Below are 56939 nucleotides of genomic sequence, written 5' to 3'. Positions count from 1 at the left end.
CAAGGACCTCCCCGCGCTGCCGGAGGGCACCACACACGTACGGCTCGACTTCGCCGTGGAGCCGTATTTCGAAAAGAAGCAAGCCGATGCGCAGCAGGACGCCCCCGCGAATCGGGACAGCGGTGCGACGACCGGAGTGTTCTTCCCGGAAGTGGCGATCACCTTCGCCGTGAAACCCGGCGAGCACTACCACGTACCGCTGCTGCTCAACCCGTTCGGCTACTCCGTATACCGAGGGAGCTAGCAGACACATGCCTACGATCCTGGGCCAGAACCAGTACGGCAAGGCCGAGAACCGAGTCGTCAAGATCACGCGGGACGGCGCCACCCACCACATCAAGGACCTCAACGTCTCCGTGTCGCTGAGCGGCGACATGGACGAGGTCCACTACTCCGGCTCGAACGCCAACGTGCTGCCGACCGACACCACCAAGAACACGGTGTACGCGTTCGCCAAGGAGCACGGCATCGAGTCCGCCGAACAGTTCGGCATCCATCTCGCCCGGCACTTCGTGACCTCGCAGGAGCCCATCAAGACCGCGCACATCCGCATCGAGGAGTACTCCTGGGAGCGGATCGACACCTCCGACGCCAACTCCCGGTTCATCGGCGCCGACGAGGTCAAGCACTCCTTCGTCCGCAAGGGCCAGGAGACCCGGGTCACCCAGATCACCTACGACGGTGAGAACTGGGAGGTCATCTCCGGACTCAAGGACCTCGTCGTGATGAACTCGACCAACTCCGAGTTCTGGGGCTACGTCAAGGACAAGTACACGACCCTCCCCGAGGCCTACGACCGCATCCTGGCCACCCAGGTCTCCGCCCGCTGGCGCTTCAACTGGTCCGACGACGAGCAGAAGATGCCGAGTTGGGAGAAGTCCTACGAGCAGGTGAAGAAGCACATGCTCCAGGCCTTCGCCGAGACGTACTCGCTGTCGCTCCAGCAGACCCTGTACCAAATGGGTTCGCGGATCATCAACAACCGCAGCGAGATAGACGAGGTGCGCTTCTCCCTCCCCAACAAGCACCATTTCCTTGTGGACCTGGAGCCGTTCGGGCTGAAGAACGAGAACGAGGTGTACTTCGCCGCCGATCGTCCCTATGGGCTGATCGAGGCGACGATCCTGCGCGACGGCTGCGAGCCGAAGATACCGGTGGATCTCACCAACCTCTGAGCAACTCCCTCTGGACCGGGGCCCTTTCGGCCGGTTCACCTGCGGCACCCGTGGCCCGCCCGTCCCGTGCGGGCCGCGGTACTCAAATCCCCGGGTCCTGCCGTGCCCATTCCACACAGCGAATAGGACGAACCATGGCAGCAGTTCAACGCATCGTCATCGAGAACTGTTCGATCGCGACGGTGGACGCCCACGACACCGAGTACGGACACGGGCACGTCGTCGTCGCCGGCAACCGCATCGAGTCCCTCGGCGCGGGCAGTGCCCCCGAGGGCCTGGAGAACGTCGTACGCCGTATCGACGCGTCGGGCCACCTGGTGACCCCCGGTCTGGTCAACACCCACCACCACTTCTACCAGTGGATCACCCGGGGTCTGGCCACCGACCACAACCTCTTCGACTGGCTCCTCGCGCTTTACCCGACCTGGGCGCGCATCGACGAGCCGATGGTCCGCGCCGCCGCGCAGGGTTCCCTCGCGATGATGGCCCGCGGCGGTGTGACCACCGCGATGGACCACCACTACGTCTTCCCCAAGGGCTCCGGCGACCTCGCCGGCGCGATCATCGGCGCCGCGCGCGAGATGGGCGTCCGCTTCACGCTGGCCCGCGGCTCCATGGACCGCAGCGAGAAGGACGGCGGCCTGCCCCCGGACTTCGCCGTCGAGACCCTGGAGGGTGCCCTCGCCGCGACCGAGGCGACGGTACGGGAGCACCACGACGCCTCCTTCGACGCGATGACCCAGGTGGCCGTCGCCCCCTGCTCGCCGTTCTCCGTGTCGACCGAACTCCTCAAGCAGGGCGCCGAGTTGGCGCGTCGGCTCGGGGTACGGCTGCACACGCACGGCTCGGAGACGGTCGAGGAGGAGCAGTTCTGCAAGGAGCTGTTCGGCATGGGCCCGACCGACTACTTCGAGTCCACCGGCTGGCTCGGCGAGGACGTGTGGATGGCGCACTGCGTCCACATGAACGACTCCGACATCGCCGCCTTCGCCCGCACGAAGACCGGTGTCGCCCACTGCCCTTCCTCCAATGCCCGCCTCGCGGCCGGTATCGCCCGCGTCCCCGACATGCTCGCCGCCGGCGTCCCGGTCGGCCTCGGCGTCGACGGCACCGCGTCGAACGAGTCCGGCGAACTCCACACCGAACTGCGCAACGCCCTCCTCATCAACCGCCTCGGCGCCCACCGCGAAGCGGCCCTCAACGCCCGCCAGGCGCTGCGCCTCGGAACGTACGGGGGCGCCCAAGTCCTGGGCCGCGCAAGCGAGATCGGATCCCTGGAGCCGGGCAAGCTGGCCGACCTGGTGCTGTGGAACCTGGACACACTGGCCCACGCCTCGATCGCCGACCCGGTGACCGCGCTGGTCTTCGGTGCGGCGGCCCCGGTAACCGCGTCGTTCGTGAACGGCCGTCAGATCGTCGAGGACAACCGCCTGTTGCACGTCGACGAGGGCACGATCGCCCGCTCCACGCGGGAAGAGGCCCAGCGACTGGCGCGGATCGCCGCGCAGGGCTGACCACGCTCAGCATGAATCGCCGTACGGCGTCGCTGAGTTGAAGATCTCCGGTTGAGGGGGACGGCCCTCGACCGGTGGCCGTGGCCGGGGCGTGCATGGACATGTGCGCCCCGGAACGGCCTTATTTCACCCCTTTGTTGGGTTCCGTCCCGGTCCCGCACGACCGCGCACCACCTCCTGAAACCCACGTCAGAGCCGACGTGTTACCCGCCCGGAGGAGCCGCCGTGACCACCCGAGCCGAGGCCCGAGCCGTAGCCGAGCCCGTCGTCCATCCCGTCGACGAGAAACTCCCCGCACTCAAGATGGCCACCACGGGCCTGCAACACGTGGCCGCCATGTACGCGGGAGTCGTCGCCCCGCCGCTGATCGTCGGCGCGGCCGTCGGCCTCTCCGGCACCGAACTCACCTTCCTCACCGGCGCCTGCCTCTTCACCGCGGGCCTCGCGACCTTCCTGCAGACCCTCGGCATCTGGAAGATCGGCGCCCGGCTGCCCTTCGTCAACGGCGTCACCTTCGCCGGAGTCGCCCCGATGACCGCGATCGTCGCCTCCACCAAGGACAAGTCCGACGCGCTGCCGGTCATCTTCGGCGCGGTGATCGTCGCCGGCCTCCTGGGCTTTCTCGCCGCCCCCTTCTTCAGCAAGGCGGTCCGCTTCTTCCCGCCGGTCGTCACGGGCACCGTGATAACGCTGATAGGCGTGTCCCTGCTGCCCGTCGCCTTCGGCTGGGCGCAGGGACCCGACCCCTCGGCGCACGACTACGGTTCGCGCACGTACCTCGGCCTGGCGGCGGCGACGCTCGTCATCGTCCTGGTCCTCCGCCGTTTCACCCGCGGCTTCGTCAGGCAAATAGCCGTCCTGCTCGGCCTGTTGATCGGCACGCTCCTCGCGATCCCCTTCGGGGCAACGGACTTCAGCCCCGTCGCGGACGCCGACGTGATCGGTTTCCCGAGCCCGTTCCACTTCGGCGCACCGCAGTTCCAACTCGCCGCGATCATCTCGATGTGCGTGGTGATGGTGGTCTCGATGACCGAATCCACCGCGGACATGCTGGCGTTGGGCGAGATCGTCGACCGCCCCGCGGACGAACGGACCATCGCCGCGGGCCTGCGCGCCGACACCCTCGGCTCGGCCCTCAGCCCGCTCTTCAACGGCTTCATGTGCAGCGCCTTCGCCCAGAACATCGGCCTGGTCGCCATGACCCGCATCCGCAGCCGGTACGTCGTCGCCACGGGCGGCGGCTTCCTGGTGCTGATGGGCCTGTGCCCGATGGCCGCCTCGCTGATCGCCGTCGTACCGCGCCCGGTTCTGGGCGGAGCGGGCGTCGTCCTGTTCGGCTCGGTCGCCGCGAGCGGCATCCAGACCCTGGTCAAGGCGGGCCTGGAGCGGGACGACAACATCCTCATCGTGGCGGTCTCGCTGGCCGTCGGCATCATCCCGATCACGGCGCCGGACTTCTACCACGCCTTCCCGCAGACCGTACGGATCGTCCTCGACTCGGGCATCTCCACGGGTTGCGTGGCCGCGGTGGTGCTCAACCTGGTCTTCCACCACCTCGGCCGGGCCCGCGAACAAGTCGGGGGTACGACCGGAGCCGTACCCCTCGCGCGTCAGCCGATCTCGTAACTGTCGCCGTACACCTGCCACTTGAGCGGTGTGTCCAGGTCGAGATTGCCCTTCTTCAGGAACACCCGCTGGGCCGTCTCGACCCGGGTCACGTCGCCGTGCGCCTCCTCCTGCTTCATCGCCCAGACACGGGCGTCGAGGAAGGCGTCGAGATACGTCGTCTCGTCGCCGCCGTCGGTGGGAGTGGCCGCGTGCGTGCGGGCCCGGGCGCGGATGCCGCCGAAGCAGAGCGGGTCCGTGCCCGGGCCGTGCATCACCATCGCGTCGTAGTAGACGAACTGCCCGAGCGTGCCCACCCCGTCCTTCTTGGCGCGTGCCACGGCCGGATCGAAGTACCCGCGGTCCCGCTCGTCGCGCTGCGCCTCGCGGAACGCGGCGGACGTGTGCGCGGCCTTCCGCCAGGCGGAGGGGAAGCCGGGGGCCAACCCCTCATGTGAGGCAGTGCCGTTGACGGCGCGCAGCGCGGGCAGACAGCCGGCGAGGGCATTGCCCGGAGCCCGCTTCGTGTACAGCTCGACGAGCGCCAGCATGTCGCCGGTGCCGGAGCAGAAGCCGATGATCCCGCCGGTGTAACCGCGCCCGTCGCCGATGTCCTCGATGTACGCGTACTGCGCCTCCCAGTCCAGGGAGGAGTTCTCCGCGCTCGACACCAGCCGCATCGCGATGTCCTTCTTCGCCGGGGCGTCGAGCCCCGCCCCACCCGACGTCGCGGCGTCCGCGGACGGCCACCGGCTCGCGATCGCCGCCGTTCCGAGGGCTGCGAGCAGGGTGCGGCGGGCGGCTTTTCTTCGGAAGATCGGCACGTGGTTCTCCAAGGCGGGCGCGGTACACGGCAACGGTGAAAGGCAGCTGAGACTCGCGCGTGAACTTGGGAGAGTCGTGGGGTGGTGTTAGCAGGTCACTGTGAATTCCCGGGCCACGCCATGAGGTTGGCGAACAGCTCGGCCTGCTCGATCGCGTCGTCGAGCGCGTGGTGCGTGTGCCGCCGCCGGGACAGCAGTTCGCGGGGCATGGTGCCCTTCGCCACGGCACGCAGGGGGAGTCGGGCCTTCGTCGCGTACAGCGTCTTCATGTCGAGACAGCCGGAGTGCCCGAACGGGCTCGCCCCGGTGAAGCGGATCAGGTACCAGTACAGGAACATCCAGTCGTACGACGCCGGGTAGCCGCACATCACCGGCTGCGCGCCCGGGGCGACTTCACGCACCCAGTCCGCGAACTCGGAGAGAGCGGTGGTGGGTTCGACCCCTTCGCGCCGGAGCCGATCGCGATCGAGCCCGCTCACGGCCAGCGCCTCCGGCACGAACTCCTCGCTGATCGGCCGCAGTTCACGGTAGAAGGTCAGCTTCTCCGGATCCGCCGCGGTGAACCCCTCGGCGTCCTGCGTCCCGGCGACGGCCGCGCCGAAGCTCAGCATGGAGTACGGCCCCGGGATCGGGCCGTCGGCTTCGATGTCGACGGAGATGTAGAGGCTGGGCTCGACGCATCGGGCTGCCATGGACCGGAGCATCGCAGGTGAGCGGCGGCGCCCGCATCCGAGATTCAGGCCCCCGCACGCCGCACGCAGGGCTCCGCACCCCGCATGTCGCCTCAGCGGCGCCGGACCACCTGGCAGGGCATCGCCTCCGGGAGCCGTCCCGTGAAGTACGACCGGGGCGGTACCCCCATCAGGGCACGGAAGTCGGACGTCATGTGGGACTGGTCGTAGTAGCCGGTGACGGCGGCGAGTTGGGCCCAGGAGAGTTCGGCCGCGTGGGCCAGTACGGCGCGGACGCGGTTGATACGGGCGTAGTGCTTGGGGGAGAGGCCGACCCCCTCGGCGAACAGGTTCCGCAACTGCCGCTCGCTGACGGCCAGTTCGCGGGCCACGTGGGGCACCGGCCCGGGCAGGTGCCCGGTGCGGATCGACATCGCGTCGACGCCGGCCCGGACGAGTTCGGTGCGCGAGGAGTCCGCGACGGCGGTGAGCCGCGAGGGGAGCACCTCCGCGAGCCGTTCCACCGTCCGCTCGGGATCGGCGTCCAACCACCGCAGTTCATCGTCCAGTTGGCGGGCCTTCCGGCCGGGCAGGTCACCCAGGGACACGGCCCGGCCGACGAGGTCGACCGCCGGAACCCCCAGTAGCGGCAGCGTGGTGCCCGGCTCCAGCCGCACTTCCACGCAGGACACCAGTGGCTTGCCCGCGTGATACGTGGCCCGGACGCGCGGCCCCACGACCAGGACGCTGCGCCGGCCGTTCCCCTCGACCCGCACGACCACTTTCGTGTCCGCGTCCGGGAGATGCACGAACGGCTCTTTCGGCACGGCGTCGAGCCGCAGCGCGCCGACCCGCGCGATCCAGGGGCGCAGTTCGTCGGGCAGGGGTACGGCCCACTGCGACAGGGCGTTCGTCACCCCTCCACGGTAAGCGCGCCACGGGCCTGAACACGGCCCCTGACCGTGCCGGAATCTCCTAGAACCAGGGCGGCCTCCCCGCCCACTGTGGTGGTCATGATCCTTGTGACGGGTGCCACGGGCACCATCGGCAGTGAAGTCGTACGACAGCTCGCGGCGCGCGGTGAGAAGGTGCGCGCCCTGACGCGGGACCCCGCAAAGGCCGACGTCCCGGAGGGAGTTGAGACAGCGCGGGGCCACCACGCCGACCGGTCCTCGGTGGAGGCGGCGATGACCGGCGCCGAAGTCGCGTTCCTGGTGGGGGTGTTCGGACCGGACGACTCCGTGCACGACCGGGGTCTCGTCGAGGCGGCACGGGCCGCGGGCGTACGCCGCATCGTGAAACTCTCCGGAATCGGCACCGGCGACCCCGCCGTCGGGCCGGTCGGCACCTGGCACGTAGTCGGTGAACAGGCCGCCCGGGACAGCGAGTTGGAGTGGACGATCCTGCGCCCCTCGGCCTTCGCCTCGAACACTCTCGGCTGGGCGGCATCCGTAAGGACGGACAGCCCGATACCGAACACGAGCGGCGACGGCGGCCAGGGGGTCGTCGATCCACGCGATGTGTCCGAGGTGGCGGTGGCTGCCCTCCTCGACCCGGGCCACTCGGGACGGACGTACACGCTGACCGGCCCCGAGGTGCTCAGCGTCCCGGACCAGGCAGCCGTGCTGGCCGAGACCCTCGGGCGCCCGGTCGAGGTACGGAACCTGTCCTCGGCCGAGGCACGCGAGTATCTGCTCGGACTGGGGTTCAGCGACACGTTCATCGACGCCTCGGAGATCAGCAGGGAGTTCGTGCGGGAGGGCGGCAACGAGGTCGTGACAGGTGACGTGCGGGAGGTGTTGGGGCGGTCGGCGCGGACGTATCGGGAGTGGGTCCTGGACCATCGTGCGGCGTTCGGGGAGGGGTGATCCGGGCGAGGTTGAAGGGCGGAGCGCGCGGCCGACTCGAGCGAGGGTGAGGGCGGGGGCGTGCGGCCGACCGGGTGGGGGTCCGGGCCGGGGCGTGCGGCCGACCCGGGTGGGGGGCTCGGGCGGGGGTGTGCGGCGTGCGGGCGTGCGGTCGATCCGAGTGGGGGTGGGGGCTCGGGCTGGGGCGTGCGGCGTGTTGGCGCGGGTGTGGGGCGGAGGCGTGCGGTCGATCCGGGTGGGGGGCTTGGGCCGGGGGTGTGCGGCGTGCGGGCGTGCGGGCGTGCGTGCGGGCGTGAGGCTCGGGCTGGGATGTGCGGCGTGTTGGCGTGAGTGGAGGCGCGGGCGCGGGGCGGAGGCGCCCGGCCGATCCGAGTGGGCGTGCGGCTCGGGCCGAGGCATGTGGCGTGCTGGCTTGAGCGGTGGCGCGGGGCGGAGGCGCGGCCCACGGGCCGTGGGGCTGCCGGCCTCGCTCCCGCTCCCGCTCGTGGGGCTGCCGGCCTCGCTCCCGCTCCCGCTCGTGGGGCTGCCGGCCTCGCTCCCGCTCCCGCTCGTGGGGCTGCCGGCCTCGCTCCCGCTCCCGCTCGTGGGGCTGCCGGCCTCGCTCCCGCTCCCGCTCGTGGGGATGCCGGCCTCGCTCCCGCTCCCGCTCGTGGGGCTGCCGGCCTCGCTCCCGCTCCCGCTCGTGGGGATGCCGGCCTCGCTCCCGCTCCCGCCCGCAGGGATGCCGGCCTCGCTCCCGCCCGCGTCCGCAGGGATGCCAGCCTCGCTCCCACCCGCGCCCGCATGGATGTCAGCCCCGCTCCCGCTCGTGGGGCTGTCAGCTCCGCTCCCGTTCCCGGCCCCTCCCCGTTCGCAGCACCGCCGCCGCCAGAACCAAGGCGACCGTTGCGATCAACGCCCCCGTCCGAAAGGCCAGTTGATACCCCGCCGCAGTCGCCGGTATCAACTCCACCCCGCGGGCGAGCAGCCCGTCGGTCCGCCCCGCCGCCAGGGTCGACAGCACCGCCAGCCCCAGCGAACCACCCACCACCTGTGTGGTGTTGAAGAGCCCGGAAGCCAGCCCCGCGTCCTCCTCCCGCACCCCCGACATGGCGAGCCCGGTCAGCGCGGGCATCGCGGCGGCGAATCCGGCGGCCAGCAGGAGCAGGGGCGGGAGTACGTCCCTGACGTAGGAGCCGTCGGCCGGGGCGCGGCCCAGCAGGGCCATTCCGGCGATGATGAGGACCAGCCCGGCGAGCAGGACCCGGTACGCGCCGAAGCGGCCGATGGTCCGCGCCGACAGGCCGAGCATCAGGACCCCGACCGCGACCGGCGCCGGCAGGAAGGCCGTACCGGTGAGCAACTCGCTGAAGCCCAGCACCCGTTGGACGTACAGGGCGCCGATGAACTGGAAGCCGAACATCGTGCCGATCATCAGGATCTGCACGGCGTTCGCCCCGGTCAGCATCCTGGAGCGGAACAGGCGGAGGCGGAGCAGCGGGCGCGCGGCCCGGGCCTGGTGGACGGTGAACGCGACGAGGAGGGCCAGGGCGAGGGTGGCCAGAAGGAGGGTGGTGGGGAGGGGGCGGTCGCCGGACCCGACGATCACGTACACGCTCAGCATCAGCGCGCCGGTGACCAGCGCGGCTCCCGGATAGTCGGCGCCCTTGCCGAGTCCGGCGCCCTGTTCCGGGGCGAGGACGCGGACGGCCGCGAGCCACGCGACGATGCCGATCGGGAGGTTGATGAGGAAGATCCAGTGCCAGTTCAGGGCCTGGGTCAGCGCCCCGCCGAGAAAGGTGCCGAGTGCGCCGCCACCGGCGCCGACCGCGCTGAACACCGCGATGGCGCGGGCCTGTTCACGCGGTTCGGGGAAGAGGGCGACCAGCATCCCGAGGACGACCGCCGAGGCCATCGCCCCGCCGACACCCTGCACGGCCCGGGCCGCGATCAGCATGCCCTGGCTGGTCGCGACCCCGCACAGCACGGAGGCCGCGGTGAACACGGCGAGCCCGGCCGTGAACATCCGCTTGCGGCCCACGAGGTCGCCCAACCGGCCGACGAGCAGGAGCAGTCCGCCGAACGGGATCAGATACGCGTTCACGACCCAGGCCAGCCCCGGTCCCGAGAAACCGAGGTCGTTCTGGATCGCGGGCATGGCGACCGTGACGATGTTGCCGTCCAGGATCGTCATCAACGTCCCCGCGCACAGCACGACGAGGGACGCCCAGCGGGAGTACGTTCGGGGCGACGGACGCGTCCGTGATGTCTTCGACTCGGACCCGGTGAGTGCCGTCATGGCGGTCTGACCTCCGTGAATATCCATCGGAACCATAGGTGCACGACTTGTAACGGAGTACATCGTCAGGAACCATGGAGGTCGTCGTAAGGAGGCACTTCAATGTCCCGAGGGAACACCGGTGTTACCGCCCAGGTCGTGAACGCGCACGCCTGTCCGGTCCGCGAAGTTCTTGACAGGGTCTCCGGCAAATGGAGCGTGCAGATCCTGGTCGCGGCGGCCCACGGACCCATCCGCTTCACCGAGTTGGAGCGCAGCATCGAAGGCATCAGCCGCCGCATGCTGACCCTCACCCTGCGCAACCTGGAGCGCGACGGACTCGTCACCCGCACCGTGCACCCGACGGTGCCACCGAAGGTCGAGTACGAACTCACCCCGGTGGCCCGGGAGTTGCACGAGACCCTGCTGCGGCTTACGGACTGGGCGGAGCGCAACCGCGTCTACATCGCGGAGTCCCGTGCGGCCTACGACACCGAGCGCGAGCCGGAGTAATACCGGCTCAGAGCCCGAACAGGCCCGGATTCGTGGTCAACTTTCGGAAGAACTCCTGCGGTTGGGTGACCAGCCTGCGCTCCTGGAGGTCCAGCAGTCCGCCGGTCGACACGATCTCCGCGGAGACCGTGCCGTCCGCCTTGGTGATCGTCTGCAGCACGCGGAACGTCTTGCCCTCGCCCCACTCGAAGCCGCAGCTCACCGTCACCTCCTCGTCCACGCGCAGCTCGCGCAGATAGCGGATGGTGGTCTCCAGGACGACCGGCCCGATCCCCTGGGCGAGCAACTCGGGCTGGCCCGCCCCCGCCGCGGTCAGTGCCGACCAGCGGGCGTGCTCCGCGTACTGCAGATACACGCTCTGATTGAGGTGCCCCAGGCTGTCGGTCTCGTATCCGCGGACGGTCACCGGGACGGAAAACGGCTCGCTCAACTGCGTTCCCTTCTCGCACTGACGGACGATCTGACCGACCGATCTTGGCATGCCCTTCAGGTCCGGTCGGGTCCGCTCACGTCCGTCGCGGCGAGGCAAGCAGATAACTCGCCCCTGTTCGCGGCTCCTTGTGCTCGCTCACCTGCCAGCCCGCCCGCTCCAGCGTCCCCGCACACGCGCGCAGCGCCTCCCCGGCCGGGTCCCGCACGGCGACGGCCTCGGGCTGCGGAGTCACACGCACCCGGTAGCCCTCCGCGTCCCGCCCGGCGGGCCGGTGCCCAGCGGCCTCCAGGGCGAGCGCGGCGGCCTGCACCAGATGACTCCGCTCCCAGCCGCACGGCCGCTCCACGGAACCGTCCGGATTCGTCATCCGGCGCAGCTCCAGCAATCCCTGCCAGGCGCTGTGCACCTCACGGGTGCGGGCCGGATCGGTGTTGGCCGTCGTCTCCTCGCCACCGATGCGCGCGGCGAACACCCCGGAGGCCGTGGTCGTGGTCGCGGGAGTTTCGGCAGCGGCGGGCTCGTCGACTTCCGGTACGGACTCCCGTATTCGATGCCCCGCCGGCGTCAGAAAGTGATCGTGCGGCGGTCGCGGATGCCGGAACGCCAGCCCCCGTTTCACCAGCGCGGCAAGCTGCGCCTCCGTACCCCGCAGCCGCCCGGTGACGGGATCGGCGGCGTCGATGACACGCCGTTGCGCGGCGGTCGGTGGTCGTGTCACGGCGTGCTCCTCCCCAACTGTCGGTCCACCCGGACGTCGTAGGCGCGTCCCATTCGAAGGCTACGACGGAGGTCTGACATTCCAGGCGGCGATGACCGGCCGCCCGTGCTCCGTGCTCAGCCGGCACAGCGTCCCGGTCGCGAGCTGGAACAACGCGCCCTTCGACGGCGGCAGCCCGAGCCACCGCGCGGTGAGCACCCGGAGGAAGTGGCCGTGTGCCACCAGGACGACCACGCCCTCGGTGTTGGCGAGGGCCGCGTCCACCTCGGCCAGGGCGCGGTCGGCGCGCCGGCCCACCTGCTCCGGGCTCTCACCGGGATGGTCCGGCGGTCCGGGGGCGACCCCGTCGGTGAACAGGAACCAGCCCGGCCGGGTGCGCTGGATCTCGACGGTGGTGATGCCTTCGTAGCCGCCGTAGTCCCACTCCCGCAGGTCGACGTCGATCCGTACGTCCGTGAGCCCGATCAGCTCGGCGGTCTCCCGCGCGCGTTGCATGGGGCTGACGAACGCGGCGCCGACCCGGTGCGAACGGATCAGCGGCACCAGCCCACGTGCCTCCTCCCGCCCCTTCGCGGTGAGCGGGACATCGGTCGAGCTGGTGTGCCGCCCCGACCGGGACCATTCGGTCTCTCCGTGCCGTACGAGGAAAAGATCGCCCATAGCTCACAGGCTATGGGCCCACTGCTCCAACGTCGCGAAATCGCTCTCCCGTAGACCCCTGCGCGGGTCCACCTTGAGGAGGAGCGCCGGCCCCCCGTGGTGTGCCTCGACATGCCGTACGTCCAGGTCGGTGACCAGGTCGTCGACCCAGACGAAGGGGCGCCCGGCCGCCCAGGCGACGATCTGGCGGGTCTTCCAGTAGAGGCCGTCCGGGTTCTCGGCGAACAGGTCGGTGAACTCGATCACCGGCAGGTCGCCGGGGAGTCCGACCGCCGGCGCGATCATCTCGTTCGCCTGGTGCATCCAGGTGGTGGCCCAGGCGGGCTCGTACGGCAGCGCCAGTATTCGCTCGCCGTGCCCCGGGTGCAGGCGTACCCGCAGCCCGCGCCGCAGCCGCCGGGAGCCCGGCGGCTGCCGGGCCGACCAGTTCGGCGGCCACAGCCGGTGGGTGACATAGCCGCGGTGGCGCAGGAACCGGGCGCCGTACGGGTTGAGGGGGCCGTCGACGTCGAGGAGCAGCAGAGGGCGGTCGGTCATGGGAAGGAGTTACCCAGGGCGGCACGCCCGTAGCTGTCCGCCCGGCCGCTACTGCCGATACCCGCCCAAGAACCGCCCGATCCTGCCGATCGCCGCCTCCAGGTCGTCGGCGTACGGCAGCGTGAGGATGCGGAAGTGGTCGGGGGTCGGCCAGTTGAAGCCGGTGCCCTGGACGACCTGGATCTTCTCGCGGAGCAGCAGGTCCAGGACGAACTTCTCGTCGTCGTGGATCTTGTGGACCTTGGGGTCGAGACGGGGGAACGCGTACAGGGCGCCCTTCGGCTTGACGCAGGAGACGCCGGGGATCTCGTTGAGTTTCTCCCACACCACGTTGCGCTGTTCGTGGAGTCGTCCGCCCGGAACAGTCAGGTCGCGGATGGACTGGCGGCCGCCGAGCGCGGCCTGGATGGCGTACTGCGCGGGCGCGTTGGGGCACAGCCGCATGGAGGCCAGCATCGTCAGGCCCTCCAGGTAGTTCTTGGCGTACTGCTTCGGGCCCGTGACCACCAGCCAGCCCGAGCGGAAGCCGGCCACGCGGTACGTCTTCGACAGGCCACAGAAGGTGAGGACGACCAGGTCGGGGGCGAGCGCCGCGGCCGAGTGGTGCACGGCGTCGTCGTAGAGGATCTGGTCGTAGATCTCGTCGGCGAAGACCATCAGGCCGTGCCGGCGGGCGAGGTCGAGGATGCCCTCGACGATCGCCTTGGGGTAGACGGCGCCGGTGGGGTTGTTCGGGTTGATGATGACGACGGCCTTGGTGCGGTCGGTGATCTTCGCCGCCATGTCCTCCAAGTCCGGGTACCAGTCCGCCTGTTCGTCGCAGAGATAGTGGACGGCCTTGCCGCCGGAGAGGGTCGTCACCGCAGTCCAGAGCGGGAAGTCCGGGGCGGGGATGAGGATTTCGTCACCGTCCTCCAGCAGCGCCTGTACGGCCATGGAGACCAGCTCGGAGACGCCGTTGCCCAAGAACACGTCGTCCACGTCGACTTCGAGACCCAGGGTCTGATAGCGCTGGGCGACCGCGCGGCGGGCCGAGAGGATGCCGCGCGAGTCCGTGTAGCCGTGCGCCTGGGGGAGCATCCGGATCATGTCCTGGATGATCTCCTCGGGCGCCTCGAAGCCGAAGAGCGCGGGGTTGCCGGTGTTCAGGCGCAGGACGCTGTGGCCCGCCTCCTCCAGTGCGTTGGCGTGCTCGATCACCGGACCGCGGATCTCGTAACAGACCTCGCTCAGCTTGCTCGACTGCCGGAACTCCATTGCGCCCTCGCCCCATCGGCTTCGTGTGTTGCTTGGTTTTACCAAGTGTGAGCTTGGAAAGTCCAACAACATGTCTAGACTGCGTCGCATGTCACCTCGCCGAAGCTACGACCAGTACTGTTCCGCGGCCCGGGCGCTCGACCTCGTCGGCGACCGCTGGACCCTGCTGATCGTCCGCGAACTCCTCGCCGGCCCGCGCCGCTACACGGACCTGCACGCCGATCTGCCGGGTGTCAGCACGGACGTACTCGCCTCACGGCTGAAGGACATGGAACGGGATGGGCTCACGACGCGGCGACGGCTGCCGCCTCCCGGTGCCGCTTTCGTCTACGAACTCACCGGTCGGGGGCGGGAGTTGCTGCCCGTGCTGCAAGCCCTCGGTGCGTGGGGTGCGCCCGAGTTGGGGGAGCGGCGGCCTACCGACGCGGTGCGCGCGCACTGGTTCGCGCTGCCGTTGCTGCGGGCGCTGGAGGGGGAGGGGCTCGTCGAAGTCCAGCTGGAGGAAGGGGAGTTCCACGTGTATGCGGGGACGGAGGAGGGCGGGCTCGTCTACGGCGAGGGGCCCGCTCCCCGGGAGCCCGACGCCCGGCTCGTGCTCGGCGTCGACACCTGTACGGCCGTCGCCCAGGGGGAGTTGAGCCTTCCCGACGCAGTGCGCGCCGGACGGGTCGAGGTGACCGGCGACGGCACGCTCGCGAAGGCGCTGCGGGAGGCCTGAGAGCAGACCTGAGAGCAGGCCTGACATGACAGAAGGCCCGCTGGGTGCGGGCCTTCTGACGAATGATCACGGAATTACATGCCGGGTGGCGGGACCCGCCTCGGCCGTCCCGAACCCCGGGTCAGCGCGTACCCGCCGATGCCCGCGAGCGCGGCCAGCACGCCACCCACGCCCGTCCACACCCAGCGGTCGGACCACCAGCCGGAGGACCAGCCGCCGTCGGGCTCGATGCTCGACAACGCCGCCGACGTCGACGACGAACTGTCCTCGTCAGACGCAGACTTGGCCGCGATCCCCGGCGTCAGCGGCTGCGCCAGCGAACCGTCCACAGCCGCCGAACCGCCGATGTCCTTGGAGTCCACGCGGACCTCGGTGCTCACCGGCTGGCCCAGGTCCGAGGACTGGAGATCCGCGACCGTGAGCCGGACGTAGTACGTGCCCGGCAGCGGGTCGTTGGCCCAAGTCTCCGACCAGGCACGGACGGTACGCAGCGTGCACGCCAGGTCCAGGGAGGTCGCGTCCTGCGCGGCGGTGCGCGTCGCGGCCCCGTACTGGCAGGCCTGGCGGCGCCGCAGTCCGTCGTAGACGTCGAGTTGCCAGGTCTGGCCCGCGTGCGTGTCGGGCAGCTTCACCGTCGCCTTGACGGTGGGGCGTTGGCCGGCGTCCGCGGCGAACGACCAGTACAGGTAGTCACCCGTGGAGCCGCTCGCCGTGCCCGTCTGACCCTGGTCGAGCTCCGTCGCCGTACGGAACGAGGTGCCCGCCTGGGTGGGCGCCGAACTGTCGTCGGAGGGGCTCGCGGACGGAGAGGAGTCCGCCACGGCAGGTCCCGCGGCCAGCCCCGCCAGCAGCAGGGCCGTGCTCAACACACGTGTGATCCGCATCAGTTGGTCCTCCAGACCGCGAGACGCCAGCGTGACAGCCAGCCCCAGAGCAGACCCGCGACGAAGCCGGTCAGCACGAGGGCGGCGAGGAGCCACCAGCCGCGGCCGAGGCCGAAGGAGGCCACATCGCTCGCCTTGTCGGGTCCGTCGACGACGTCCACGGTGAGTTCGAGGGGCAGACCGGGGGTGGTCTTCACCCCGGAGGCCGCCGAGAAGGAGTTGGTGACCTGCAGACACACGGTCTCGGCCGGGGCGTTGTCGTCGTCGCTCTCGGCCTTCGGGTAGCGCAGGCCGGTGGAGATGACGTCCGTACGGCCGTTGCCGGTGCCCTCGCCGCGTACGATCTCGCGGCCGTGCACGGTGACCGCCCGCAGCAACACCCCGTAGTCCGGGTTGACTTCACGGTCGGCGCCGACGCTCACCGAAGCGCGCAGTTCCTGGCCGGGGTTGACGTCCACGCGGTAGAAGCGCTGCTTGCCGAACTCCTCGCGGTCCGTGTACAGACCGGACTTGAGGGTCGGGGCGCTGGTGCACTGGGCGGTGCCCGCGGTGGCGACCGGGGTCACCACCGGGTCGGCGGCACGATCCACCAACTGGCCCACGCGGTCCGAGAGTTCCTCCTTGTGCTGCACGGAGGTGTACGTGCCGCCGGTCGCGTCCGCGATGCAGCTGAGCTGGTCGCGGGTCTTGGCGTCCGGCACCAGACCCAGCGTGTCGATGGTCAGGCCGATGCCCTTGGCCGCGATCTCGCGGGCCACCTCGCACGGGTCCAGCGGCTGGCAGGTGTCCTCGCCGTCGCTGATCAGGACGATACGGCGGGTGCCGTCACCGCCGTTGAGGTCGTCCGCCGCCTTCAGCAGCGCGGGACCGATGGGGGTCCAGCCGGTGGGCTGGAGCGTCGCGACCGCGGTCTTGGCCTCGGTGCGGTTCAGGGTGCCCACCGGGTAGAGCTGCGCGGTGTCCTTGCAGCCCGTCTTGCGGTCGTTGCCGTGGTAGTTGGCGCCCAACGTGCGGATGCCGAGCTGCACTTCCTCGGGTGTGGCGTCGAGCACCTCGTTGAACGCCTGCTTCGCCGCTGCCATCCGTGAGCCGCCGTCCATGTCCTTGGCGCTCATGGATCCGCTGACGTCCAGCACGAGTTCGACCTTGGGGGAGGCCGTGGAGTCCGTCTCGTCGGCGACCGCTCCGGCAGGGAAGGCGACCCCGGCCGTGAGGGTGGCGAGCAGGGCACAGATCCCCGCCGCCAGCCGTTGTCTTGTGATCATCGCCGGATCCTATTGATCAGATGGACCGGGCTCCAAAACGAGCGGGTTGGGCAGCCCGGTCCACTGGTCCCCGGGCGGCTCCGGCGACAGCCGCATCAGCGTCAACGCCTTGCTCGGCAAAGGCTGTTCGAGCAGCGTGCGCAGATCCGGCGTGCGCGGCAGATCGGGTACGACGGCCGTCAGGGCCGCCCGGAGCGCCGTAGTGGAACCGGCCGTACCCGCGAGTGCTCCCGCGACCAGGGAGCCGAACAGCTTGCGGCGCAGGGTGAGTTCGTCGTCGGTGACGATGCGTCCGCTCAGTTCGGGTACCGGAATCCCTTGTTCGGCAAGGCGCTTGGGGCTGACGCGGATGTCGGCGAGATCGCGGTAGACCAGGCGCAGGGGGGCACCCGTGCGGGACAGCACCACCAGCAGGTTCTGACCGTGCGCCTCAAGGGCCACACCGGACTCCAGCAGCCGCAGACAGACGACGAGGGCGAGACGCGTGAACTCGGCCAGCCAGGCGGGCGATCGGGGCAGGTCGGTGACCGCGAGGGCGGCCACCGGCAGAACCCGCTCACCCGCCTCCGTGTCCGCGTACGTCTGCGGCGACTCGCGCAACACGGCAGCGAGATCAGGGGAGTTGGCCGTGGCCGCGCCCAGCGTGCGGGTGACGTGCAACAGGCCGTCCGAGCGCGCCGCCAGTGTCTCCCCGAACGCCGACAACGTCGCCGACAGCCCGATCGAGTAGACCGAGATGTCCCGCACCGAGGAGGTCAGCCGGGCGCTCAGCGCGGTCTTGACGTGCGGTCCGTCCGACAGGGCGAGGGTCCGCAGGGACATCAGCGGATGCGCGTCGAGCGGAGCGTCCCCGGTCCGCTTCAGCACATGCGCCGCCTGCCACGGGTGTACCGGGATCAACAGCCGTCCCGCAGACCGCAGTTCGTCCGGCCACACTCCCGTCACCAGACACTCGTCCGACCTCACCGGAACCGACCCGAGCGCCACCACGGGCCGGTGCTCGGGCCCGTACGCGAGCTGCTCGGCCACCGAGAAGCCGGGCCGGGAGCGGCAGTTGGGGTGGAAGGGGTGTCCGTCGACGATCCGCTGCTCCCACTCCCAGTCGTGCACCGGCCAATCCTCCGAGGAGGCGGGCTGGTTGGCCCGGGACAGTGCCAACGAGGCGACGCTGTGCCCGAGTTCGGCCGCGAAGGCGGTCCCGTGCGGCACGGCGAGGTCGGTCATCAGGCGCGCCGGATCGTCGTAGGCGAGGTCGTCGAGGTGGACGACGGTGACGTAGGCGTCGGTCGCGTACGGGTCCGCGTGCGGGCCGCGCAGCCGCCGGCCGTCGGAGAGCCGTAGGACGAGGCCCGGCGTCCGGCCGGCGATCCACGGCAGCGGTTCGAAGGCCAGCGCGCGCCACAGCCGGGTGAGTACCGCCGCACGGGCGCCGGGCAGTTCGGCCGCGTACCGTTGTACGAGGTCGGGCCGTACGGCGGCGAGTTCCTCGGCGACCTCGGTCTCGGGAAGCGGGGGACGGTCCACGGTCGACTCCTCGGGTGCGGACGGGGCGTCATGATCGGTGACGACGAGAGACGGGGCGGGGAGAGGCGGAGCGGGGAGAGGCGGGGCGGCGGAACACTGTGCGACGAGAGACATACTGATCGCGATCGCAGGACACGGACTTAGGGAACGAATGGATCGCGTCGACTTCACACCCCCGGGCGACGACGTGGCGGAGCGCGCCGACGCGTACGCGGCCGCGCCCCTGCTCAACTGTCTGCTGCGGGAGGTGGCCCAGCCGCTCCCGGACCCGGGGGAGCGGCGCGTGTACCGGCTGCCGGGGAGCGGCCGGCTGCTGCGGGTGCGCGGCGAGCGGCGGCCCGCCGAGCCCGAGGTGTACGCGGACGGCGACTGGCGGCGCGTCGACCACGCCGAACTCGTGAAGCTCGTCGCCGAGGAACTGACCCGGCACACCGGAGTCTCCAACCACGAACTGCCCGCCGAGATGACCGACAGTCGTGACGCGGTCGCCGCGCTGCTCACCGCGCGCGACCGGGCGACGGCGCCCGACGACCCGTATCTCCGCTCCGAACAGTCCTTGATCACCGGCCATCCCTACCATCCCGCGCCCAAGGCGCGCGGCGGCGGCCCCGTCGCGGGCTGGCTGCCCTACGCCCCGGAGGCGTACGCCCGTTTCCCGCTGGTGCTGCTGGGGCTGCGCGAGGACGTGGTGGTGGAGGAGGGGGATGTCTCGGCGCTGGACGCCCTCGGCGTGGCCCCGCCCGGCTATCGGCTACTGCCTGCCCACCCTTGGCAGTTGGACCTCGTGGGCGCGGGCCTGGCGGTTGCCTTCGCGGACGGTCGGCTGATCCGGCTCGGTGCGACGGCGACCGAGGTGTGGCCGACGGCGGCGATCCGCACGGTGTACAGCCCCGGGTCCGCGGAATGCGGGGAGGATCTGTTCCTGAAGTTCAGCCTCGATGTGCGCATCACCAATGACGTGCGCCGGCTGTGGCGCCACGACCTGCTGAAACTCCAGCGCACGGATACGGCCGTCCGGGACGCCTTCGCCGCGATGGCCGGCCCGGCGGCCTGGCTGAGCGACCGCGGTTACCGCACCGCCGACTTCGCCTTCGAGGAACTCGCCGTCCTGGTCCGCGACGGCCTGCACGACCACCTCCTGCCCGGCACGACCCCGTTGCTCGCCGCGGGGTTGGTGGAGGGGTTCGATGGCAACCCGCTCGACGGTACGGCCGACCCGGCTGCCTGGTGGGAGGCGTATCTGCGGCAGGTCGTACCGCCCGCGATCACGGCTTTCGCGGACTACGGCGTCGTACTCGAAGCGCATCTGCAGAACACGCTGGTCGCCGTCGACGCGGACGGGATGCCCGTGCAGGCGTTGTACCGGGACGCGGAGGGCGTGAAGCTGCTGACGGATGTGGAACGGGGGGCGGGGTGGGAGCGGTTGGTGTACTGCCTGGTCGTCAACCATCTCGTCGAGATCGCCGGGGTACTCGCGGAGCGTCACCCGGGGCTGGACCCCTGGCCGGCGGTCCGCGCGGAACTGGCCCGGTACGACGTCCCCGAGGTCGCCGAACTCCTTGCCTCGCCCACCCTGCCCGGCAAGACGAACCTGCTGTTGCGCTGGACCGGGGCGGACGGCGCCGACGCGCGTTATCTGCCGTTGCGGAATCCGCTGGCGGGGTGACGGGCAGGGGGAGCGGGCGGGCCGGAGGTGAACCGTTCCGGGTGAAGGGCGGGGCGGAAGGTGTCGGAAGGGAACCGTTCCGAACCCGGTGACGTCATGAGCGGAGCACCTAGACTGGTGGCCGGTATCGGGGGAGCCTCGCGGCTGGATATGGCCGCTCGACGGGGACGGGGGTCGGGGCCGATGAGGTCCGACCGCCTTGCCGGAGAGGCGAGATGGGGGAGTCATGAAACCGCTCCAAGCGGGTGATCCCGCCTCTGTCGGGGAGGGCAGGTACCGGCTGGTCGGACGGCTCGGCCAGGGCGGGATGGGCGTCGTGTACTTCGGCCGGTCGCGGTCGGGCCGGGCGGTGGCCGTCAAGGTCGTACGGCCCGAACTGAGCACGGAACCGGGTTTCCGGCGCAGGTTCGCCGACGAAGTGGCCGCGGCGCGCCGCGTCGGCGGCTTCCACACCGCGCCGGTCGTGGACGCCGACCCGCAGGGCGACCCGGCCTGGCTGGTGACGGCGTACGTCCCCGGCCCGACCTTGCAGGCGGTCCTCGACAGGGTCGGCCCCCTCCCCGCGGACACGCTCACCGTGCTGGCCGCCGGCCTCGCCGAGGCACTGGCGGCGATCCACCAGGCCGGGGTCATCCACCGTGACCTGAAACCGGCCAACATCATCGTCGCCGAGGACGGCCCCCGGGTCATCGACTTCGGCATCGCGCGGGCCCTCGACGGTACGGCCCTCACACAGACCGGGTTCCAGATCGGCACGCTCGGGTTCCTCGCGCCGGAGCAGCTGACCGGGGGCACGCTCACGCCGGCGGTCGACATGTTCGCCCTGGGTGTCGTGCTCGGCCAGGCGGCGGGCCGGGCTCCGTTCGGGGACGGGGGGTCGGCGGCGTGGCCGTACCGCGTCGTCCACGAGCAGCCCGAACTCACGGACGTTCCGGGCCAGTTGCGCGACCTGGTCGCGGCCTGCCTGGCCAAGGACCCGCGCGACCGGCCCAGCCCGCTGGAGTTCCTCGACCGGCTGACGGTCCGGCATCCGTCGGACGTGTGGTTGCCGCCGGAGGCGACTGCGTTGGTGCGGAGTCAGGATCCGGCGGGGTATTTCGCGGGGGTGGATGGGCTGGGGGGTGGGCCTGCGGGTCGTGCGGAGGGTGGGCCATCGGATCGCCGGTCGGGCAAGCTCACCGACGGTCCGTCGGCTGCGCCAACAGGTCGCGCGTCGGGCGTGCCCGACGGTCGCCGGTCGGGTGCGGCCGCCGATCCGCGTACCGCGATGTCGGCCTCGCCGGGGGGCGGTGAGGGGGTGTCCGTCGCGCGGGAGGTCGGCGAGGGGCCGACTGGTTCGTCATCGAGAGGCGAGGCGACGCGCGGTTCATCGGCGGTTGGTGACGGGGCGCCTGGGTCGTGGTCGGTTGCCGAGACGCCGACTGGTGAGAGGTGGCCCGGTCCGTCGCCGGTCGCGGGAATGCCGACCAGCCCGGCTCCGGTCGGTGAGAGGCCGCCCGGGTCGTCCCCGGTTGGTGAGAGGCCGTCCGGGGCCTCGCATCCCTTGACCGTTCAGTCGTCGCCCGGCCCTGGACCCGGCTTCGGGCCCGCGCCGGTTTTCGCGCCCGCGCCCGTCCCGCCCGGTGGTGCCGGGGTGCGGCCGGGTCGCCGTAGAGCAGTCGTCGTAGCCGCGATGTTGGTCGCGGCGGTTACCGCGGGGCTGCTGGTGTGGCATCCGTGGACCGGGTCCGGTTCCGGTCAGAACGATGCCGGTGTCGGGGGATCCTCGCCGTCGCCCCTGCGATCGACCGCCGCAGCCTTCCCCGACGCCCCGCTGCTGGTCCGGATGGACACGGACCCCGGGTCGTCGACGTGTCACAGCGTGATCGGGCGGCGTGACTCCACCAAGGACGATCCGAAGCAGCTGATCGACGGGACGTGTGACGCGCTTCCGCAGTGGGCCCCCGATCACAGGTCGTTCGCGTTCACCCGCAACACCGGGCAGGAGTCGGCTGTTTGGACGGCGAACGCGGACGGTACCGACGTCCGCCGGGTTGCTGCGATCTCGGGTGGGCGGGTGTCCTGGTCGCCGGACGGCAAGCGGCTGGCCGTGCTGCGGCGGCAGGACGGGGTGCAGCAGCTGTTCGCCGTGACCGTCGCGGACGGTTCCGTGCAGCAACTGACCACCGGTACCGCGAAGGTGGAGGACCCGGCGTGGTCTCCGGACGGCAAGCACATCGCCATCTGCCTTCAGAAGACGTCGGGTTGGCAGATCCACGTCGTCGATCCGGCGCGGCCGGGCGCCGAACCCCGGCAGGTCACCCACCAGGCCCGGCGGGCGCTCGATCCCGTCTGGTCCCCGGACGGCCGGTACTTCGCCTACACCGCTGGGGCGCCGAACGTGGGGACCGGGGGAGACATCCACATCGTCAAGGCGGACGGCACGGGCGACCGGACGCTGGTGCAGACCGCCGCTCAGGAGATGGACCCCGTCTGGTCGCCCGACGGCAAGTGGGTGGCCTTCGTCCGGGGCCCCTTCGACCAGCCCGCGATCTGGGCCGTCCGCGCGGACGGCACGGGCGAACGCCGGCTCACCACCGGCAGCACACCGGAGGGCCACCCCTCCTGGCGCTGACCTGCCTCTATGCTCGTTTCATGCCGGACAAGCTGAGAGAGGTCACCGCGACCCGCTACATCGAACCCCTGCGGTCCGGCGGGTCCGTCCCCGGGGTCGTCGAGGCCGACGACCTCGGTACGTACGTCGTGAAGTTCACCGGCTCCGCGCAGGGCCGCAAGGCACTGGTCGCCGAGGTGATCGTCGGGGAGCTGGCCCGCGCCCTCGGGCTGCGCTTCCCCGAGCTGGTGCTCGTGCACTTCGACCCGGAGATCGCCGACGAGGAACCCCACCAGGAAGTGCGGGACCTGCACAGCGCGAGCGCCGGTCTGAACCTCGGCATGGATTTTCTGCCGGGCGCCCAGGACTTCACCCCGGAGATCGCCGCCCAGTGCACCGTCGACCCGCTGGAGGCCGGAAAGATCGTCTGGCTCGACGCGTTGACCGTCAACGTCGACCGCACGGTGCACAGTTCGAACCTGATGATCTGGCCCACGCTCGGCATCGCACCCCCGCGCCTGTGGCTCATCGACCACGGCGCCGCCCTCGTCTTCCACCACCGCTGGGACGGCGCCGACCCCGCCAAGTCCTACGACTTCCGCCATCACGCCCTCGGCCACTACGGCCCCGACACCCGTGCCGCCGACGCCGAGTTGGCCCCCAAGGTGACCGAGGAACTGCTGCGCCGGATCACGGCCGAGGTGCCGGACGCCTGGCTGGCCGGCGAACCGGGCTTCGTGACACCCGACGCCGTACGTGAGGCCTACGTCGCCTACCTCCACGCGCGCGTGGAGGCCTCCGCGGCCTGGCTCCCCACCGACTTCCCCAGCAGGGAGGAACGCGCCGCAGAGGAGGCCCTCCGCGCGGCGAAGACACAGCAGGGCCGCCCGAGTTGGCTCAAGCGGGTCCCCGACCTGCACGGCAAACCGGCGGCGGAACAGGATTGGTCGGTACACCTCGGATGACAGACTCCCCGATCGACAACCCCGTACAGCCCGAGCACCGCGTACAGATCGAGTACTGCACCCAGTGCCGCTGGCTGCCCCGCGCGGCCTGGCTGGCGCAGGAGCTGTTGACCACCTTCGAGACCGAGTTGACGGAACTCTCCCTGAAGCCCGGCACCGGCGGCGTCTTCATCGTGAGAGTCAACGACGAAGTCGTGTGGGACCGGCGCGAACAGGGCTTCCCGGAGCCCACGGCCGTGAAGAAGCTCGTACGCGACCGAGTGGCCCCGGAAAAGTCCCTGGGCCACTCGGACAAGTGAGCTTCGCCTGACGCCTGTTGGGGGTCAGCCCTTGAGCTGCTCGTACGCCGGCAGCGTCAGGAAGTCCGCGTAGTTGTCGTCGAGCGCGACCTCCAGGAGGAGGTCGTGGGCCTGCTGCCAGTGGCCCGCGGCGAAGGCGTCCGCGCCGATCTCCGCGCGGATGTTCTCCAGCTCCTCGGCGGCAACCTTGCGCGCCAGCTCGGGAGTTGCCTTCTCGCCGTTCTCGAACTCGACGCCCGCGTTGATCCACTGCCAGATCTGCGAGCGCGAGATCTCGGCGGTGGCCGCGTCCTCCATCAGGTTGAAGATGGCGACCGCACCGAGCCCGCGCAACCACGCCTCGATGTAACGGATGCCCACCTGAACGGCGTTGACGAGTCCGGGGTACGTCGGCTTCGCGTGCAGCGAGTCCACGGCGATCAGGTCGGCCGCCTTGACGTCGACGTCCTCGCGCAGCCGGTCCTTCTGGTTCGGCCTGTCGCCGAGCACCGCGTCGAAGGAGGCCATGGCGATCGGAACCAGGTCCGGGTGGGCCACCCACGACCCGTCGAAACCGTCCCCGGCCTCACGGTCCTTGTCCGCCTTGACCTTCTCGAAGGCGACCTTGTTGACCGCCTCGTCACGGCGGGACGGGATGAACGCCGCCATGCCGCCGATCGCGTGCGCTCCGCGCTTGTGGCAGGTGCGGACGAGGAGTTCGGTGTACGCCCGCATGAACGGGGCTGTCATCGTGACCGCGTTGCGGTCCGGGAGGACGAACTTGGGCCCGCCGTCACGGAAGTTCTTCACGATGGAGAACAGGTAGTCCCAGCGTCCCGCGTTCAACCCCGAGGCGTGGTCGCGGAGTTCGTAGAGGATCTCCTCCATCTCGTACGCGGCGGTGATCGTCTCGATCAGCACGGTCGCGCGGACGGTGCCCTGCGGGACGCCGACGTAGTCCTGCGCGAAGACGAACACGTCGTTCCACAGCCGGGCCTCGAGGTGCGACTCGGTCTTCGGGAGGTAGAAGTACGGGCCCTTGCCCAGGTCCAGCAGCCGCTGCGCGTTGTGGAAGAAGTACAGCCCGAAGTCCACGAAGGCGCCCGGGACTTGCTCACCGTCCACCAGGAGGTGCCGCTCGTTGAGGTGCCAGCCGCGCGGCCGCATGACCACGGTCGCCAGCTCGTCCTCGGCCTTCAGGGCGTACGACTTACCGGAGTTGGGGTCCGTGAAGTCGATCGCGCGAGTGTAGGCGTCGATCAGGTTGAGCTGGCCCGTGACGACGTTCTCCCACGTCGGCGCGGAGGCGTCCTCGAAGTCCGCGAGCCAGATCCTCGCGCCCGAGTTGAGGGCGTTGATCGTCATCTTGCGGTCGGTGGGGCCGGTGATCTCGACGCGCCGGTCGTTCAGGGCGGCGGGGGAGGGGGCCACCTTCCAGGAGTCGTCGGCGCGGATCGCGGCGGTCTCCGGGAGGAAGTCGAGGGTGGAGGTGCGGGCGATCTCCGCGCGGCGCTCGGCCCGGCGGGCGAGGAGTCCGGCTCGGCGGGGCGTGAACCGGCGGTGCAGCTCGGCCACGAAGGCGAGGGCCTCATCGGTGAGGACCTCGTCCTGCCGGGGCAGGGGCTCGGCGTCGACGATGACCGGCGAGGACGGCGCTGGTGCGGACATGAACTGTCACTTCCTTCAGCGTGGCACCGGGTGCCAGGTGACCCGGGTAGGGCTGGGAGCACCCGAGGGGCCGTCGGGCGCTTCTGAACAGTGGATACTAGTTTCCTCATCGTGGAAGTTCAATGGTTTGTTGACGTCGAGATTCTCCGGATCGAGCGAAAGTGGCGCTCAGTGCCACTCCGCTCACTCAAGGTGGACGAGATCCGCCTCAGTGTCGATGTCGTACGGCTCCGCCGCATCCCCGCACTCGACGAGCCTGACCGCGTCCGCGTGCGCCTTGAGGTACGCCCGCGCCCCCCGGTCCCCGGTCGCGCTCTCGGCGATCCCGGCCCAGTGCGCGGACCCGAACAGCACCGGATGGCCGCGTACCCCGTCGTAGGCGGCCGAGACGAGGGAGTCCGCATCCGTGAACCCGGCCAGCACGCGCGCGACCGCCTCTGCGCCGATCCCGGGCTGATCTACGAGCGAGACCAGTGCCGCCCGCGCCCCCGTACCCGCGAGCGAGTCGAGCCCGGCCCGCAGCGAGGACCCCATCCCCTGCTCCCACTCCGGGTTCTCCACGAGCACGCATCCGGCCAGTTCCGCCTGCTCCCGTACGGCGTCGGCGCCCGCCCCCAGGACCACGTGGACGCGGGTGAGACCGGCCGTGCGCAGGACCCCGACCGCGTGCTCCACGAGGGGCCGCCCCCGGTGCCGTAGCAGCGCCTTGGGCCGCCCGCCGAGCCTCCGGCCGCCGCCCGCGGCGAGCAGCAGCCCGGCGACCTGGTCTTCGTTTCGCGTCATGCCTCCTGCATACCTGACGCGGCGGCGACCGGACGGAATCCTCCTACTTAATTTCGGTCCATGGAGTGGCGCGCGCCGCACCGGGTGGCGTTTACTGGCCCGCGTCCCTCGGCGCCCGACCAGTGTTGCGGGGTGCGCGCGGCGGGATCACAAAGTTCTTGCGCACGAAGACGTGCGAGGGGGGAGAGCTGTGTTGCGGAGCTTGGGGCAGAGGTCATTGACCGGCAGCGACGAGGATCCGAGGGTGGCGGAACTGCGGACCGCGGTGTCCCGGTTGCGCCGCGAACTGGCCGCGCATCCGGCCGAGTTCCCCGACCGTGTCATCGCCGAGGACGAACTCGCGGCGCTGGCCGCGATGACCATCGACGGTATCCCCGAAATCCCGCGCCTGCGCCGCTCGTTGCTCCTCATCGCCGGCGCGATCGGCTCGGTGAGCGCTCTTGCGCGGGGCCTGACGGACGTACGCAACGCCGTGGACCTGTTCGGTCAACCTCGGGGCGGGCAGGGCTAGTTCACGGCCACCGGCGCGCCGGGAACGCTCCTCGGTAGCCCGAGTCCCCGGCCCGGTCCTCGAACTCCTCGCACAGCCAGGTCTCCTGGACGGACTCGGTGTGTTCCTGCCAGGTCGTGAAGATGCCCCGCGGGCCGTGCTTGCCGTCGACCTGACGGTAGAGGTCCTTGGCGTCACGGAAGCACGCGAGCGCGGCCATCAGTCCGTGGCCGGCGGGGTGGTAGTCGGACCAGGCGCACGAGACGCACGCCTTGAGTCGCGAGCCCGGCGGCAGGCGGCGCTGGACTTCGTTCAGCGCGTCCTCGAAGTCGTCATGGCCTTCTGCGCTGCGGTACTCGCGCCCGTCCAGGCGCAGGGTCGTGGTCAGCGTCTCCGCGTCCAGCCCCCTGCCGGGTCCGGCCGGGTCCCCGAGCCGCAACGCGCAGTCCAGCACCGCCGTACGCACGCCCTGCCCCTCGACCGCGACGGACAACGGCACCTCCCACTCCAGCAGGCAGGAGCACAACGCCCCGTCGAAGAAGGCGAACGGCGCCTCCGGGGGGCCGCCGCCGAGCGCGCCGAGGTCGTCCATGCTGTCGCCCTCGAAGCGGACGCCCCGGATCGTCGTACGGATCGACTCCCGACCGTCCGACTCGAAGACGACGGCCTCGTCGCCGTGCCGGTCGGTGTACCGGCCCGGCCAGAACCGCCCGGCGCTCACGCGGGGTTCTGGCTGGCCAGTGCCTCCGACAGTTCGCCGGCCACCTGCTGGAGCACCGGCACGATCTTGTCGGTCGCCGACTCGGTGACCCGGCCCGCCGGGCCCGAGATCGAAATCGCGGCGGCGGTGGGGGAGTTGGGCACGGAGACGGCGAGGCAGCGCACCCCGATCTCCTGCTCGTTGTCGTCGATCGCGTAGCCGAGGCGGCGCACGTCCGCCAGCGCAGCGAGGAAACCGTCCGGCGTGGTGATCGTCTTCTCGGTCGCGGCGGGCATGCCGGTCCGGGCGAGCAGCGCGCGCACCTCGTTGTCCGGGGTGTTGGCGAGCAGGGCCTTGCCGACGCCGGTGGAGTGCGGCAGGACGCGCCGGCCGACCTCGGTGAACATGCGCATCGAGTGCTTGGACGGGACCTGCGCGACGTACACGATCTCGTCGCCGTCGAGCAGTGCCATGTTCGCCGTCTCGCCGGTCTCCTCGACCAGCCGCGCGAGATAGGGACGCGCCCAGGTGCCGAGCAGCCGGGACGCGGACTCGCCGAGGCGGATCAGGCGCGGGCCGAGCGCGTACCGACGGTTCGCCTGCTGACGGACGTAACCGCAGACCACGAGCGTGCGCATCAGGCGGTGGATGGTGGGGAGCGGCAGGCCGCTGCTCGCGGAGAGCTCGCTCAGGCCGACCTCGCCGCCCGCGTCGGCCATCCGCTCCAGCAGGTCGAAGGCGCGCTCGAGGGACTGGACACCACCCGTGGCGGACTTGGTGGAGTCGGTGCTGCTCACGCTGGACGGCGGCACGGCGCGTTCCTTTCGGCACGGGCGGGAAGGGCTGAAGCCTACCCGGGGGTCGGTTGACTCCCCGCCTGTGCGTAGCTACGTTCTGCTTGCCGGAAGTTTAATTCCGCTTTGTGGAAACGTCCAGAGTGTGCGCGTGAGGCGCATCGTGGAGATGTGTGCCCTTGACGGTACGGGAGCGGGAGTGAAGACTCCTTCAACAGAACGTTGAATTCCGTTACGTGGACGTAAATCCCGTTTCCCGGAAGTAACGGAAGCGACGACGGCGGAAGCGATGACGGCGGCAGAGAGGGGTCCGGGTGTCCGACGCTGAACTGGTGGTGCGCTCCACACGTGTCATCACTCCCGAGGGGACACGCGCGGCGGCGGTCGCGGTCGCCGGGGGGAAGATCACGGCTGTCCTCCCGTACGACGCCCAAGTCCCGTCCGGAGCACGGTTCGAGGACTTCGGCGACGACGTCCTGCTGCCCGGCCTGGTCGACACCCATGTGCATGTGAACGACCCCGGCCGTACCCACTGGGAGGGCTTCTGGACCGCCACGCGCGCGGCGGCGGCCGGCGGCATCACCACCCTGATCGACATGCCGCTCAACTCCCTCCCGCCGACGACGACGGTCGACAACCTCCGTACGAAGCAGCAAGTCGCCGCGGAGAAGGCCCACATGGACGTCGGCTTCTGGGGCGGCGCCCTGCCCGACAACGTCAAGGACCTGCGCCCGCTGCACGACGCCGGCGTCTTCGGCTTCAAGGCGTTCCTGTCCCCGTCCGGCGTGGACGAGTTCCCGCACCTCGACCAGGACCAACTCGCCCTGTCCCTGGCCGAGATCGCCGGATTCGACGGCCTTCTCATCGTCCATGCGGAGGACCCGCACCACCTCGAAGTCGCCCCGCAGCAGGGCGGCCCCAAGTACGCCGACTTCCTCGCGAGCCGCCCGCGCGACGCCGAGGACACGGCCATCGCGGGGCTGATCGCGCAGGCGAAGCGCCTCAACGCGCGCGTGCATGTCCTGCACTTGTCCTCGTCGGACGCGCTGCCGCTGATCGCGGCCGCCAAGGCCGAGGGCGTCCGTATAACGGTGGAGACGTGCCCCCACTACCTCACCCTGACGGCGGAGGAAGTCCCGGACGGGGCAAGCGAGTTCAAGTGCTGCCCGCCCATCCGGGAGTCCGCCAACCAGGACCTCCTGTGGCAGGCACTGGCCGACGGCACGATCGACTGCGTGGTGACGGACCACTCACCGTCCACGGCCGACCTGAAGACCGACGACTTCGCCACCGCGTGGGGCGGTATCTCCGGCCTCCAGCTGAGCCTCTCGGCGGTGTGGACGGAGGCCCGCAGGCGCGGCCACGACCTCACGGACGTCGTCCGCTGGATGTCCTCAAGGACCGCACAGCTGGCGGGACTTGACCAGAAGGGCGCCATCGAGGCGGGCCGCGACGCCGACTTCGCGGTCCTCGCCCCCGACGAGACGTTCACCGTCGACCCGGCGGCCCTCCAACACCGCAACCGCGTCACGGCGTACGCGGGCAAGACCCTCACCGGCGTCGTCAAGTCGACCTGGCTGCGCGGCGAACGCATCGTGCTGGACGGCGAGTTCACCGACCCGAAAGGTCAACTCCTGGTCCGGCGGCCCTGATCCGGCTCTCCGCACCCCCCGCAGCGGCCCACTTCTGAGAGGCGGACCAGTAGTGACGACTCCAGCTAGACCCTCAGCAGGGCTGTCGGGTCGACCCGGCCGCCCGGCGAACGCATCGTGCCGGACGGCGAGTTCACCGAGCCGAAGGGCCAGCTCCTGACCCGTACCCCCTGATTCACCCCACCGCACCCGCAGCGGCCCACTCCCGAAAGGCAGACACAGCAGTGACGGCGATTCCCAGTTTCACCGGCGACGCGAACCCCTACGGAGGCGGTGACCCGTACGCGGACTACCGCACGGCCGACTTCCCCTTCACCCAGTACGCCAACCTCGCCGACCGGCAGCTCGGCGCCGGTGTGATCGCCGCCAACGACGAGTTCTTCGCCCAGCGCGAGAACCTCCTCGTGCCCGGGCCCGCCGAATTCGACCCCGAGCACTTCGGCCACAAGGGCAAGATCATGGACGGCTGGGAGACCCGCCGCCGCCGCGGAGCCTCGGCCGAACACCCCTGGCCGACGGCGGAGGACCACGACTGGGCGCTGGTCCGCCTGGGCGCACCGGGAGTCATCAGGGGCATCGTGGTCGACACGGCCCACTTCCGCGGCAACTACCCGCAGGCGGTGTCGGTCGAGGGCACCTCCCTCCCGGGCTCCCCGTCTCCCGAGGACCTCCTCGCCGACGACGTGAAGTGGACGTCCCTGGTCCCGCGCACACCGGTCGGCGGCCACGCGGCGAACGGCTTCGCCATAGCCACCGAGCAACGCTTCACCCACGTCCGCGTCAACCAGCACCCCGACGGCGGCATCGCCCGCCTGCGGGTCTACGGCGAGGTCGTCCCCGACCCCAACTGGCTCGCGGCGCTGGGCACGTTCGACGTCGTCGCCCTGGAGAACGGCGGCGGCGCCGAGGACGCCTCCAACCTCTTCTACTCACCCGCGAGCAACACCATCCAGCCCGGCCGCTCCCGGAAGATGGACGACGGCTGGGAGACCCGCCGCCGCCGCGACCAGGGCAACGACTGGATCCGCTACCGCCTGGCCGCCCAGTCCCAGATCCGTGCCCTCGAGATCGACACGGCGTACCTGAAGGGCAACAGCGCGGGCTGGGCGTCGGTGTCGGTACGGGACGGCGAGACCGGCGACTGGACGGAAATCCTCCCGCGCACCCGCCTCCAGCCCGACACGAACCACCGCTTCGTCCTCCCGACCCCGGCGATCGGGACGCACGCACGCGTGGACATCTATCCCGACGGCGGGATCTCGCGGCTGCGGCTGTTCGGCTCGCTGACCGAGCAAGGGGCATCGGCACTGGCCGCCCGGCATCAGGAACTGGGCGGCTGACGCACGCTGCCACACGCCGGACGGGCTGATTTTCGGCCCGCCCGGCGTTTCTCCAACGCAGGCCGCCACACCCCACCCGGAACCGAGACGGCCACCCGCTACGTTCTCCTCTCGTGACCCTTCAGCAAGAGATCGTCGGCAACGCCATGCAGATGGCGGTCGTCAACCTGAACCCCGGCCAGACCGTGTACTGCGAGGCCGGAAAGTTCCTCTTCAAGACGACGAACGTGACCATGGAGACCCGCCTCGGCGGATCGTCGAGCGGCGGCCAGCAACAGGGCGCCGGTGGCGCGGGTGGCAGCGGCATGGGTGGCATGCTCCGGCAGGCCATGGGGACGGCCATGCAGGTCGGTCAGCGCGCACTCGCCGGTGAGTCGCTGGCGTTCCAGTACTTCACCTCCCAGGGCGGCGAGGGCACCGTCGGCTTCGCGGGCGTGCTCCCCGGTGAGATGCGCGCCCTGGAGCTGGACGGCACGCGCGCGTGGTTCGCGGAGAAGGACGCCTTCGTCGCGGCCGAGTCCAGCGTCCAGTTCGGCATCGCCTTCCAGGGCGGCCGTACCGGCATGAGCGGCGGCGAGGGCTTCGTCCTGGAGAAGTTCACCGGGCACGGCACGGTGATCATCGCCGGCGCGGGCAACTTCATCGACCTGAACCCGGCCGACTTCGGCGGCCGCATCGAGGTCGACACGGGCTGCCTCGTCGCCTTCGAGGAGGGCGTCCAGTACGGCGTCCAGCGCATCGGCGGCCTCAACCGCCAGGGCCTGATGAACGCCGTGTTCGGCGGCGAGGGCCTGTCCCTGGCCACCCTGGAGGGCAACGGCCGCGTCATCCTCCAGTCCCTCACCATCGAGAGCCTCGCCAAGGCCCTGAAGAAGGCCCAGGGCGGCGACAAGCAGGGCCCGACGGGCGGCATGTTCTCGACCCACGCCGGGTGAGAAGCCGTAGCGAGGACCGAGGGAAGCCGTGGCGGAGACCGAGACAAGCCGTAGCGGAGACAGAGAGATGCCGAAGCGAGGACCGATGAGTTGCGGGGGCCCGCGGGGTCTGAGCTGATGACACCATCCGCTCCCGCAGCAGGAAGCAGGCACCCGACATGGGCAAGCTCGTCTCCACTCTCTTCGTCACCCTCGACGGCGTCTACCAGGGCCCCGGTGGCCCCGAGGAGGACACCCGCGGCGGCTTCGAGCACGGCGGCTGGAGTTTCGTCTACGGTGACGACGACTTCGGCCGGTTCGTGGTCGAGGTCTTCGACCGCTCCGGCGCGTATCTGCTCGGCCGCCGTACGTACGACATCTTCGCCGGGTACTGGCCGGACAAGACCGACCCCGCCGACCCGATCGCCGCCAAGCTGAACGCCCTGCCTAAGTACGTCGCCTCGTCGACCCTCACCGACCCCTCCTGGGCCGGCACCACCGTTCTCGGCGGCGACCTCGCCAAGGAGGTCACCGACCTCAAGGAGCGCACCGAGGGCGAACTCCAGGTGCACGGCAGCGGCGCCCTCGTCCGCTCCCTCCTCGCGCTCGGCCTCGTCGACACGCTCCACCTGGTGACCTTCCCGGTCGTGCTCGGCAGCGGCCTGCGCCTGTTCCCCGAGGGCACCGAGCCCATGGCCTTCCGGCACACGGGCGGGCGCGTCACCAGCACCGGCGTCTCCATCCAGTCGTACGACCTGGCGGGCCGCCCGACCTACGGCTCGTACGCGGACGCCGATGCGGAAAACGCCTAGTCAGCCGGGGGTCGCGCCGGTACGGTGATCGTTCCGTGTGGCAGCCGCCGATGTCTCCACCCCTTCGTCGGAGACCGGGAGAGCCGCCCTCATGTCCTCGATCGCCGTACCGCGCACCGCCCTGCCCCGCCGGGCCTGGCTCACCGACCTGCCCGTCCTGCTGGTCGCGGTGGTCTGGGGCGCCAGCTATCTCGCGTCCAAGGACATCACCACGGCCCGCACGGTCCTCGCCGTCCTGGTCCTGCGCTTCGCCCTCGTCCTGCCCGTCCTCGCGGTCGTGGGCCACCGCTCGCTGCGCGCCCTGACGGCCGCCCAGTGGCGCGGCGCGGCCCTCCTCGGGCTGATCCTCGCCGGGATCTTCCTCCTGGAGACCTACGGAGTCGTCCACACCTCGGCGACCAACGCGGGCCTCATCATCAGCCTCACCATGATCTTCACCCCGCTCGCCGAGGCCGCCGTGACCCGCACCCGGCCCTCCCGAGCCTTCCTCGGCGCGGCGGCCCTGTCCGTGCTCGGCGTGCTGCTGCTGACCCAGGGCGCCGGCTTCTCCCGCCCCTCCCTCGGCGACCTCCTCATGCTGCTCGCGGCGCTGGCCCGCACCCTGCACGTGCTCGCCATGTCCCGCACCACGTCGGTCCAGGGCGCGGACGCGCTGCCTCTTACCACCGTCCAACTCGCCACCGCCGTCGCGGTGTTCGCGATCCTGTCGACCGGCGCCGACACCACACCGTGGGAAACGGCCGCCGACTTCGGGCCACGCGAGTGGGCCGGGCTGCTGTTCCTGTCCGTGTTCTGCACCCTGTTCGCCTTCTTCGTGCAGATGTGGGCCGTACGCCGGACCTCGCCCTCCCGGGTCAGCCTGCTGCTCGGCACCGAGCCGCTGTGGGCCGCCGCGGCGGGTATCGCGCTGGGCGGGGAACGGCTCGGCGCGTTCGGGCTGGCAGGCGGTGTGCTCGTACTTGTGGGGACCGCGTGGGGGCGCGGGGCCGCACGTTAACTCCCGGAAAACTCATCGGACTTGACGGGAAAATCTGCAGAGTTGTCATTGACATGCCACTGTCTACGCGCGTCATCATGGAGCCATGAGATTCCCCCCACGCGCCACTCGCATCGGAGCCGCAGCCGCTCTCCTGTCCGCCCTCGTCGTGGGCGGCACCGTCGCCACCGTGACCCCGGCGGCCGCCGCGGTCGGCAGCATCTGCTACAGCGACCTGCCCTCCCAGGCCTACGACACGCTCGACCTGATCGCGTCGAACGGTCCCTTCCCCTACTCGCAGGACGGTGTCGTCTTCCGGAACCAGGAAGGAGTCCTGCCCTCGCAGTCGTCGGGCTACTACCACGAGTACACGGTCAAGACGCCCGGCTCCTCTACGCGCGGAGCCCGCCGCATCGTCACCGGTGAGAAGTCCCAGGAGGACTACTACACCTCGGACCACTACGTCACGTTCGACCTGATCAACTTCGGCTGCTGAGCCGAACGACCGGCTGCACCACTGCTCGCCCCTCGCCCCGCGGCTCCCCCCACGATCATGGGCCGCGGGGCGAGGCATGTCCGCCGAAAGTCTGTGATGGCGCGACTTTGGTCGCCGTTCCCCCGCACGGGGTGGGTGACCGGGCCCGGTGCCGCATAGATTTGTCGACCGTGACCGGAGACAGGACCGCGAAGGTGCCGCAGGCGTTCGCGGGGCGCCGATGGCTGCTGCCGTCCGCCGTGGCCGACGAACTCGACCCCGACGTCGAACGGCGCGGGCGGCCCCGCCGTACCGCCCGCGACTGGGTCGTCGACACCTGCTGCTTCCTGCTGGCCGTGGGCATCGGACTCGCGGCCGCGCAGACCCTCGACAGCGACGCCGCGACCCCGCACTCCCTCGCCGTCGTGGACCAGTTCTTCGGGGTCCTCGCCTGCGGCGCGGTGTGGCTGCGCCGTCGTTGGCCGGTCGGGCTCGCGGTCGCGATGGTCCCCGTCGGCTTCGTGTCGAACACGGCGGGCGGCGCCGCCATGGTCGCGGTGTTCACGCTCGCAGTGCACCGCCCCTTCCGCTACGTCGCCTGGATCGGCGGCGTCCAACTCGCCCTGGCCCCGCTGTTCTTCTGGCTGCGACCGGACCCCGACCTGCCGTACGCCGGTGCGGTCGTCTTCACCGAACTGCTCACCCTCACCGTCATCGGCTGGGGCATGTTCGTCCGCTCCAAGCGGCAGCTCATGCTCAGCCTGCGCGACCGCGCCCGGCGCGCCGAGACGGAGGCGGAGCTGCGCGCCGAGCAGGCCCAGCGGCTAGCCCGCGAGGCCATCGCCCGCGAGATGCACGACGTGCTCGCCCATCGGCTGACGCTGCTGAGCGTGCACGCGGGCGCGCTGGAGTTCCGCCCGGACGCGCCCCGCGAGGAGGTCGCGCGGGCGGCCGGTGTCATCAGGGAGAGCGCCCACGAGGCCCTCCAGGACCTTCGGGAGATCATCGGTGTCCTGCGCGCGGGCGAGCCCGACGACACGGGCCGCCCGCAGCCCACGCTCGGCGCCCTGGACGCGCTGGTCACCGAGTCCCGCGAGGCCGGCATGAAGGTCACCCTCGCCAACCGGGTCACCGACCCCGCCACGGTCCCCGCCTCGGTCGGCCGCACCGCCTACCGCATCGCCCAGGAGGCCCTCACCAACGCCCGCAAACACGCCCCGGGCACGGAGGTCACGGTGACGGTCACCGGCACCCCGGGCGACGGCCTGGTGATCGCCGTGCACAACCCGCCCCCGGAGGGCGCGGTGCCCCATGTCCCGGGTTCCGGCCAGGGGTTGATCGGGCTGACCGAGCGGGCGACGCTGGCGGGGGGACGGTTGGAGCACGGTCCGGGGGAGGGCGGGGGGTTCCGGGTGCGGGCTTGGCTGCCGTGGGGGTGAGTCCCGTTCGGCGCTACGGGTAACTCCCGTACTGGGCAAGGGGGATGGAGGCCGCTTCCGGACAGGCACCGCACCCGTGTCCCGCTGCCTGTCTGCGAACCGGGGGTGTGTCGGGGGAGTGCGGTGGGGGAGTGCGGGCCGCGCGGCCGGTCCGCTCCGGCGCAGTTCACCCGGACTCTGGCCAACTCGCCGGCTCCACCGAGATGTTGGCGTGGGACAGCGGCCGGCGCGCAGAGTGCCCGGGGTGCTGCCGTGGAGTACCGGTCGCGCTCACGTGCCGCCGCCCCGGAGACGTTCCCCCGAGGATCACTCCGCTCGCGGTGTCGACGGCACGGCCGCCCGCCTCGGCGTGGGCGGCGAGGACGTGCGCACGCCTCCTCGGGCACCCCGCCCGGCCGGGCGCCGCAGACCGCGCCACCACCCGCCGCGTCGCCGTGGTTACGTAGCCCCATGACTGCGATCAGACTGCTCCTCGTCGACGACGACCCGCTGGTGCGGGCCGGGCTGTCCTTCATGATGGGTGGCGCCGCCGACATCGAGATCGTCGGCGAGGCCGCGGACGGCAGTGAGGTCGAGGAGCTCGTCGACCGCGTCCACCCGGACGTCGTCCTCATGGACATCCGCATGCCGTCGGTCGACGGGCTGACGGCGACGGAGCGGTTGCGTGTCCGAGGCGACGCGCCCCAGATCGTCGTCCTCACCACCTTCCACGCCGACGAACAGGTGCTACGGGCCCTCCGCGCGGGTGCCGCCGGATTCGTCCTCAAGGACACCCCGCCCGCCGAGATCCTCGACGCCGTACGCCGGGTCGCGGCCGGCGATCCCGTGCTGTCGCCCGCGGTCACCCGCCAGTTGATGGAGCACGCGGCGGGCACCGCCACCGACACCCGTCGGGCACGCGCGCGTGAACGCATCGCCGCCCTGGGAGACCGCGAACGCGAAGTTGCCGTCGCGGTCGGCCAGGGCCTCGCCAACGCCGAGATCGCCACCCGCCTCTTCATGAGCGTCGCCACCGTGAAGACCCACGTCTCGCGCATCCTGGCCAAGCTCGACCTCAACAACCGTGTGCAGATCGCCTTGTTGGCGTACGACGCGGGTCTGCTCGAAGAGGACGGGGAGAGCGGGCACTAGCGGCTGCCGTCGTCCGTTCTCACTGCACTGGGAGACCTCGGGGGATCGACCAGGAGGGGGCAGGGATGACGGAAGTGATCGATCTGGGGGAGTTCGGCGAGGAGTTCCGGCGGGACCCGCACCAGGTGTACGCCATGCTGCGGAAGTCGGGCCCGGTGCACCGCGTGCGGCTGCCGGCGCCGGACGCGCACCATGTGACCTGGCTGATCGTGGGGTACGAGGAAGCGCGCTCGGCGCTCACGGACCCGAGGCTGGCCAAGGACGGCGGCAAGATCGGGGTGACGTTCCTCGACGAGGAGCTGATCGGCAGGTACCTGCTGATCACCGACCCGCCGGACCACACCCGCCTGCGCGGGCTGATCACCCGCTCGTTCACGATGCGCCGGGTCGAGGAAATGCGCCCGCGCGTCCAGCAGATCACCGACGGCCTGCTCGACGCCATGCTGCCGTCCGGCCGCGCCGACCTCGTCGAGTCGCTCTCCTACCCGCTGCCGATCACCGTGATCTGCGAGCTTCTGGGTGTGCCCGAGCTGGACCGCGCGGAGTTCCGCAAACTGTCCACGGAGGCGGTGGCGCCCACCAGTTCGGGCACCGAGTACGACGCGTTCGTACGGCTCGCCGAGTATTTCGCCGACCTGATCGAGGACAAGCGGTGCGCGGGCCCGGGCGACGACCTGCTCAGCGACCTGATCCGCACCACCGCCGAGGACGGCGACCGGCTCTCCCCGCAGGAACTGCGGGGCATGGCCTTCATCCTGCTCATCGCCGGTCATGAGACCACCGTCAACCTCCTCACCAGCGGCGTCCACGCCCTGCTCGTCCACCCGGACCAACTCGCCGCCCTGCGCGCCGACATGACCCTGCTCGACGGCGCGATCGAGGAGATGCTGCGCTACGAGGGCCCGGTGGAGAACGGCACGTTCCGGTTCGCCGCGGAGCCCCTGGAGATCGCCGGCACCTCGGTGGAGCGGGGCGATCCGGTCATGGTCGGCCTGACCGCCGCCGACCGCGACGGGGTCCGCTTTCCGGCCCCGGACCGCTTCGACATCCGCCGCGATGCCCGCGGCCACCTCGCCTTCGGCCACGGCATCCACTACTGCCTCGGAGCCCCCTTGGCCCGCCTCGAAGCCCGCACGGCGATACGCACCCTGCTGGAGCGCGCCCCCGCCCTCACCCTGGACGGCCCGCCCGGCGACTGGCTCCCGGGCATGCTGATGCGCGGGATGCGCGCGCTGCCGGTGCGCTGGTAGAACGGCTGCACGGGGCGGCCGTAGCGACGGCGGAGCCCTGAAGGCCGTAGCAACAGCAACCCCGGCAGCAACTGCCGTGGCCGCAGCGGTCGTTGAAGTCGCAGCAGCCGTGACAGCCGTAGCAGCCGTGGACCCTGTTGGAGGCCCGCCCTCGTGACCGCAATCGCCGAGTTCGACCTGACCATGGCCCGGAAGGCGCTGGAGAGTCAGCCCTTCAGCAGGCTGATCGGTGCGCGGCTGAGCGCCTTCGGGGACGGCATCGCCACGCTGGAGATCGACATCAGGGGGGACCTGCACCAGCAGAACGGCTTCGTGCACGGCGGAGTCCTCGCCTACGCCGCCGACAACGCGCTCACCTTCGCCGGCGGCACGGCACTGGGCCCCGCGGTCCTCACCGGCGGCCTCTCCATCCAGTACGTCCGCCCGGCCACGGGCCGCATCCTGCGCGCCCACGCGGAGGTCGTCCAGGCCGGCCGCCGCCAGGCCGTCGTCCGCTGCGACGTCCTCACGGTCGCCGACGACGGCACGGAGTCCCTCTGCGCGGTCGCCCAGGGCACGGTGCTGGCGGTCCGTACGTCCTGAGCGCCCCCTGAAGTGACTGAGGACGGACCACCGCCTGCGAAACGACTGCTCAGCTGTAGGGGAAGGCGCCCGCGATCTCCGCGAGGCGGACGGGTCTGTGTTCGCGTCTGGACACTTCGCAGGCCTCGGCGATACGCAGCGCCTGGAGGGCCTCGCGGCCGTCGCACGGGTTGGTGCGCTGGCCGACGACGACCTCCACGAAGGCGATCAACTCGGCCTCGTAGGCGGGCCCGAAGCGCTCCAGGAAGCCGGTCCAGGGTTTGGTCGCGGCCGGGGGACCGGTCGGCTCGGTGGAGGCGATGGGCGTGCGGTCGTCCAGGCCGACGACGACCTGGTCGAGTTCGCCGGCCAGCTCCATCCGGACGTCGTAGCCCGCCCCGTTCAGGCGCGCGGCCGTCGTCGTGGCCAGCGTGCCGTCGTCCAGGGTGAGGACCGCCGCGGCCGTGTCGATGTCACCGGCCTCGCGGAACATCGCGGGACCGGCGTCCGAACCGGTCGCGTACACGTCGACGACCTCGCGCCCGGTCACCCAGCGCAGCATGTCGAAGTCGTGGATCAGGGTGTCCCGGTACAGCCCGCCGGAGATCGGCAGATAGGCGGCCGGGGGAGGCGTCTGGTCTGAGGTCGTCGCGCGGACGGTGTGCAGCCGTCCCAGCCGCCCCGATCGCACGGCCTCCCGGGCACCCGTGTAGCCCGCGTCGAACCGGCGCTGGAACCCCATCTGGAGGATCGTTCCCGCCGTCTCGACCTCGGCGATCGCCTGCAACGAGCCCGGCAGGTCAAGGGCGATGGGCTTCTCGCAGAACACCGGGAGCCCGGACCGTGCCGCTCTCCCGATTAATTCGGCGTGCGCCGACGTCGCCGTAGTGATCACCACGGCGTCCACGCCCCACTTGAAGATCTCCTCCGTGCTCGGTGCCGCCGTTTCCCCCAGCCGGTTCGCCAGCTCCTGGGCCCGTGCCGGGTCCACGTCCGTGAGGATCAGCGAACCGACCTCGCGATGACGGCTGAGCGTCCTGGCATGGATGGTCCCGATGCGGCCCGTACCGATGACTCCGATGCGCATGGGAACAAACTGGGGGCCGACCAGGCGCGCTGTCAATGCGTATGTCCGGACAATCGAACTACATCACTTCCCGTCAACCATTCACACAGCTACGCTCGGCCCCGTGCCGAAACCAGATGTGGACCCGACAGTGCCGCTCGAGCTCAGCGTGGACCGGAGCAGCCCGGTGCCGTTGTACTTCCAGCTGTCCCAGCAGCTGGAGGCCGCGATCGAACACGGCTCGCTCACCCCCGGCAGTCTGCTGGGCAACGAGATCGAACTGGCGGCCCGGCTCGGCCTGTCCCGGCCCACCGTCCGCCAGGCCATCCAGTCACTGGTCGACAAGGGCCTCCTGGTGCGCCGGCGGGGCGTCGGCACGCAGGTCGTGCACAGCCAGGTGAAGCGCCCGCTGGAACTCAGCAGCCTCTTCGACGACCTGGAGGCGGCCGGGCAGCGCCCCGCCACGAAGGTCCTCGTCAACAGTGTCGTGACGGCCTCCGCCGAGGTCGCGGCTGCACTCGGCGTGGCCGAGGACAGCGACGTGCACCGCATCGACCGGCTGCGCCTCGCGCACGGCGAGCCGATGGCCTACCTGTCCAACCACCTGCCGCTCGGCCTCCTCGACCTCGACACCGCGCAGCTGGAGGCCACCGGCCTGTACCGGATGATGCGCACCGCCGGCATCACCCTGCACAGCGCCCGCCAGTCCATCGGCGCCCGCGGCGCCACGGCGGAGGAGGCCGAACGCCTCGCCGAACCCGAGGGCGCCCCGCTCCTCACCATGCAGCGCACGACGTTCGACGACACGGGGCGCGCGGTGGAGTTCGGCAGCCATACCTACCGGCCGACGCGTTACTCGTTCGAGTTCCAGCTCCTGGTACGTCCCTGAGTGCACGGCTTCGCCCGCGTTGTTCGTCATAATGTCCGGACAATTAGACGGGTGTCCTCGCTGATATCGGGCTTTCATGATTTCTGTGCCGAGTTGGAGGGTGCCCCTTTTCAGGGGCGCGGGGAACTACGCGACCAGCCACGACGCACCCGCACAGAACAACAATCCGTACCCCCTTCACGCCCCCGCACAGCACCCCCGGTCACGGTGAGGCAGAATCGGGCCTTGATGAGCACCTACGGCAACTTCAGCGCCCCTATAGGCTCCCGGCGTGCCCCCGCACTGAGGACGGTCGGCACCCGCGAGCGGAGGTCGCACCTCACGGCCCCCCGCGTGCCCACCGTCGGCATCGACATCGGCGGCACCAAGGTCATGGCGGGCGTCGTGGACGCCGACGGCAACATCCTGGAGAAGCTCCGCACGGAGACCCCGGACAAGTCCAAGAGCCCCAAGGTCGTCGAGGACACCATCGTCGAACTGGTCCTGGACCTGTCCGACCGGCACGACGTGCACGCCGTCGGCATCGGCGCGGCCGGCTGGGTCGACGCCGACCGCAACCGCGTCCTGTTCGCCCCCCACCTGTCGTGGCGGAACGAGCCCCTCAGGGACCGCATTACGAGCAGGCTCTCCGTGCCGGTCCTGGTGGACAACGACGCGAACACCGCCGCCTGGGCGGAGTGGCGCTTCGGCGCGGGGCGCGGCGAGGACCACCTCGTCATGATCACGCTCGGCACCGGCATCGGCGGCGCGATCCTGGAGGACGGCCAGGTCAAGCGCGGCAAGTACGGCGTCGCCGGCGAGTTCGGCCATATGCAGGTCGTGCCCGGCGGCCACCGCTGCGCTTGCGGCAACCGCGGCTGCTGGGAGCAGTACAGCTCCGGGAACGCGCTGGTCAGAGAGGCGCGCGAGCTGGCCGCTGCCGACTCCCCGGTGGCGTACGGGATCATCGAGCACGTCAAGGGCAACATCGGCGACATCACCGGGCCGATGATCACCGAGCTGGCCCGCGAGGGCGACGCGATGTGCATCGAGCTGCTCCAGGACATCGGTCAGTGGCTCGGCGTCGGTATCGCCAACCTCGCCGCCGCCCTCGACCCGTCCTGCTTCGTGATCGGCGGCGGTGTCTCGGCCGCCGACGACCTGCTGATCGGCCCCGCGCGGGACGCGTTCAAGCGCCAGCTCACCGGCCGCGGCTACCGCCCCGAGGCCCGCATAGTGCGCGCCCAGCTCGGCCCCGAGGCCGGCATGGTCGGCGCCGCCGACCTCGCCCGGCTGGTCGCCCGCCGCTTCCGCCGCGCCAAGCGCCGCCGGGTCGAGCGGTACGAACGCTACGAGCGGTTCGCCGAGTTCCGCCGCGGCAGCCAGGACACGGCATGATCGCATCGCTGCCGCGTCAGACCACGCCCCGGGACGAGCCGCCCCGACCACCCGAGGATCCCCGCCACAAGGCCCGCCGCCGGGCGATCACCCTGCTCATCATCGTGCTGCTCATCGGCGTACCGGCCGTCTATCTGGCGATCTCCGCGAACCAGAGCCGCAACAGCGGCAAGGACAAGGAGTACAAGTACTCGGCGACCGGGCTCACCGTGGGCTGGCCCTCCAAGGTGCAGCGGCGCCTCTACCAGGTACCGGTCCCGCACCCGGCGGAGAAGGTCGCCTTCTACGAGACCAACAACTGGAAGACCAGTCGCCTCTACGTCCAGTTCGAGACCACCGACGCGGGCCTGGACACCTTCCTCGCCGGGATAGACGTCGACCGGAAGACGCTGAAGAAGGGCGACATCACCATCAGCGCCCGCGACCAGAAGATCACCGGCTGGAAGTTCACCGGCCCCGGCCCCTGGTGGGGCGTCGTCAACAAGCAGAAGGACCCTGCCCCCACCCAGGACATCGTGGTGAACCTGTCCGACCCCAAGCTCCCCATGGTCTACGTCGTCTCCCGCACGGTTCCCTAGCAGGTGGCCCCGGCCGGTCGCCGGGGCCGATTGTCAGACCCCGCCCGTAGAGTCGAAGACAGCTGACACGACACACGGGCGGGAGGTGGCAGGACGTATGACGGACACGGCGATCACGGAGCAGATCTCCGTACGACTGGCCGCGGTCTTCCTGCCGTCCCCGGTCGTCCCGCGCGAGGGCCGCATCGCCTTCTGGGACCCCGACGGCGAGCGCGCACTCCCTGAAGCGGAAGTGGGCGTGGAACAGACCGAGTTGACCGTCGTACGACGACAGGGTGCCGCAGTCCGCCGCAGGTCCGCCCCCGCGCTGACCCTGCCGATCGAAGCGGCCCTGCCCCTGCTCGTGCGCGCCCGCCGTGACCCCGCCGCCCATCCCGCCACGGCCTGCTGGGGCGCCGCCGCCCTGCACGCGCTACGGCTCGCGGCCCGCGGCCGACTGCTTCCCGGGCTCACGGCCTCGGGTCACGACGCCTGGCGCGCGGGCCCGCTGGAGCCGGAGGACATCGCGCACGTCCGCGCGGTCGCGGCGGCCCTGCCGTACGAGGGCCACGCTGTCCCGCTGCCAGGGCCCGGCCCGCTCCGGCTGCCCGAGCCCGAGGCGCTGATGCGGTCCTTCCTGGACGCCGTCGCGGACACCCTGCCCCGTACCCCGGCCGCGCCGTACACCTCCGGGATGCCTTTCGCGGCCCGCGCACCGCAGCGGCTGCGCGACGCCCAGGACTGGGCCGCGGAGGTCGCCGCCGGCATGGACGCGGGCGTGCGGATCTCGCTCCGCCTGGACCTGTCGGCGTACGACCTGTTCGACGACGGCGGGCGGGTGCGCAGCGCGGGTGCGGCGATCGTTCAGGTGCACAGCCTCGCCGACCCGACCCTCGTGGTCGACGCGGCGGCCCTGTGGGCGGGCACGGCGGACACCGCCTTCGGGCCCCGCGCGCGCGTGGACGCCGCGTTGGCCGTACGGCGGGCCGCGCGCGTGTGGCCCCCGCTGGACCGCCTCTCCGAGCTGGACGTGCCCGATGTACTGACCCTGTCCGAGGAGGAGCTGGGCGAGCTGCTCGGCATGGCGGCCACGCGGCTCGCGGCGGCCGGGGTCGCCGTCCACTGGCCCCGGGACCTGGCACAGGACCTGACGGCAGCGGCCGTGGTGCGGTCGGCGCCGGGCTCGGCGACCGACGGCACGGGCTTCTTCGAGAGCGAGGAACTGCTCCAGTTCCGCTGGCAGTTGGCGCTCGGCGGCGACCCGCTCACCGAGGCCGAGATGGACATGCTGGCCGAGGCCCACCGCCCGGTCGTACGCCTGCGGGACCAGTGGGTGCTGGTCGACCCGGCCCTCGTCCGCAAGGCCCGCAAACGCGAACTCGGCCTGCTCGACCCGGTCGACGCGTTGTCCGCCGCGCTCACCGGCACGGCGGAGGTCGACGGCGAGCGGGTGGAGGCGGTCCCGGTCGGCGCGCTGGCGACCCTGCGCGACCGCTTGACGACAGGCATCCAGCCCGCCGAACCACCCCAGGGCCTGGACGCCACCCTCCGGGACTACCAACTCCGGGGCCTGGCCTGGCTGGACCTCATGACCTCCCTCGGTCTGGGCGGCTGCCTGGCCGACGACATGGGCCTCGGCAAGACGATCACCCTCATCGCCCTCCACCTGCGGCGGGCCCACCGCCACCCCACCCTCGTGGTCTGCCCCGCCTCCCTCCTGGGCAACTGGCAGCGGGAGATCACCCGCTTCGCCCCCGGGGTCCCCGTCCGCCGCTTCCACGGCGCGGACCGCACGCTGGAGGACCTGACCGGCGGGTTCGTCCTCACGACGTACGGCACGATGCGCTCGGCCGCACCCACGTTGGCCCAACAACCGTGGGGCATGGTCGTCGCGGACGAGGCACAGCACGTCAAGAACCCGTACTCGGCGACGGCGAAGGCCCTGCGCACGATCCCGACGCCCGCGCGCGTGGCGTTGACCGGCACCCCGGTGGAGAACAACCTCTCCGAACTCTGGGCCCTGCTGGACTGGACGACCCCCGGACTCCTCGGCCCCCTGAAGTCCTTCCGCGCCCGGCACGCGCGTGCCGTGGAGAACGGTGAGGATGAGGAGGCGGTGACCCGGCTCGCCCGCCTGGTCCGCCCGTTCCTGCTGCGGCGCAAGAAGTCCGACCCGGGCATCGTCCCCGAACTGCCGCCCAAGACGGAGACGGACCACCCGGTCCCGCTCACCCGCGAACAGGCCTCGCTGTACGAGGCGGTGGTGCGGGAGTCGATGCTGGTGATCGAGACGACGGAGGGCATCGCGCGCAGGGGCCTGGTCCTGAAGCTCCTCACCTCCCTCAAACAGATCTGCGACCACCCCGCGCTGTACCTGAAGGAGGACCACGCGGCAGCGCAGTCCACCGGAGACCGCCTCGCCACCCGCTCCGGCAAACTCGCCCTGCTGGACGAGCTGTTGGACACGCTGCTGTCCGAGGACGGCTCCGCGATCGTCTTCACGCAGTACGTCGGCATGGCCCGCCTCATCACCGCCCACCTGTCGGCCCGCGCGGTCCCGGTGGAACTGCTCCACGGCGGCACACCGGTCCCCGAGCGGGAGCGCATGGTGGACCGCTTCCAGGCCGGTGCGACCCCGGTCCTGGTCCTCTCCCTGAAGGCGGCGGGCACCGGTCTGAACCTCACCCGCGCGGGCCACGTCGTCCACTTCGACCGCTGGTGGAACCCGGCCGTCGAGGAACAGGCCACCGACCGCGCCTACCGCATCGGCCAGACCCAGCCCGTCCAGGTCCACCGCCTCATCACCGAGGGCACGGTCGAGGACCGCATCGCCGAAATGCTCGAATCCAAGCGGGCGTTGGCAGACGCGATCCTCGGCTCCGGGGAGTCGTCGTTGACCGAGCTGTCGGACCGGGATCTGTCGGACCTGGTGTCGTTGCGGAGGTCGTCGTGACGGAGGGTGAAGAGAGTCCTGCGGATGTCGTGCGGCGGGCGTTGCAGGCGGCCCGTGATCGTGGGGACCAAGGGGTGGATGCGGAGGTCGACGGGTCGACGGGGGCTTCTCGTGCACCGGGGGCTTCTCACGTAACGGGCGCGGACTGTACGGCAGTTGACAAGGACTCGGAGCCTCGGTCCCGGCCGGGTGACGTGGCGCGGGCCGCGTTGCGACGGGCCGTTGCCGAGCGGCGCGCTGCTGGCGCCTCGGGGGAGGATGCCGGTGCGCCGGGTGGCAGCACGGCTCAGGGCGTGGCCGAGAGCGGTCCGGGAGCCGCCGCCGGCGAAGGGACAACGGCCCTTTCGGACACCGGAGTTGGTGAAGCCGGTGGCGCGGGGCGGTCCGGGCATCCAATGGGGGAGGCGTCTGCTGGCCTCCGGAACCCTGTCAGCCCTCAGAACCCTGCCAGCCCTCAGAGCTCGGCCGGACTTCAGAGCTCGGCCGGACTTCAAGTCCCGGCGAGCCTTCAGGACTCGGCCACTCGGCAGGACCCGGCGCCCGTCGAGGATTCTGCGTCCGTGCAGGAAGTCGCATCCGTGCCGGCGTCCGCAACCGCCGCAGACGGCGCCTTCGCCCGGCCCGCCGATGCCGCGCGTGAGGCCTTGCGGGCAGCTCGGGGTGCCGCGCGAAAGGCTCGGGAAGACGTCGGGGCCCGGGGAGTGGGGTCGGTGCGTCGGCCGGAGCGGCGTGCGAGCGGCGGTTTTGGGGCCGGAGGGCGCAGCGGTGGGCGTGCCGGTGAGGTCGGGGCCCGTGAGCTACGGGACTTCCTCGCGGGAGCCTTTCGGTTGCCGGCCGATGTGGATCTGCCGGCAGATGGGACACCGCTCGCCGACGAGACCGCACCGGACAACGACCGTTCGGCACCGGGGAGTTCGGACTCCGACGCGTTCACCTCGACGTCCGCCCCCGCACCCGACCGTTCCGAACACCTGTCACACCTGTCACACCCGTCTTCCCCTCCGACCACCACAGCCGAGCCGGCCCCCGTCGACCCGCCCTCTGTCCGAAACCCCAACCTCAACCCCAGCTCCACTGTCACCCCCGACCCCGACCTCACCCCCGCAACCCCCCGAACCCCCACCTCCATGGCCTCCCCCTCCCGCGACAGCGACCTCCGCCGTACCTTCCCCGCCTTCTCACCCCGCCCCTCGGACAGAGACGGCGGCGGAGCCGCCAACACCCGCTTCGCCGAAACCTGGTGGGGCAACGCCTGGGTCACCGCGCTGGAAGAAGGCGCCCTCGACCCCAAGCGGCTGCTGCGAGGCCGGAGTTACGCGGAGAAGGGACACGTCGACGCGATCACCGTCACGCCGGGACTCGTGCTCGGGTACGTGCAGGGCAGCCGCGCGCGGCCGTACCGCGTGCAGGTGCGGCTGCGGACGCTGGACGACGCCGACTGGGAGCGGTTCCTGGACGCCGCCGCCGACCGGCCCGGGCACATCGCCGCACTGCTCGACAAGGAGATGCCCAAGTCCCTTGCCGAGTGCGGAGTTTCCTTGCTGCCGGGGCCAGGCGACCTCGCCCCGCAGTGCAGTTGCCCGGACTCCGGTCACCCCTGCAAGCACGCCGCCGCCCTCTGCTATCAAACCGCCCGCCTCCTCGACGCCGACCCCTTCGTCCTGCTCCTGCTCCGAGGCCGGGGCGAACGCCCCCTGCTCGACGCCCTGTCCCGCCGTAACGCGGCCCGTGCGGCCCGCGCCGCCCAGGAGCAGGAACCGGCGCCCCTCCCCGGCGTAAGAGCCACGGACGTCCTCGCGGAGCGGGGCGACCGCCGACTGCCTCCGCTCCCACCCCCGTTGCCCATGCCCCCGCACCCCGAGCAGCCTCCTGTGTACCCGGCCGCGCCCGGCGGCCCGGACCCCTTCGCGCTCGACCAGTTGGCGACCGACGCCGCCGCCCGCGCGCACGCGCTGCTCAGCACCGGCCGGGACCCGGTGGGCGGCCTGACGCTGTGGCAGGACGCGGTACGGCTCGCGGCGGCCCGACCCGGTTCGGGGCTGACCGTCACCACCCGCGCCCTCTACGCCTCCCTCGCCAAGGCAACCGGACGCACCACGGCCGAGCTGGCGCGCGCGGTCGCCGCCTGGCGGCAGGGCGGCATCGAAGGGCTCGCGGTGCTCGAAGAACCCTGGGACCCGCCGGCCGGCCGCTTCGACCGGGCCCGCCCGCTCCTCCTCGCCGCCGACCTCCCGGCCTTCCGCCCCTGGCACAACCACCTCACCCACCCCCACGGCCACGTCCAACTCCGCCTGGGCCGCGACGGCTTGTGGTACGCCTACGAATCCGAACCGGGCGACGAGGACTGGTGGCCCAGAGGCACCCCCGACCTGGACCCGGTCGGCGCACTCACGGGCCTGGGCGCCCCCGGCGAACTCTGAGCCGCCGAGAGACACCGGCAGGCACCCACAGACACCGAAATCCCCGAGTGTCCTTCGACACAGTCCACCAGACCCACAGGTCCAACAGCCCGACCGAGCCCACCGGTCCAACAGCCCCACTGGTCCCACCGGTCTCACCCGCCTCACCGGTCCACAGTCCGTCCCTGCCCCACCCCCTGCACAGTGAAGGCGATGTGAGGGTTCCCCACTGATGTGTGGGAGCCGAGTGGGGAGACCGGGGGCCCCACAGCCGGACCGTAAGAAACGGCGGTTACGTTGGAGCGGTGAGCGACATGAAGACCCCCGCCCTCCAGTACCGCTTCGACGGCCCCGAAGACGCGCCCGTTCTCATCCTGGGCCCGTCCCTCGGGACGACCTGGCACATGTTCGATCGCCAGGTGCCCGAGCTGGCGAAGCAGTGGCGGGTCTTCCGGTACGACCTGCCGGGTCACGGCGGCTCGCCCGCCCACCCGGCCGGCTCCGTCTCCGACCTGGCCGACCGGCTGCTGGCCACGCTCGACGCCCTCGGCGTACAGCGCTTCGGCTACGCGGGCTGCGCGCTCGGCGGCGCGGTCGGTCTCGAACTGGTCCTGCGCCACCCTGAGCGCGTGGCCTCGCTGGCGCTGATCGCCGCCTCGCCCCGCTTCGGCACGGCGGACGAGTTCCGCCAGCGCGGCGTGATCGTGCGGACGAACGGGCTCGACCCCATCGCCCGCACCTCGCCCGACCGCTGGTTCACCAGCGGGTTCGCCGCCTCGCAGCCCGCGATCACCGAGTGGGCCGTCCAGATGGTGCGCACCACCGACCCCGGCTGCTACATCGCCGCGTGCGAGGCGCTGGCCGCGTTCGACGTACGGTCCGAACTCGCCCGCATCGGCGTGCCGACCCTCGTCCTCGTCGGCTCCGACGACCAGGTCACCGGCCCCGCCGAGGCCCGCACGCTGGTCGCCGGCATCCCGGACGCCCGCCTCGCCGTCGTACCCGGCGCCTCTCACCTGGTCCCGGTCGAGCAGCCCGCGGCCGTGACAGACCTCCTCGTCCGGCACTTCTCCACCGCCTGGCAGCCCGCCTACGAGCACTCCACCGGGCAGTTCGCCATCGCGGCGACCCCGGTCAAGCCGGTCCTCGCCCCGCCGCCGCAGCTCGCGCCGATCGCCGAGATCGCGCCGCCGCCTCCCGTACCGCCGCAGGTCATGGGCCGTCCGGACCCCTACGACGCCGGGATCAAGGTCCGCCGCGAGGTGCTCGGCGACGCGCATGTCGACCGGGCGCTGGCGCAGGCCGACGAGTTCTCCGGGGACTTCCAGGACTTCATCACCCGCTACGCCTGGGGCGAGATCTGGGACCGGCCGGGCCTCGACCGGCGCTCGCGCAGCTGTGTCACCCTCACCGCGCTGGTCGCCGGCGGTCACCTGGACGAGCTGGCCTTCCACACCCGGGCGGCGCTGCGCAACGGCCTCACCCCGGCCGAGATCAAGGAAGTGCTGATGCAGGCCGCCGTGTACTGCGGGGTCCCCGCGGCGAACAGCGCCTTCAAGGTCGCCCAGAAGGTCATCCGCGAGGAGACGACCCCCACCGAGTGACCCCACCGAGACCCCACCGAGTGATCTTCAGACGGGCACCGAAAGCACCAGCCTCGCCCGCCCGTCCACCGTTCCGGCGCGGCAGGATGGACCCATGAAGCTCACCAAGAAGTCACACGCCTGCATCCGTCTGGAGAAGGACGGCCGGACCCTCGTCATCGACCCGGGCACCTTCACCGAGGAGGACGCCGCGGTCGGCGCGGAGGCGATCCTGGTCACCCACGAGCACGCCGACCACTTCAACGAGGACCGCCTGCGGGCCGGCCTGGAGGCCAACCCGGCGGCCGAGATCTGGACGCTGAAGTCGGTCGCGGACCAGCTCTCCGCCGCGTTCCCGGGCCGCGTGCACACGGTCGGCCACGGCGACACCTTCACGGCGGCGGGCTTCGACGTCCAGGTGCACGGCGAACTGCACGCCGTGATCCACCCGGACATCCCGCGCATCACCAACGTCGGCTTCCTCGTGGACGGCGGCCGCGTCTTCCACCCGGGCGACGCCCTCACCGTCCCCGACCACACCGTAGAGACCCTGATGCTCCCGGTCATGGCCCCCTGGAGCAAGATCTCCGAGGTCATCGACTACGTCCGCGAGGTCAAGCCGCAGCGCGCCTACGACATCCACGACGCCCTGCTCACCGACCTCGCCCGGCCGATCTACGACATGCAGATCGGCGCGCTCGGCGGCGCGGAGCACCTGCGGCTGGCGCCCGGCGAGGCGGCGGACCTGTGAGTGTCAGACCCGCCCGGTAGGTTGTGGGGCATGCGTATCGCGACCTGGAACGTGAACTCGATCACCGCTCGTCTGCCGAGGCTCCTGGCCTGGCTGGAGAGCAGCGGCACCGACGTGCTGTGTCTCCAGGAGGCCAAGCTGGCCGAGGCGCAGTTCCCGTTCGACGCGCTGCGCGAGGCGGGCTACGAGGCGGCGGTCAACGCGACCGGGCGGTGGAACGGGGTGGCGGTGCTCTCCCGGGTCGGGCTCGACGACGTGGTCAAGGGCCTCCCTGGGGACCCCGGTTACGACGGCGTCCAGGAGCCCCGCGCCGTCGCGGCGACCTGCGGCCCGGTCCGCGTCTGGTCGGTGTACGTGCCGAACGGCCGCGAGGTGGACCACCCCCACTACGCGTACAAGCTCCAGTGGTTCGAGGCCCTCAGGGCGGCCGTCGCCGACGACGCGCAGGGCAGCCGCCCCTTCGCGGTGCTGGGCGACTACAACGTGGCGCCGACGGACGACGACGTCTTCGACGTGGCCGCCTTCGAGGGCCTCACCCATGTCACCCCCGCCGAGCGCGCCGCCCTGACCGCCCTGCGCGATGCGGGCCTGTCCGACGTGGTCCCCCGCCCCCTCAAGTACGACCACCCGTACACCTATTGGGACTACCGCCAGCTCGCCTTCCCGAAGAACCGAGGCATGCGCATCGACCTGGTCTACGGCAACGAACCGTTCGCGAAGGCCGTCACCGACTCCTACGTCGACCGCGAGGAGCGCAAGGGCAAGGGCGCCTCGGACCACGCGCCCGTGGTCGTGGACCTGGACGTCTGACCCGAACTCCGAAGAGCCCGCCCGCTGTTCAGCGCAGCGACGCGAACCACCGCACCACAGCCGCCGTCGCCGCCCGCTGGGACCCCAGGTGGCGGGAGCCGCCGTAGTCCGGAGTGCCGAGGTCGACCAGTGGGACGTCGACACCCCGGGCGCGGAACGACGCCTGGCAGTGCTCGCCGTTCCCGTTCACGGCCTGCTCGTCGCCCTCGGCGTAGTAGAGCCGCACCGGAGCCTGGGGCGTCCAGTCCGTGCACACCCCGTCGGCGACGCGCAGCGCGGCGGCCAGCCCGCCCGTCGGGTGCGCGAGCAGCGCCCGCCCGTGCGCCGTGAGCAGTTCGTCCACGGTGTCCGGGGTCCTGGCCGCGACCTCCTGGCCGGAGTGCGTGCCGTCCAACAGGCCCTCGATCGTTCGGGAGTACGGTGCCCGGAAGACCTCGCCGGGGCTGTCGTAGACGTGATGGAGCCGGTTGAAGGAGACGAGGGCCAGCGCGGTGTAGATGACGCCGTCCTTCGGGTCCGCGCGCCCGTCCAGCAGGGCGGGCAACGCCACGTCCCGGAAGGCGTACGCGCCGCTGACCGGTGCCAGCGCCGCTGCCCGGAAGCGCGGATCGGCACCCTCCTGAAGAGCCCGCGCCAGCCCGAGCGCGGCCGAAGCCCCTTGTGAGAAGCCGGTGATGAGCACGTCCCGCCCCAACTCCCGCCCCACGACAGGTGCGTAGGAGTGCGCGGCCCGCAGCAGGTCCAGCGCGGTGGTCGTCTCGGAGGGCACGTCCATCCACTGCTGCCGACCGGGGCCGAGGCCGAGGCCCAGGTAGTCCGGGAGGACGACGGCGAAGCCCGCCGACGCATAGGTGAGGGCCGGCGCCTGGCTCCACACCTCGGTCGACACCGAGGCCACGTCGTCCTTGAAGAGTTCGGTGCCGTGCGTGAACGAGACGGTGCGCAGCCGCCGTTCACCATTGCGCGGGAACGCCAGCAACCCGCTGGCGGTGGTGGGCCGGCCCTTCGGATCCACCGTGCGGTACACCACCCGGTAGGTGTCGACGCCGTAGCGGACGGCCCCGGCGTCCCACGCCCCGTCCTCGTCGCCCCTCAACTCGGCGGCCACCTCCCGCGCGGACAACGTCCGCAGATGCACCACCGACACCAGCCGCCCCCGCGTCGAATCGGGCGCTCCATGCGCCGACGCGGCCGGAACGGGCCCCGCCCCCACGGCCCCCGCGGACACCGAACCGCTCACCGCCAGGGCGACGGTCACCGACGACAGCACCATCATCTTTCCTGTCCGCTTCATACGGCGACCGTACGAAGCGGACATCGCGCCCACCATCCGGCCAACCCGCCCTCGGCAGAAGGGCTTTCCCCCTTCCGGGCCGGGGGCTGACACGCCATTCGCGACGCCCTGTGGTGCGTACGGCGGTACGAATGACACGCTGGGAGTATGAACATCCCTTTCCTGGGCAACCGGGGCGAGAAGCGCGCCGCGCACGACCCCGAGGGCATCGCCGAACCGCTGTCCGAGTGCGAACTGCTCCGCTCCCACGCGGCCCGGGAGGGAGTCCAACTCGACGACTCCGTGGGCTCGTTGGAGGCGCTCGACCAACTGGTGCCACGCTGGCGGGACGACGAGGAGACCATGTCCTGGCTCGGCAACGACGCCGGTCTGTATCTCGGGACGGTGATCGTGCGCACGGTGCCGGGCGCGGCCTGGGCGATCTGGCCGAACGGCCAGCCCGTCGTACGGCTCGACTCCGGGCGCGAGTTCGACGTCGTGGCCTCCGGGCACGAGTGGGCCGCCAGCGGTGTGCCCGAACTCTCGCAGCTGTACGCCGAGGTCGCGGAAGAGTAACGGAGGGCTTAAATACGGCTAATGCCCGAAAAGTGCGTGTCGTGCATTAACTCCACTCTTGTCTGGATAGTTTGCGGCGACCACGACACAGCTGAGAGTGAGTAGGGCTGGGCATGGCCGTCGATCCGTTGATCGAACTGCGTGACGTCAACAAGTACTACGGGGAGCTGCATGTCCTGCAGGACATCAACCTCACCGTCGGCAAGGGGGAGGTGGTCGTGGTCATCGGCCCTTCGGGGTCGGGAAAGTCGACGCTGTGCCGGGCGATCAACCGGCTGGAGACCATCGAGTCCGGGACGATCGAGCTCGACGGGCAGCCGCTGCCCGAGGAGGGCAAGGCCCTCGCGCAGCTCCGCGCCGAAGTCGGCATGGTCTTCCAGTCGTTCAACCTGTTCGCCCACAAGACGGTCCTCCAGAACGTCTCGCTGGCGCAGATCAGAGTCCGCAAGCGCAAGCGCGAGGACGCCGACAAGCGGTCGCTCGAACTCCTGGACCGCGTGGGTCTCGCCAACCAGGCGCCCAAGTTCCCCGCGCAGCTCTCCGGCGGCCAGCAGCAGCGCGTGGCCATCGCCCGCGCCCTCGCCATGGAACCCAAGGCACTCCTCTTCGACGAGCCGACCTCGGCCCTCGATCCGGAGATGATCAACGAGGTCCTCGAGGTCATGCGCCAACTCGCCCACGACGGCATGACGATGGTCGTCGTCACCCACGAGATGGGCTTCGCCCGCTCCGCCGCCAACCGCGTCGTGTTCATGGCCGACGGCCGCATCGTCGAGGACCGCACCCCCGAGGAGTTCTTCACCAACCCGCGCAGCGACCGGGCCAAGGACTTCCTGTCCAAGATCCTCAAGCATTGAGCGGGGGAGTGCGATCCATGTTCCGTACGACCCGTGTGTCCCTCGTGCTGGCCGCGCTCGGCGCGCTGCTCGCGACCGCCTGCGGCAAGGAGGGCAGCCCGCCCGTCAAGGGCCCGGCCGCCGAGAAACTCCCCAACTACCAAGTCGCGCAAGGCTTTCAGCTCCCCGACTCCAAGACCTGGAAGCGGGCGAAGAAGCGCGGCTACTTCACCGTCGGCGCCAAGGAGGACCAGCCCTACCTCGGCGAGAAGGACCCCGCGACGGGCACCTACTCCGGCTTCGACATCGAGATCGCCAAGATGATGTCGGCCTCCCTCGGCTTCGCCCCGAAGACCATCCACTTCAGGACGATCGCCTCCGCCAACCGCGAGACCGCCCTGCAGAACGGCCAGATCGACTACTACGTCGGCACCTACACCATCAACGACATGCGCAAGAAACTCGTCGGCTTCGCCGGCCCCTACTACATGGCCGGCCAGTCGCTCCTCGTCCGCGCCGACGAGCACGACATCCACGGCCCGCAGGACCTCGCCGGCAAACGCGTCTGCTCGGCGGCCGGCTCCACGCCGTACCAGCGCATCAAGGACGACTATCCGAAGGCCCAACTCGTCGCCTACGACACGTACTCGGTCTGTGTCGACAACCTGCTCACCTATCAGGTCGCCGCCGTCACGACCGACGACGCGATCCTCATCGGCTACGCGGCGAAGGTCCCCGACCAGCTCAAGGTCGTCGGCAAGCCCTTCTCGAAGGAGCCGTACGGCATCGGTGTCCCGCACGGCGACAACGCCCTGCGGTTCGCCCTCGACGACGCGTTGGAGGCCCGTGAGAAGAACGGCGACTGGAAGAAGGCGTACGAGGCGACGCTCGGCCTGTCCGGAGTGCCCGCGCCCACCCCGCCCGCGATCGACCGCTACCCGGCGAGCTGAGGGAGGCAGACGTGAACGTACTGACCGACAACTTCTCCACCTTCGGCGACGGCTTCCTCGGCACCGTCGAACTGACCGTCTACGCCTCGGTGTTGGCGCTCGTCCTCGGCTTCCTCATGGCGTCCTTCCGGGTCGCGCCGGTCGGCTCGCTGCGGGTCTTCGGCACGGTGTGGGTGACCGTGCTGCGCAACACCCCGCTGACCCTGCTGTTCTTCGCGGTGCTGCTCGGCCTGCCGCGCTTCGGACTCGTGCTGCCTTTCAAGGTGTTCGCGGTCCTGGCGCTCGGCTGCTACACCTCGGCGTTCATCTGCGAGGCGCTGCGCTCCGGCATCAACACCGTGCCCAGGGGCCAGGGAGAGGCGGCCCGCAGCCTCGGGATGTCCTTCGGGCAGAGCCTGAGTCTGGTCGTCCTGCCGCAGGCGTTCCGCTCGGTGATCCCACCGGTCGGCTCCACCCTCATCGCCCTCGCCAAGAACTCGGCGATCGCCGGCGCGTTCAGCGTCACCGAACTCCTCGGCACCTACCGGACGTTGAGCGAACTCGGCTACAACATCGTCTGGACGTTCGTCTGGATCGCCGTCGGCTACCTGATCATCACCCTCGCCATCAGCGCGCTGTTCAACGTGCTGGAGAGGAAATGGGGAGTCGCCCGATGACCACCGCCAACGCCCTCTACGACGTCCCAGGACCCAAGACCCGCAAACGGCACCGCCTTTACGGCATCGCGTCCACGGTCGTCATCCTCGCGCTGCTCGGCTGGATCCTCTATCTCCTGTTCGACACCGACCAGTTCACGTACACGAAGTGGATGCCCTTCGAGTACAAGGGAATTCAGGAACTGCTGCTGCGCGGCCTCGGCAACACGCTCAAGGCCTTCGGTCTTGCGGCCGTACTGTCACTGGCACTTGGCACCCTGCTCGCCGTGGGACGACTCTCCGACCACCGGCCCGTGCGCTGGCTGTCCACGGTCGTCGTGGAGTTCTTCCGCGCCATGCCCGTCCTCGTGATGATCTTCTTCATCTTCGTGGCGCTCAAGGTGCAGCCGCTGCCCGCCCTCGTCGCGGGCCTGACCCTCTACAACGGCTCGGTGCTCGCCGAGGTCTTCCGCTCCGGCGTCAACAGCGTCGAACGCGGCCAGCGGGAGGCCGCGTTCGCGCTCGGCATGCGGAAGGTCCACGTCATGTCGTACGTCCTCGTGCCGCAGGCCGTACGGGCCATGCTGCCCGCGATCATCAGCCAGTTGGTGGTCGCGCTGAAGGACACCTCGCTGGGCTATCTGATCACCTATGAGGAGTTTCTCCATGCCGGGAAGCTGATCGCGTCGAACCTCGACTACGATTTGCCGTTCATCCCCGTGGTGATGGTGATCTCGCCGATCTACATCGGGATGTGCATGCTGCTCTCGTGGTTCGCCGGTTGGGTGTCCCGTCGGGAGCAGCGCAGTCCCAAGACCGGGGCCGTGGATGTGGCCCCGGCGGAACCAGGGACGCTGCTGCCGCGGGTGCAGTAGTCGAGAGGGCACTTGCCCGGCCGGCAGCAGCCGGAGATCACTGCTCGCGGAGCGGGATCGACACGTACGACGGGTCGTTCGCCGGCGAGGAGAAGGTCAGCTGCGCGCCGGACGGGTTGTGCTCGATGTAGAGCGGGTCGACCGTGTCGACGACCAGGGCGAGATGATGCCCTGCCGGGACGTCGTAGGCCGTGGAGAACAACTCCAGGTCCACACCGAACGGTTGGCCGGGTTTCTGTCCGTGCCAGGTGTACGGCGCGTTGCTGACCAGCTTGCCGAGGCCGAGCGGGCCCACGTCGTAGAGGTACGCGACGAGGGTGCCGCTCTCCTTGGTGTCCGTGACCGTGGTGTGCAACTTCACGGTGCCGCGCACCTGTTGGGCGCTCGTGTACGTCCCCGACTGCCATACGGCGGCCCAACGGCGCGGGAGCAGCGGGACGTACGCCATCGGGGGCACCTGGGCGACCTGGTCGAGGATGCTGGACAGGAAGACGATCCC

At 70.8% G+C, this 56939-nt stretch carries 54 protein-coding genes (2 of these 54 running past the window's edge); 35 read left to right on the top strand and 19 right to left on the bottom strand.

Going from position 1 to position 56939, the window contains the following annotated elements:
- The 4 genes from uraH to OG504_RS12505 all read left to right on the top strand — a co-directional run.
- On the top strand, positions 1-244 hold the 3' portion of the coding sequence (gene uraH / locus OG504_RS12520) for a hydroxyisourate hydrolase (RefSeq protein WP_405989885.1). Its footprint begins 158 nt before the window's first position; the window shows 244 of its 402 coding nt (coding positions 159-402); its start codon lies off the left edge, out of view; the stop codon is at positions 242-244.
- Between the two features lie 7 nt (positions 245-251).
- Entirely contained in the window at positions 252-1175 is a 924-nt protein-coding gene (pucL, locus tag OG504_RS12515; RefSeq protein ID WP_405989884.1) for a factor-independent urate hydroxylase, read from the top strand.
- Positions 1176-1309: 134 nt separating this feature from the next.
- Positions 1310-2689, top strand: coding sequence for an 8-oxoguanine deaminase (locus OG504_RS12510; RefSeq protein ID WP_405989883.1), 1380 nt, complete (start codon positions 1310-1312; stop codon positions 2687-2689).
- Positions 2690-2992: 303 nt separating this feature from the next.
- Complete coding sequence (locus tag OG504_RS12505; protein WP_405996316.1) at positions 2993-4315, top strand: nucleobase:cation symporter-2 family protein; 1323 nt, start codon at positions 2993-2995, stop codon at positions 4313-4315.
- Here the strand turns inward: OG504_RS12505 and OG504_RS12500 are convergent.
- From OG504_RS12500 to OG504_RS12490, 3 genes are all read right to left on the bottom strand, one after another.
- Positions 4300-5118: a chitosanase gene (locus OG504_RS12500; protein ID WP_405989882.1), complete on the bottom strand. Its 819-nt coding sequence runs from the start codon at positions 5116-5118 to the stop codon at positions 4300-4302. The two genes, OG504_RS12505 and OG504_RS12500, sit on opposite strands and share 16 nt — an antisense overlap.
- A 95-nt stretch (positions 5119-5213) precedes the next feature.
- Complete coding sequence (locus OG504_RS12495) at positions 5214-5810, bottom strand: 3'-5' exoribonuclease domain-containing protein (RefSeq protein ID WP_405989881.1); 597 nt, start codon at positions 5808-5810, stop codon at positions 5214-5216.
- A 92-nt stretch (positions 5811-5902) separates the two neighbouring features.
- Entirely contained in the window at positions 5903-6706 is an 804-nt protein-coding gene (locus tag OG504_RS12490) for a helix-turn-helix domain-containing protein (RefSeq protein ID WP_405989880.1), read from the bottom strand.
- Positions 6707-6802: 96 nt separating this feature from the next.
- Between OG504_RS12490 and OG504_RS12485 the strand changes: the two genes are divergently transcribed.
- Positions 6803-7657, top strand: a complete 855-nt coding sequence (locus tag OG504_RS12485; RefSeq protein WP_405989879.1) for an NAD(P)H-binding protein — start codon at positions 6803-6805, stop codon at positions 7655-7657.
- 817 nt (positions 7658-8474) lie between these two features.
- On the opposite strand, the gene OG504_RS12480 is transcribed toward OG504_RS12485, so the two are convergent.
- Positions 8475-9935: an MFS transporter gene (locus OG504_RS12480; protein ID WP_405989878.1), complete on the bottom strand. Its 1461-nt coding sequence runs from the start codon at positions 9933-9935 to the stop codon at positions 8475-8477.
- A gap of 102 nt (positions 9936-10037) precedes the next feature.
- Here OG504_RS12480 and OG504_RS12475 point away from each other — a divergent pair, with 102 nt between their 5' ends.
- Positions 10038-10427 (top strand): winged helix-turn-helix transcriptional regulator, encoded by a 390-nt coding sequence (locus OG504_RS12475; protein ID WP_405989877.1) that lies wholly within the window; start codon positions 10038-10040, stop codon positions 10425-10427.
- Between the two features lie 7 nt (positions 10428-10434).
- Here the strand turns inward: OG504_RS12475 and OG504_RS12470 are convergent, their stop codons facing one another.
- The 5 genes from OG504_RS12470 to OG504_RS12450 form a co-directional block, all read right to left on the bottom strand.
- Positions 10435-10857 (bottom strand): acyl-CoA thioesterase, encoded by a 423-nt coding sequence (locus tag OG504_RS12470; protein WP_405989876.1) that lies wholly within the window; start codon positions 10855-10857, stop codon positions 10435-10437.
- Positions 10858-10933: 76 nt separating this feature from the next.
- Positions 10934-11578 (bottom strand): hypothetical protein, encoded by a 645-nt coding sequence (locus OG504_RS12465; RefSeq protein WP_405989875.1) that lies wholly within the window; start codon positions 11576-11578, stop codon positions 10934-10936.
- A 60-nt stretch (positions 11579-11638) separates the two neighbouring features.
- Positions 11639-12238, bottom strand: a complete 600-nt coding sequence (locus OG504_RS12460) for a histidine phosphatase family protein (protein ID WP_405989874.1) — start codon at positions 12236-12238, stop codon at positions 11639-11641.
- A gap of 3 nt (positions 12239-12241) precedes the next feature.
- On the bottom strand, positions 12242-12775 hold the full coding sequence (locus tag OG504_RS12455; protein WP_405989873.1) for an HAD domain-containing protein: 534 nt from the start codon (positions 12773-12775) through the stop codon (positions 12242-12244).
- A gap of 48 nt (positions 12776-12823) precedes the next feature.
- Positions 12824-14032, bottom strand: a complete 1209-nt coding sequence (locus tag OG504_RS12450; protein WP_405989872.1) for a pyridoxal phosphate-dependent aminotransferase — start codon at positions 14030-14032, stop codon at positions 12824-12826.
- A gap of 88 nt (positions 14033-14120) precedes the next feature.
- Between OG504_RS12450 and OG504_RS12445 the strand changes: the two genes are divergently transcribed.
- Positions 14121-14750 (top strand): winged helix-turn-helix transcriptional regulator, encoded by a 630-nt coding sequence (locus OG504_RS12445; protein WP_405989871.1) that lies wholly within the window; start codon positions 14121-14123, stop codon positions 14748-14750.
- Between the two features lie 74 nt (positions 14751-14824).
- On the opposite strand, the gene OG504_RS12440 is transcribed toward OG504_RS12445, so the two are convergent.
- From OG504_RS12440 to OG504_RS12430, 3 genes are read right to left on the bottom strand one after another with little or no spacing between them, the layout of a single operon-like run.
- Entirely contained in the window at positions 14825-15634 is an 810-nt protein-coding gene (locus OG504_RS12440; protein WP_405989870.1) for a hypothetical protein, read from the bottom strand.
- Complete coding sequence (locus tag OG504_RS12435; RefSeq protein ID WP_405989869.1) at positions 15634-16899, bottom strand: VWA domain-containing protein; 1266 nt, start codon at positions 16897-16899, stop codon at positions 15634-15636. Before OG504_RS12435 ends, OG504_RS12440 begins: the two co-directional genes overlap by 1 nt.
- A 9-nt stretch (positions 16900-16908) precedes the next feature.
- On the bottom strand, positions 16909-18423 hold the full coding sequence (locus tag OG504_RS12430; protein WP_405989868.1) for an IucA/IucC family protein: 1515 nt from the start codon (positions 18421-18423) through the stop codon (positions 16909-16911).
- Between the two features lie 151 nt (positions 18424-18574).
- On the opposite strand from OG504_RS12430, the gene OG504_RS12425 reads away from it, so the two are divergent.
- The 4 genes from OG504_RS12425 (at position 18575) to OG504_RS12410 (ending at position 23946) form a co-directional block, all read left to right on the top strand.
- The gene (locus OG504_RS12425) at positions 18575-20089 is read left to right on the top strand and encodes an IucA/IucC family protein (RefSeq protein ID WP_405989867.1); all 1515 of its coding nucleotides are present in this window, start codon (positions 18575-18577) and stop codon (positions 20087-20089) included.
- Between the two features lie 226 nt (positions 20090-20315).
- Positions 20316-22703 (top strand): protein kinase domain-containing protein, encoded by a 2388-nt coding sequence (locus OG504_RS12420; RefSeq protein ID WP_405989866.1) that lies wholly within the window; start codon positions 20316-20318, stop codon positions 22701-22703.
- Between the two features lie 20 nt (positions 22704-22723).
- Positions 22724-23647 (top strand): HipA family kinase, encoded by a 924-nt coding sequence (locus OG504_RS12415; protein ID WP_405989865.1) that lies wholly within the window; start codon positions 22724-22726, stop codon positions 23645-23647.
- Positions 23644-23946 carry a SelT/SelW/SelH family protein gene (locus OG504_RS12410; RefSeq protein WP_405989864.1) on the top strand — a complete coding sequence of 101 codons (303 nt, stop codon included), beginning with the start codon at positions 23644-23646 and terminating at the stop codon, positions 23944-23946. Before OG504_RS12415 ends, OG504_RS12410 begins: the two co-directional genes overlap by 4 nt.
- Before the next feature lie 24 nt (positions 23947-23970).
- Here OG504_RS12410 and aceB read toward each other — a convergent pair whose 3' ends face one another.
- Both aceB and OG504_RS12400 read right to left on the bottom strand, forming a co-directional pair.
- Positions 23971-25593, bottom strand: a complete 1623-nt coding sequence (gene aceB, locus OG504_RS12405) for a malate synthase A (RefSeq protein WP_405989863.1) — start codon at positions 25591-25593, stop codon at positions 23971-23973.
- Between the two features lie 183 nt (positions 25594-25776).
- Positions 25777-26376, bottom strand: a complete 600-nt coding sequence (locus OG504_RS12400; RefSeq protein ID WP_405989862.1) for an NTP transferase domain-containing protein — start codon at positions 26374-26376, stop codon at positions 25777-25779.
- Between the two features lie 190 nt (positions 26377-26566).
- On the opposite strand from OG504_RS12400, the gene OG504_RS12395 reads away from it, so the two are divergent.
- The gene (locus OG504_RS12395; protein WP_405989861.1) at positions 26567-26887 is read left to right on the top strand and encodes a DUF5955 family protein; all 321 of its coding nucleotides are present in this window, start codon (positions 26567-26569) and stop codon (positions 26885-26887) included.
- Between the two features lies 1 nt (position 26888).
- On the opposite strand, the gene OG504_RS12390 is transcribed toward OG504_RS12395, so the two are convergent.
- A complete protein-coding gene (locus tag OG504_RS12390) occupies positions 26889-27587 on the bottom strand; it encodes a DUF6304 family protein (RefSeq protein ID WP_405989860.1) in 699 nt (232 codons plus the stop codon).
- Positions 27584-28378 carry an IclR family transcriptional regulator gene (locus OG504_RS12385; protein WP_398998553.1) on the bottom strand — a complete coding sequence of 265 codons (795 nt, stop codon included), beginning with the start codon at positions 28376-28378 and terminating at the stop codon, positions 27584-27586. Before OG504_RS12385 ends, OG504_RS12390 begins: the two co-directional genes overlap by 4 nt.
- A 296-nt stretch (positions 28379-28674) precedes the next feature.
- Here OG504_RS12385 and allB point away from each other — a divergent pair, with 296 nt between their 5' ends.
- From allB to OG504_RS12335, 10 genes are all read left to right on the top strand, one after another.
- Complete coding sequence (gene allB, locus OG504_RS12380) at positions 28675-30012, top strand: allantoinase AllB (protein ID WP_405989859.1); 1338 nt, start codon at positions 28675-28677, stop codon at positions 30010-30012.
- Positions 30013-30236: 224 nt separating this feature from the next.
- On the top strand, positions 30237-31352 hold the full coding sequence (gene alc, locus OG504_RS12375; RefSeq protein WP_405989858.1) for an allantoicase: 1116 nt from the start codon (positions 30237-30239) through the stop codon (positions 31350-31352).
- 113 nt (positions 31353-31465) lie between these two features.
- A complete protein-coding gene (locus tag OG504_RS12370; RefSeq protein ID WP_405989857.1) occupies positions 31466-32287 on the top strand; it encodes an AIM24 family protein in 822 nt (273 codons plus the stop codon).
- Positions 32288-32445: 158 nt separating this feature from the next.
- A complete protein-coding gene (locus OG504_RS12365) occupies positions 32446-33078 on the top strand; it encodes a dihydrofolate reductase family protein (RefSeq protein WP_405989856.1) in 633 nt (210 codons plus the stop codon).
- 91 nt (positions 33079-33169) lie between these two features.
- A complete protein-coding gene (locus OG504_RS12360; protein ID WP_405996315.1) occupies positions 33170-34075 on the top strand; it encodes a DMT family transporter in 906 nt (301 codons plus the stop codon).
- 85 nt (positions 34076-34160) lie between these two features.
- Positions 34161-34550, top strand: a complete 390-nt coding sequence (locus tag OG504_RS12355) for a ribonuclease domain-containing protein (protein WP_398998565.1) — start codon at positions 34161-34163, stop codon at positions 34548-34550.
- Positions 34551-34720: 170 nt separating this feature from the next.
- Positions 34721-35968: a sensor histidine kinase gene (locus tag OG504_RS12350; RefSeq protein WP_405989855.1), complete on the top strand. Its 1248-nt coding sequence runs from the start codon at positions 34721-34723 to the stop codon at positions 35966-35968.
- A gap of 450 nt (positions 35969-36418) precedes the next feature.
- Positions 36419-37099 carry a response regulator gene (locus OG504_RS12345; RefSeq protein WP_405989854.1) on the top strand — a complete coding sequence of 227 codons (681 nt, stop codon included), beginning with the start codon at positions 36419-36421 and terminating at the stop codon, positions 37097-37099.
- 65 nt (positions 37100-37164) lie between these two features.
- Positions 37165-38349 (top strand): cytochrome P450, encoded by a 1185-nt coding sequence (locus OG504_RS12340; RefSeq protein ID WP_405989853.1) that lies wholly within the window; start codon positions 37165-37167, stop codon positions 38347-38349.
- Between the two features lie 183 nt (positions 38350-38532).
- On the top strand, positions 38533-38931 hold the full coding sequence (locus OG504_RS12335) for a PaaI family thioesterase (protein WP_405996314.1): 399 nt from the start codon (positions 38533-38535) through the stop codon (positions 38929-38931).
- Positions 38932-38980: 49 nt separating this feature from the next.
- Here the strand turns inward: OG504_RS12335 and OG504_RS12330 are convergent, their stop codons facing one another.
- Complete coding sequence (locus OG504_RS12330; protein ID WP_405989852.1) at positions 38981-39997, bottom strand: Gfo/Idh/MocA family oxidoreductase; 1017 nt, start codon at positions 39995-39997, stop codon at positions 38981-38983.
- 130 nt (positions 39998-40127) lie between these two features.
- Between OG504_RS12330 and OG504_RS12325 the strand changes: the two genes are divergently transcribed.
- From OG504_RS12325 to OG504_RS12290, 8 genes are all read left to right on the top strand, one after another.
- Positions 40128-40865 (top strand): GntR family transcriptional regulator, encoded by a 738-nt coding sequence (locus OG504_RS12325; protein WP_405996313.1) that lies wholly within the window; start codon positions 40128-40130, stop codon positions 40863-40865.
- 228 nt (positions 40866-41093) lie between these two features.
- Entirely contained in the window at positions 41094-42242 is a 1149-nt protein-coding gene (locus OG504_RS12320) for an ROK family glucokinase (protein WP_366311778.1), read from the top strand.
- Positions 42239-42820, top strand: coding sequence for a sugar kinase (locus OG504_RS12315; protein ID WP_405989851.1), 582 nt, complete (start codon positions 42239-42241; stop codon positions 42818-42820). The genes OG504_RS12320 and OG504_RS12315 overlap by 4 nt, the downstream gene beginning before the upstream one ends.
- Before the next feature lie 97 nt (positions 42821-42917).
- A complete protein-coding gene (locus tag OG504_RS12310) occupies positions 42918-45752 on the top strand; it encodes a DEAD/DEAH box helicase (protein ID WP_405989850.1) in 2835 nt (944 codons plus the stop codon).
- Positions 45753-46147: 395 nt separating this feature from the next.
- A complete protein-coding gene (locus OG504_RS12305) occupies positions 46148-48172 on the top strand; it encodes an SWIM zinc finger family protein (RefSeq protein ID WP_405989849.1) in 2025 nt (674 codons plus the stop codon).
- Between the two features lie 293 nt (positions 48173-48465).
- Positions 48466-49755, top strand: coding sequence for a 4-carboxymuconolactone decarboxylase (pcaC, locus tag OG504_RS12300; RefSeq protein WP_405996312.1), 1290 nt, complete (start codon positions 48466-48468; stop codon positions 49753-49755).
- Between the two features lie 94 nt (positions 49756-49849).
- Positions 49850-50485, top strand: coding sequence for an MBL fold metallo-hydrolase (locus OG504_RS12295; RefSeq protein WP_405845844.1), 636 nt, complete (start codon positions 49850-49852; stop codon positions 50483-50485).
- Positions 50486-50515: 30 nt separating this feature from the next.
- Complete coding sequence (locus OG504_RS12290) at positions 50516-51295, top strand: exodeoxyribonuclease III (protein WP_405974810.1); 780 nt, start codon at positions 50516-50518, stop codon at positions 51293-51295.
- A gap of 28 nt (positions 51296-51323) precedes the next feature.
- On the opposite strand, the gene OG504_RS12285 is transcribed toward OG504_RS12290, so the two are convergent.
- A complete protein-coding gene (locus tag OG504_RS12285) occupies positions 51324-52589 on the bottom strand; it encodes a lipase (RefSeq protein ID WP_405989848.1) in 1266 nt (421 codons plus the stop codon).
- Positions 52590-52736: 147 nt separating this feature from the next.
- Here OG504_RS12285 and OG504_RS12280 point away from each other — a divergent pair, with 147 nt between their 5' ends.
- The 5 genes from OG504_RS12280 to OG504_RS12260 all read left to right on the top strand — a co-directional run bounded on the left by OG504_RS12280 (position 52737) and on the right by OG504_RS12260 (position 56440).
- On the top strand, positions 52737-53144 hold the full coding sequence (locus OG504_RS12280; RefSeq protein ID WP_405989847.1) for a DUF6278 family protein: 408 nt from the start codon (positions 52737-52739) through the stop codon (positions 53142-53144).
- Between the two features lie 113 nt (positions 53145-53257).
- Positions 53258-54001, top strand: coding sequence for an amino acid ABC transporter ATP-binding protein (locus OG504_RS12275; protein ID WP_405989846.1), 744 nt, complete (start codon positions 53258-53260; stop codon positions 53999-54001).
- A gap of 17 nt (positions 54002-54018) precedes the next feature.
- Positions 54019-54930 (top strand): glutamate ABC transporter substrate-binding protein, encoded by a 912-nt coding sequence (locus tag OG504_RS12270; RefSeq protein ID WP_405989845.1) that lies wholly within the window; start codon positions 54019-54021, stop codon positions 54928-54930.
- A gap of 11 nt (positions 54931-54941) precedes the next feature.
- Positions 54942-55586 carry an amino acid ABC transporter permease gene (locus OG504_RS12265; RefSeq protein WP_318019697.1) on the top strand — a complete coding sequence of 215 codons (645 nt, stop codon included), beginning with the start codon at positions 54942-54944 and terminating at the stop codon, positions 55584-55586.
- The gene (locus OG504_RS12260) at positions 55583-56440 is read left to right on the top strand and encodes an amino acid ABC transporter permease (RefSeq protein ID WP_369190832.1); all 858 of its coding nucleotides are present in this window, start codon (positions 55583-55585) and stop codon (positions 56438-56440) included. Before OG504_RS12265 ends, OG504_RS12260 begins: the two co-directional genes overlap by 4 nt.
- Before the next feature lie 37 nt (positions 56441-56477).
- Here OG504_RS12260 and OG504_RS12255 read toward each other — a convergent pair whose 3' ends face one another.
- Positions 56478-56939, bottom strand: the end of a protein-coding gene (locus OG504_RS12255; RefSeq protein WP_405989844.1) for a CocE/NonD family hydrolase. 1107 nt of this gene lie beyond the right edge of the window; the window shows 462 of its 1569 coding nt (coding positions 1108-1569); its start codon lies beyond the right edge, outside the window — the gene reads right to left on this strand; the stop codon is at positions 56478-56480.

It is taken from the genome of Streptomyces sp. NBC_00986, assembly GCF_045162565.1.
Classification (GTDB): Bacteria; Actinomycetota; Actinomycetes; order Streptomycetales; family Streptomycetaceae; genus Streptomyces.
Note: the sequence above shows the minus strand (reverse complement) of the source record. Positions and strands in the feature narration are given on the sequence as shown.

What these genes read in the sequence shown, in the direction of transcription:
- OG504_RS12315 (WP_405989851.1), top strand. Translation starts at nt 42,239, where the DNA reads ATGATCGCATCGCTGCCGCGTCAGACCACGCCCCGGGACGAGCCGCCC.
- OG504_RS12400 (WP_405989862.1), bottom strand. Translation starts at nt 26,376, where the DNA reads ATGACGCGAAACGAAGACCAGGTCGCCGGGCTGCTGCTCGCCGCGGGC.
- OG504_RS12305 (WP_405989849.1), top strand. Translation starts at nt 46,148, where the DNA reads ATGGGGGAGGCGTCTGCTGGCCTCCGGAACCCTGTCAGCCCTCAGAAC.
- OG504_RS12345 (WP_405989854.1), top strand. Translation starts at nt 36,419, where the DNA reads ATGACTGCGATCAGACTGCTCCTCGTCGACGACGACCCGCTGGTGCGG.
- OG504_RS12495 (WP_405989881.1), bottom strand. Translation starts at nt 5,810, where the DNA reads ATGGCAGCCCGATGCGTCGAGCCCAGCCTCTACATCTCCGTCGACATC.
- OG504_RS12360 (WP_405996315.1), top strand. Translation starts at nt 33,170, where the DNA reads ATGTCCTCGATCGCCGTACCGCGCACCGCCCTGCCCCGCCGGGCCTGG.
- OG504_RS12355 (WP_398998565.1), top strand. Translation starts at nt 34,161, where the DNA reads ATGAGATTCCCCCCACGCGCCACTCGCATCGGAGCCGCAGCCGCTCTC.
- OG504_RS12260 (WP_369190832.1), top strand. Translation starts at nt 55,583, where the DNA reads ATGACCACCGCCAACGCCCTCTACGACGTCCCAGGACCCAAGACCCGC.
- OG504_RS12285 (WP_405989848.1), bottom strand. Translation starts at nt 52,589, where the DNA reads ATGAAGCGGACAGGAAAGATGATGGTGCTGTCGTCGGTGACCGTCGCC.
- OG504_RS12480 (WP_405989878.1), bottom strand. Translation starts at nt 9,935, where the DNA reads ATGACGGCACTCACCGGGTCCGAGTCGAAGACATCACGGACGCGTCCG.
- OG504_RS12485 (WP_405989879.1), top strand. Translation starts at nt 6,803, where the DNA reads ATGATCCTTGTGACGGGTGCCACGGGCACCATCGGCAGTGAAGTCGTA.
- OG504_RS12420 (WP_405989866.1), top strand. Translation starts at nt 20,316, where the DNA reads ATGAAACCGCTCCAAGCGGGTGATCCCGCCTCTGTCGGGGAGGGCAGG.
- OG504_RS12455 (WP_405989873.1), bottom strand. Translation starts at nt 12,775, where the DNA reads ATGACCGACCGCCCTCTGCTGCTCCTCGACGTCGACGGCCCCCTCAAC.
- pcaC (WP_405996312.1), top strand. Translation starts at nt 48,466, where the DNA reads ATGAAGACCCCCGCCCTCCAGTACCGCTTCGACGGCCCCGAAGACGCG.
- OG504_RS12415 (WP_405989865.1), top strand. Translation starts at nt 22,724, where the DNA reads ATGCCGGACAAGCTGAGAGAGGTCACCGCGACCCGCTACATCGAACCC.
- OG504_RS12295 (WP_405845844.1), top strand. Translation starts at nt 49,850, where the DNA reads ATGAAGCTCACCAAGAAGTCACACGCCTGCATCCGTCTGGAGAAGGAC.
- OG504_RS12280 (WP_405989847.1), top strand. Translation starts at nt 52,737, where the DNA reads ATGAACATCCCTTTCCTGGGCAACCGGGGCGAGAAGCGCGCCGCGCAC.
- OG504_RS12425 (WP_405989867.1), top strand. Translation starts at nt 18,575, where the DNA reads ATGGATCGCGTCGACTTCACACCCCCGGGCGACGACGTGGCGGAGCGC.
- aceB (WP_405989863.1), bottom strand. Translation starts at nt 25,593, where the DNA reads ATGTCCGCACCAGCGCCGTCCTCGCCGGTCATCGTCGACGCCGAGCCC.
- OG504_RS12445 (WP_405989871.1), top strand. Translation starts at nt 14,121, where the DNA reads ATGTCACCTCGCCGAAGCTACGACCAGTACTGTTCCGCGGCCCGGGCG.
- pucL (WP_405989884.1), top strand. Translation starts at nt 252, where the DNA reads ATGCCTACGATCCTGGGCCAGAACCAGTACGGCAAGGCCGAGAACCGA.
- OG504_RS12440 (WP_405989870.1), bottom strand. Translation starts at nt 15,634, where the DNA reads ATGCGGATCACACGTGTGTTGAGCACGGCCCTGCTGCTGGCGGGGCTG.
- OG504_RS12435 (WP_405989869.1), bottom strand. Translation starts at nt 16,899, where the DNA reads ATGATCACAAGACAACGGCTGGCGGCGGGGATCTGTGCCCTGCTCGCC.
- OG504_RS12340 (WP_405989853.1), top strand. Translation starts at nt 37,165, where the DNA reads ATGACGGAAGTGATCGATCTGGGGGAGTTCGGCGAGGAGTTCCGGCGG.
- OG504_RS12275 (WP_405989846.1), top strand. Translation starts at nt 53,258, where the DNA reads ATGGCCGTCGATCCGTTGATCGAACTGCGTGACGTCAACAAGTACTAC.
- OG504_RS12475 (WP_405989877.1), top strand. Translation starts at nt 10,038, where the DNA reads ATGTCCCGAGGGAACACCGGTGTTACCGCCCAGGTCGTGAACGCGCAC.
- OG504_RS12510 (WP_405989883.1), top strand. Translation starts at nt 1,310, where the DNA reads ATGGCAGCAGTTCAACGCATCGTCATCGAGAACTGTTCGATCGCGACG.
- OG504_RS12450 (WP_405989872.1), bottom strand. Translation starts at nt 14,032, where the DNA reads ATGGAGTTCCGGCAGTCGAGCAAGCTGAGCGAGGTCTGTTACGAGATC.
- OG504_RS12320 (WP_366311778.1), top strand. Translation starts at nt 41,094, where the DNA reads ATGAGCACCTACGGCAACTTCAGCGCCCCTATAGGCTCCCGGCGTGCC.
- OG504_RS12460 (WP_405989874.1), bottom strand. Translation starts at nt 12,238, where the DNA reads ATGGGCGATCTTTTCCTCGTACGGCACGGAGAGACCGAATGGTCCCGG.
- OG504_RS12505 (WP_405996316.1), top strand. Translation starts at nt 2,993, where the DNA reads ATGGCCACCACGGGCCTGCAACACGTGGCCGCCATGTACGCGGGAGTC.
- OG504_RS12270 (WP_405989845.1), top strand. Translation starts at nt 54,019, where the DNA reads ATGTTCCGTACGACCCGTGTGTCCCTCGTGCTGGCCGCGCTCGGCGCG.
- OG504_RS12410 (WP_405989864.1), top strand. Translation starts at nt 23,644, where the DNA reads ATGACAGACTCCCCGATCGACAACCCCGTACAGCCCGAGCACCGCGTA.
- OG504_RS12310 (WP_405989850.1), top strand. Translation starts at nt 42,918, where the DNA reads ATGACGGACACGGCGATCACGGAGCAGATCTCCGTACGACTGGCCGCG.
- OG504_RS12365 (WP_405989856.1), top strand. Translation starts at nt 32,446, where the DNA reads ATGGGCAAGCTCGTCTCCACTCTCTTCGTCACCCTCGACGGCGTCTAC.
- OG504_RS12290 (WP_405974810.1), top strand. Translation starts at nt 50,516, where the DNA reads ATGCGTATCGCGACCTGGAACGTGAACTCGATCACCGCTCGTCTGCCG.
- OG504_RS12335 (WP_405996314.1), top strand. Translation starts at nt 38,533, where the DNA reads ATGGCCCGGAAGGCGCTGGAGAGTCAGCCCTTCAGCAGGCTGATCGGT.
- OG504_RS12330 (WP_405989852.1), bottom strand. Translation starts at nt 39,997, where the DNA reads ATGCGCATCGGAGTCATCGGTACGGGCCGCATCGGGACCATCCATGCC.